Annotated in this window: 51 protein-coding genes, 1 pseudogene and 1 riboswitch; of the genes and pseudogenes, 29 read left to right on the top strand and 23 right to left on the bottom strand. The window is 63.1% G+C overall.

Going from position 1 to position 54,790, the window contains the following annotated elements; all coding sequences use genetic code 11:
• Positions 1–693: glutamate racemase (gene murI, locus ACK59L_RS11065; RefSeq protein ID WP_409273575.1), on the top strand; the 693-nt coding region annotated here is incomplete at its 5' end.
• Positions 694–736: 43 nt separating this feature from the next.
• On the opposite strand, the gene ACK59L_RS11060 is transcribed toward murI, so the two are convergent.
• From ACK59L_RS11060 to ACK59L_RS11040, 5 genes and pseudogenes are all read right to left on the bottom strand, one after another.
• On the bottom strand, positions 737–1,438 hold the full coding sequence (locus tag ACK59L_RS11060) for an SDR family NAD(P)-dependent oxidoreductase (protein ID WP_409273573.1): 702 nt from the start codon (positions 1,436–1,438) through the stop codon (positions 737–739).
• 21 nt (positions 1,439–1,459) lie between these two features.
• Positions 1,460–2,878 carry a deoxyribodipyrimidine photo-lyase gene (gene phrB, locus ACK59L_RS11055; protein WP_409273570.1) on the bottom strand — a complete coding sequence of 473 codons (1,419 nt, stop codon included), beginning with the start codon at positions 2,876–2,878 and terminating at the stop codon, positions 1,460–1,462.
• A pseudogene (locus tag ACK59L_RS11050) lies at positions 2,869–3,769 on the bottom strand (MerR family transcriptional regulator). The gene phrB and the pseudogene ACK59L_RS11050 overlap by 10 nt, the downstream one beginning before the upstream one ends.
• The gene (locus ACK59L_RS11045) at positions 3,759–4,727 is read right to left on the bottom strand and encodes a DUF523 and DUF1722 domain-containing protein (RefSeq protein ID WP_196136650.1); all 969 of its coding nucleotides are present in this window, start codon (positions 4,725–4,727) and stop codon (positions 3,759–3,761) included. The pseudogene ACK59L_RS11050 and the gene ACK59L_RS11045 overlap by 11 nt, the downstream one beginning before the upstream one ends.
• A 97-nt stretch (positions 4,728–4,824) precedes the next feature.
• The gene (locus tag ACK59L_RS11040) at positions 4,825–5,811 is read right to left on the bottom strand and encodes an NAD(P)/FAD-dependent oxidoreductase (protein ID WP_409273568.1); all 987 of its coding nucleotides are present in this window, start codon (positions 5,809–5,811) and stop codon (positions 4,825–4,827) included.
• 187 nt (positions 5,812–5,998) lie between these two features.
• Here ACK59L_RS11040 and ACK59L_RS11035 point away from each other — a divergent pair, with 187 nt between their 5' ends.
• Both ACK59L_RS11035 and hemH read left to right on the top strand, forming a co-directional pair.
• Complete coding sequence (locus ACK59L_RS11035; protein ID WP_409273567.1) at positions 5,999–6,904, top strand: TIGR01777 family oxidoreductase; 906 nt, start codon at positions 5,999–6,001, stop codon at positions 6,902–6,904.
• Between the two features lie 13 nt (positions 6,905–6,917).
• Entirely contained in the window at positions 6,918–7,934 is a 1,017-nt protein-coding gene (hemH, locus tag ACK59L_RS11030) for a ferrochelatase (protein ID WP_058605726.1), read from the top strand.
• Positions 7,935–7,989: 55 nt separating this feature from the next.
• Here hemH and ACK59L_RS11025 read toward each other — a convergent pair whose 3' ends face one another.
• Both ACK59L_RS11025 and upp read right to left on the bottom strand, forming a co-directional pair.
• Positions 7,990–9,264 carry a uracil-xanthine permease family protein gene (locus ACK59L_RS11025; RefSeq protein WP_058605727.1) on the bottom strand — a complete coding sequence of 425 codons (1,275 nt, stop codon included), beginning with the start codon at positions 9,262–9,264 and terminating at the stop codon, positions 7,990–7,992.
• A 2-nt stretch (positions 9,265–9,266) separates the two neighbouring features.
• Positions 9,267–9,905 (bottom strand): uracil phosphoribosyltransferase, encoded by a 639-nt coding sequence (gene upp / locus ACK59L_RS11020; RefSeq protein ID WP_027916614.1) that lies wholly within the window; start codon positions 9,903–9,905, stop codon positions 9,267–9,269.
• Positions 9,906–10,067: 162 nt separating this feature from the next.
• Between upp and ACK59L_RS11015 the strand changes: the two genes are divergently transcribed.
• The 3 genes from ACK59L_RS11015 (at position 10,068) to ACK59L_RS11005 (ending at position 11,524) form a co-directional block, all read left to right on the top strand.
• The gene (locus ACK59L_RS11015) at positions 10,068–10,625 is read left to right on the top strand and encodes a hypoxanthine-guanine phosphoribosyltransferase (protein ID WP_409273564.1); all 558 of its coding nucleotides are present in this window, start codon (positions 10,068–10,070) and stop codon (positions 10,623–10,625) included.
• A 64-nt stretch (positions 10,626–10,689) separates the two neighbouring features.
• Positions 10,690–11,160: a hypothetical protein gene (locus tag ACK59L_RS11010; protein ID WP_409273562.1), complete on the top strand. Its 471-nt coding sequence runs from the start codon at positions 10,690–10,692 to the stop codon at positions 11,158–11,160.
• Positions 11,161–11,227: 67 nt separating this feature from the next.
• Positions 11,228–11,524 (top strand): PA4642 family protein, encoded by a 297-nt coding sequence (locus ACK59L_RS11005; RefSeq protein ID WP_196136645.1) that lies wholly within the window; start codon positions 11,228–11,230, stop codon positions 11,522–11,524.
• A 39-nt stretch (positions 11,525–11,563) separates the two neighbouring features.
• Here the strand turns inward: ACK59L_RS11005 and mqo are convergent, their stop codons facing one another.
• Together mqo and ACK59L_RS10995 are read right to left on the bottom strand one after the other, a co-directional pair.
• Positions 11,564–13,072, bottom strand: a complete 1,509-nt coding sequence (gene mqo, locus ACK59L_RS11000) for a malate dehydrogenase (quinone) (RefSeq protein ID WP_058605730.1) — start codon at positions 13,070–13,072, stop codon at positions 11,564–11,566.
• 604 nt (positions 13,073–13,676) lie between these two features.
• The gene (locus ACK59L_RS10995) at positions 13,677–13,910 is read right to left on the bottom strand and encodes a hypothetical protein (protein ID WP_058639458.1); all 234 of its coding nucleotides are present in this window, start codon (positions 13,908–13,910) and stop codon (positions 13,677–13,679) included.
• Between the two features lie 166 nt (positions 13,911–14,076).
• Here ACK59L_RS10995 and ACK59L_RS10990 point away from each other — a divergent pair, with 166 nt between their 5' ends.
• Complete coding sequence (locus ACK59L_RS10990) at positions 14,077–14,658, top strand: YajG family lipoprotein (RefSeq protein ID WP_023534676.1); 582 nt, start codon at positions 14,077–14,079, stop codon at positions 14,656–14,658.
• A 67-nt stretch (positions 14,659–14,725) separates the two neighbouring features.
• Here ACK59L_RS10990 and ACK59L_RS10985 read toward each other — a convergent pair whose 3' ends face one another.
• Positions 14,726–14,932 carry a hypothetical protein gene (locus tag ACK59L_RS10985; protein ID WP_182140240.1) on the bottom strand — a complete coding sequence of 69 codons (207 nt, stop codon included), beginning with the start codon at positions 14,930–14,932 and terminating at the stop codon, positions 14,726–14,728.
• Positions 14,933–15,091: 159 nt separating this feature from the next.
• Between ACK59L_RS10985 and ACK59L_RS10980 the strand changes: the two genes are divergently transcribed.
• Positions 15,092–15,352, top strand: a complete 261-nt coding sequence (locus tag ACK59L_RS10980) for a hypothetical protein (RefSeq protein ID WP_058639456.1) — start codon at positions 15,092–15,094, stop codon at positions 15,350–15,352.
• A 58-nt stretch (positions 15,353–15,410) separates the two neighbouring features.
• On the opposite strand, the gene ACK59L_RS10975 is transcribed toward ACK59L_RS10980, so the two are convergent.
• On the bottom strand, positions 15,411–16,577 hold the full coding sequence (locus tag ACK59L_RS10975) for a 1-acyl-sn-glycerol-3-phosphate acyltransferase (RefSeq protein ID WP_058605734.1): 1,167 nt from the start codon (positions 16,575–16,577) through the stop codon (positions 15,411–15,413).
• A 127-nt stretch (positions 16,578–16,704) separates the two neighbouring features.
• Here ACK59L_RS10975 and ACK59L_RS10970 point away from each other — a divergent pair, with 127 nt between their 5' ends.
• The 4 genes from ACK59L_RS10970 to ACK59L_RS10955 all read left to right on the top strand — a co-directional run bounded on the left by ACK59L_RS10970 (position 16,705) and on the right by ACK59L_RS10955 (position 18,729).
• Positions 16,705–16,890 (top strand): CPXCG motif-containing cysteine-rich protein, encoded by a 186-nt coding sequence (locus ACK59L_RS10970; RefSeq protein ID WP_058605735.1) that lies wholly within the window; start codon positions 16,705–16,707, stop codon positions 16,888–16,890.
• Positions 16,890–17,150 carry a putative signal transducing protein gene (locus ACK59L_RS10965; RefSeq protein ID WP_058605736.1) on the top strand — a complete coding sequence of 87 codons (261 nt, stop codon included), beginning with the start codon at positions 16,890–16,892 and terminating at the stop codon, positions 17,148–17,150. Before ACK59L_RS10970 ends, ACK59L_RS10965 begins: the two co-directional genes overlap by 1 nt.
• A 15-nt stretch (positions 17,151–17,165) precedes the next feature.
• Positions 17,166–17,786, top strand: a complete 621-nt coding sequence (locus ACK59L_RS10960; RefSeq protein ID WP_409273557.1) for an SOS response-associated peptidase — start codon at positions 17,166–17,168, stop codon at positions 17,784–17,786.
• A 124-nt stretch (positions 17,787–17,910) separates the two neighbouring features.
• Positions 17,911–18,729, top strand: coding sequence for a M48 family metallopeptidase (locus ACK59L_RS10955; protein ID WP_058605868.1), 819 nt, complete (start codon positions 17,911–17,913; stop codon positions 18,727–18,729).
• A gap of 58 nt (positions 18,730–18,787) precedes the next feature.
• Here the strand turns inward: ACK59L_RS10955 and ACK59L_RS10950 are convergent, their stop codons facing one another.
• From ACK59L_RS10950 to ACK59L_RS10940, 3 genes are all read right to left on the bottom strand, one after another.
• Complete coding sequence (locus tag ACK59L_RS10950; RefSeq protein WP_023534668.1) at positions 18,788–19,372, bottom strand: TMEM165/GDT1 family protein; 585 nt, start codon at positions 19,370–19,372, stop codon at positions 18,788–18,790.
• Between the two features lie 88 nt (positions 19,373–19,460).
• Positions 19,461–19,600: riboswitch (yybP-ykoY riboswitch) on the bottom strand.
• Positions 19,601–19,642: 42 nt separating this feature from the next.
• Complete coding sequence (locus ACK59L_RS10945; RefSeq protein ID WP_409273554.1) at positions 19,643–20,638, bottom strand: methyltransferase; 996 nt, start codon at positions 20,636–20,638, stop codon at positions 19,643–19,645.
• A gap of 50 nt (positions 20,639–20,688) precedes the next feature.
• Positions 20,689–21,654, bottom strand: coding sequence for a 2-hydroxyacid dehydrogenase (locus tag ACK59L_RS10940; RefSeq protein WP_196136640.1), 966 nt, complete (start codon positions 21,652–21,654; stop codon positions 20,689–20,691).
• Positions 21,655–21,855: 201 nt separating this feature from the next.
• On the opposite strand from ACK59L_RS10940, the gene ACK59L_RS10935 reads away from it, so the two are divergent.
• From ACK59L_RS10935 to ACK59L_RS10905, 7 genes are all read left to right on the top strand, one after another.
• Complete coding sequence (locus ACK59L_RS10935) at positions 21,856–23,538, top strand: fatty acid--CoA ligase (RefSeq protein ID WP_409273552.1); 1,683 nt, start codon at positions 21,856–21,858, stop codon at positions 23,536–23,538.
• Between the two features lie 307 nt (positions 23,539–23,845).
• Complete coding sequence (locus ACK59L_RS10930; RefSeq protein WP_058605863.1) at positions 23,846–25,732, top strand: DUF1302 domain-containing protein; 1,887 nt, start codon at positions 23,846–23,848, stop codon at positions 25,730–25,732.
• Positions 25,733–25,757: 25 nt separating this feature from the next.
• Positions 25,758–27,122 (top strand): DUF1329 domain-containing protein, encoded by a 1,365-nt coding sequence (locus ACK59L_RS10925; RefSeq protein WP_326383389.1) that lies wholly within the window; start codon positions 25,758–25,760, stop codon positions 27,120–27,122.
• A 271-nt stretch (positions 27,123–27,393) separates the two neighbouring features.
• On the top strand, positions 27,394–30,108 hold the full coding sequence (locus ACK59L_RS10920; RefSeq protein WP_409273549.1) for a LuxR C-terminal-related transcriptional regulator: 2,715 nt from the start codon (positions 27,394–27,396) through the stop codon (positions 30,106–30,108).
• Between the two features lie 158 nt (positions 30,109–30,266).
• Positions 30,267–31,874: a response regulator gene (locus ACK59L_RS10915; RefSeq protein WP_409273547.1), complete on the top strand. Its 1,608-nt coding sequence runs from the start codon at positions 30,267–30,269 to the stop codon at positions 31,872–31,874.
• A complete protein-coding gene (locus ACK59L_RS10910) occupies positions 31,871–32,563 on the top strand; it encodes a sensor histidine kinase KdpD (protein WP_058605860.1) in 693 nt (230 codons plus the stop codon). Before ACK59L_RS10915 ends, ACK59L_RS10910 begins: the two co-directional genes overlap by 4 nt.
• A gap of 129 nt (positions 32,564–32,692) precedes the next feature.
• Complete coding sequence (locus tag ACK59L_RS10905; protein WP_023534691.1) at positions 32,693–33,409, top strand: OmpA family protein; 717 nt, start codon at positions 32,693–32,695, stop codon at positions 33,407–33,409.
• 34 nt (positions 33,410–33,443) lie between these two features.
• On the opposite strand, the gene pta is transcribed toward ACK59L_RS10905, so the two are convergent.
• A complete protein-coding gene (gene pta / locus ACK59L_RS10900) occupies positions 33,444–35,531 on the bottom strand; it encodes a phosphate acetyltransferase (protein ID WP_409273544.1) in 2,088 nt (695 codons plus the stop codon).
• Positions 35,532–35,562: 31 nt separating this feature from the next.
• Positions 35,563–35,865, bottom strand: a complete 303-nt coding sequence (locus ACK59L_RS10895; RefSeq protein ID WP_058639476.1) for a DUF3565 domain-containing protein — start codon at positions 35,863–35,865, stop codon at positions 35,563–35,565.
• On the opposite strand from ACK59L_RS10895, the gene ACK59L_RS10890 reads away from it, so the two are divergent.
• Both ACK59L_RS10890 and ACK59L_RS10885 read left to right on the top strand, forming a co-directional pair.
• The gene (locus tag ACK59L_RS10890) at positions 35,864–36,349 is read left to right on the top strand and encodes a peptidylprolyl isomerase (RefSeq protein ID WP_058605858.1); all 486 of its coding nucleotides are present in this window, start codon (positions 35,864–35,866) and stop codon (positions 36,347–36,349) included. The genes ACK59L_RS10895 and ACK59L_RS10890 overlap by 2 nt on opposite strands.
• Before the next feature lie 145 nt (positions 36,350–36,494).
• Positions 36,495–36,977 (top strand): glutathione peroxidase, encoded by a 483-nt coding sequence (locus ACK59L_RS10885; protein WP_409273542.1) that lies wholly within the window; start codon positions 36,495–36,497, stop codon positions 36,975–36,977.
• Positions 36,978–37,015: 38 nt separating this feature from the next.
• On the opposite strand, the gene ACK59L_RS10880 is transcribed toward ACK59L_RS10885, so the two are convergent.
• The gene (locus ACK59L_RS10880) at positions 37,016–38,203 is read right to left on the bottom strand and encodes a glycosyltransferase family 4 protein (protein ID WP_409273540.1); all 1,188 of its coding nucleotides are present in this window, start codon (positions 38,201–38,203) and stop codon (positions 37,016–37,018) included.
• A gap of 173 nt (positions 38,204–38,376) precedes the next feature.
• On the opposite strand from ACK59L_RS10880, the gene ACK59L_RS10875 reads away from it, so the two are divergent.
• Complete coding sequence (locus ACK59L_RS10875) at positions 38,377–39,693, top strand: methyl-accepting chemotaxis protein (protein ID WP_409273538.1); 1,317 nt, start codon at positions 38,377–38,379, stop codon at positions 39,691–39,693.
• A gap of 123 nt (positions 39,694–39,816) precedes the next feature.
• On the opposite strand, the gene ACK59L_RS10870 is transcribed toward ACK59L_RS10875, so the two are convergent.
• Together ACK59L_RS10870 and cysZ are read right to left on the bottom strand one after the other, a co-directional pair.
• Complete coding sequence (locus ACK59L_RS10870) at positions 39,817–40,032, bottom strand: TIGR02450 family Trp-rich protein (RefSeq protein WP_023534670.1); 216 nt, start codon at positions 40,030–40,032, stop codon at positions 39,817–39,819.
• A 43-nt stretch (positions 40,033–40,075) separates the two neighbouring features.
• Complete coding sequence (gene cysZ / locus ACK59L_RS10865; RefSeq protein WP_058605855.1) at positions 40,076–40,840, bottom strand: sulfate transporter CysZ; 765 nt, start codon at positions 40,838–40,840, stop codon at positions 40,076–40,078.
• A gap of 290 nt (positions 40,841–41,130) precedes the next feature.
• Here cysZ and trxB point away from each other — a divergent pair, with 290 nt between their 5' ends.
• Positions 41,131–42,093 carry a thioredoxin-disulfide reductase gene (gene trxB / locus ACK59L_RS10860; RefSeq protein WP_058639474.1) on the top strand — a complete coding sequence of 321 codons (963 nt, stop codon included), beginning with the start codon at positions 41,131–41,133 and terminating at the stop codon, positions 42,091–42,093.
• A 32-nt stretch (positions 42,094–42,125) separates the two neighbouring features.
• Here trxB and nadC read toward each other — a convergent pair whose 3' ends face one another.
• Positions 42,126–42,974 (bottom strand): carboxylating nicotinate-nucleotide diphosphorylase, encoded by an 849-nt coding sequence (gene nadC / locus ACK59L_RS10855; RefSeq protein ID WP_058605854.1) that lies wholly within the window; start codon positions 42,972–42,974, stop codon positions 42,126–42,128.
• Positions 42,975–43,216: 242 nt separating this feature from the next.
• On the opposite strand from nadC, the gene ACK59L_RS10850 reads away from it, so the two are divergent.
• The 3 genes from ACK59L_RS10850 to ampE all read left to right on the top strand — a co-directional run bounded on the left by ACK59L_RS10850 (position 43,217) and on the right by ampE (position 46,842).
• Positions 43,217–45,358 carry a DUF1631 domain-containing protein gene (locus ACK59L_RS10850; protein ID WP_409273534.1) on the top strand — a complete coding sequence of 714 codons (2,142 nt, stop codon included), beginning with the start codon at positions 43,217–43,219 and terminating at the stop codon, positions 45,356–45,358.
• Between the two features lie 74 nt (positions 45,359–45,432).
• The gene (gene ampD, locus ACK59L_RS10845) at positions 45,433–45,999 is read left to right on the top strand and encodes a 1,6-anhydro-N-acetylmuramyl-L-alanine amidase AmpD (RefSeq protein ID WP_409273532.1); all 567 of its coding nucleotides are present in this window, start codon (positions 45,433–45,435) and stop codon (positions 45,997–45,999) included.
• A gap of 3 nt (positions 46,000–46,002) precedes the next feature.
• On the top strand, positions 46,003–46,842 hold the full coding sequence (gene ampE, locus ACK59L_RS10840) for a regulatory signaling modulator protein AmpE (protein ID WP_409273530.1): 840 nt from the start codon (positions 46,003–46,005) through the stop codon (positions 46,840–46,842).
• A gap of 24 nt (positions 46,843–46,866) precedes the next feature.
• Here ampE and ACK59L_RS10835 read toward each other — a convergent pair whose 3' ends face one another.
• Positions 46,867–47,655, bottom strand: a complete 789-nt coding sequence (locus ACK59L_RS10835) for a TatD family hydrolase (protein ID WP_182140359.1) — start codon at positions 47,653–47,655, stop codon at positions 46,867–46,869.
• A 2-nt stretch (positions 47,656–47,657) separates the two neighbouring features.
• Complete coding sequence (gene cra / locus ACK59L_RS10830; protein ID WP_058605850.1) at positions 47,658–48,653, bottom strand: catabolite repressor/activator; 996 nt, start codon at positions 48,651–48,653, stop codon at positions 47,658–47,660.
• Between the two features lie 284 nt (positions 48,654–48,937).
• Here cra and ptsP point away from each other — a divergent pair, with 284 nt between their 5' ends.
• The 3 genes from ptsP to ACK59L_RS10815 are packed head-to-tail and all read left to right on the top strand — an operon-like array spanning position 48,938 to position 54,468.
• The gene (gene ptsP / locus ACK59L_RS10825) at positions 48,938–51,790 is read left to right on the top strand and encodes a phosphoenolpyruvate--protein phosphotransferase (protein ID WP_409273528.1); all 2,853 of its coding nucleotides are present in this window, start codon (positions 48,938–48,940) and stop codon (positions 51,788–51,790) included.
• Complete coding sequence (pfkB, locus tag ACK59L_RS10820; protein WP_409273526.1) at positions 51,791–52,738, top strand: 1-phosphofructokinase; 948 nt, start codon at positions 51,791–51,793, stop codon at positions 52,736–52,738.
• On the top strand, positions 52,735–54,468 hold the full coding sequence (locus ACK59L_RS10815; RefSeq protein WP_409273524.1) for a PTS fructose-like transporter subunit IIB: 1,734 nt from the start codon (positions 52,735–52,737) through the stop codon (positions 54,466–54,468). The genes pfkB and ACK59L_RS10815 overlap by 4 nt, the downstream gene beginning before the upstream one ends.
• Positions 54,469–54,567: 99 nt before the next feature.
• Here ACK59L_RS10815 and ACK59L_RS10810 read toward each other — a convergent pair.
• Positions 54,568–54,790: DUF3820 family protein (locus ACK59L_RS10810; protein WP_409273522.1), on the bottom strand; the 223-nt coding region annotated here is incomplete at its 5' end.

Genomic DNA, 54,790 nt, shown 5'->3' with positions numbered 1-54,790 from the left:
CTCGCCGATTGTGGCCATGTACCGTACGGGGAAAAATCGCCGGACTACATTCGCGAACGCTGTCGCCACATCGCTGCCTTCTTTTATCAGCAAGGCGCCAAGGCCATGGTACTGGCCTGCAACACGGCCACCGTGGCTGCGGTGGCCGACCTGCGTGCGCACTATCCCGACTGGCTGATCGTGGGCATGGAGCCGGCGGTCAAGCCTGCCGCAGCGGCTACCCGTTCAGGGATAGTCGGCGTGCTGGCCACGACCGGGACCTTGCAGAGCGCCAAGTTCGCCGCCTTGCTCGATCGCTTTGCCAGTAACGTGCGGGTAGTCACCCAGCCTTGCCCTGGGCTTGTCGAACTGATCGAAACAGGGGACCTGACCAGCCCGGTGTTACGCACTTTGATGGGCAGTTACGTTGAACCGCTTCTGGCGGCAGGCTGCGATACCTTGATACTGGGCTGCACGCATTATCCGTTCTTGAAACCCTTGCTGGCTGAAACGGTGCCCCCGCACGTGGCCGTCATCGATACGGGCGCTGCCGTGGCTCGTCAACTCGAACGCCTGCTCGCAGGGGCTGATCTGCTTGCACGCGGCCCAGCTCGGTCGACCCGCTTCTGGACCAGCGCCGAACCACGTGCGTTGATGGATATCCTTCCGGTGCTGTGGCACCCATCTCAGGACGTAGAACGTTTCACGTCCTGAGCAGTGCCCGGCATGACTGGCATTTCTACCCTCGCAGTACCACCTAGTGCTGCGGCAGCGGCCAGAGGTTCGACGGGTTCAGCGTCTCGAGCACCAGTTCAGGTTCACGTGCAGGCAAGCGCGTCAGAAGCTCTAGCGCGGCAGTGTCGGCAGTCCAGTCCTCAGGCACCGCGCTGACGGCCGTCACGGGGTTTTTCAGGGACTGCGGTGCTACCACCGTCAACGCTATGCCATTGGCAAGCAACGATGGGCGCTGCTCCCTCACCCACTGCACGGCGTTGTTCCAGCCAGCAGGACACTGCGTCGGCGCGTAAAGCTGCGCGGCGGAGTAACGACTGAAAACAGCCATTATCTGGGGCGTATCGCCCTTGGCCAGTAGGGGCGTGGCGTACTCGAGGCAGTGCTGTGCCGCCTGAAGGTTGGTGGTGATCAGATGCTCGAACAACTCGCCGTCCGAGGTACCTGGAGGGAGGTAATCACAGGTGGCGGCATTCAGGATCAAGCCATCCAAGGATCCCCAGGCATGGCCGATCATGCGGCCTGCCTCGTCAGCATCAGGCTGCTGCTGCAACCGGCCTGGAAGCCGCAGCAAACGATCGCCATGGTGCATGCACAAGCGATCGAGTTCCTCGCTTGCACCTGCACTGGCGGCGACACGGTGCCCGTTTGTCAAAAGATCGCGGACCAGTGCCAGGCCCAGCCCATCCGTTGCGCCCGTAACCCAAAAACTGCGTGAGCCACTCACGGCATTGCCCTCTATACACGACTAGCGGGGCAACTCCTTGAAAGCCTGGAGCGCCCGCTGTCGACTACTGTGAAGATCGACGATAGGACTGGGATAGAGATTAGCATCAATCAAGCCGTGGCATTTTCCAGGGTCATGGATATTTTTGTCGTCGATGTCCTGCAATTCAGGTACCCATTGACGGATGAAGCGGCCTCTGGGGTCGAAGCGTTGCGACTGCGACACAGGATTGAAGATCCGGAAGTAGGGCACCGAGTCGGTACCGGTGGATGCGCTCCACTGCCAGCCACCGTTGTTGGCTGCCAGATCCCCGTCGATCAGGTGGCGCATGAAGTGACGTTCTCCCAGCCGCCAGTCGATCAACAAATTCTTGCTCAGGAACATGGCGGTCAGCATGCGCAGCCGGTTGTGCATCCAGCCGGTGGTCAGCATCTGGCGCATGGCCGCATCAATGATCGGGAAGCCGGTTCGGCCCTGCTGCCAGGCTTCGAACTCCTTGGGTGCCTTACGCCAGGGCAACGCCTCGGTGTGTGCACGGAAGGCACGATGCCGGGACACCTGGGGATAGCCCGTCAGGATGTGCTTGTAGAATTCGCGCCAGAGCAACTCGTTGACCCAGGTCTGGACGCCGCTGCTGCCGCTGTCGAACTCGCCCCGGTTGTGGGCCAGCGCGGCATGCAGGCATTGGCGGGGTGAGATGACCCCCGCTGCAAGATAGGCTGACAGCTGGCTGGTGCCCTCGCGAGCAGGAAGATCACGCAGCGTCTCGTAGTCGTCGATGATTTCATCGGTGAACCGGGCAAGCCTTGCCTGAGCCTCCTTCTCGCCAGCGGGCCAACGTTTGCGCAGCGCGTCTGCCGGCTTTTCGAAGGGTTCGACATGTTGCGCAATCGGGTCGCTCTTGATCGATGTCGGGGCTTGGCGTTTGACCGGTGCGGCCATCGAGGGCAGGCTGCGGTGCAAGTGCTCCAGGCAGTTTTTCTTGAATTGGCCGAACACCTGGAAGTAGCCGCCACTACGGGTCAGCACCGTCCCAGGACGGAACAGGAGTTGGTCGAGATGGGTGTGAACCTCAACCTTTGAAGCTTTGAGCAATTTGCACGTGGCTGAATCGCGGCGGTCCTCGTTGATGCCGTATTCCTCGTTCCAGTGAACGCTCTGGACATTGTGCTTTCGGCAGACATCGAGTACAGCCTCAGGCGCATCATCCCAGGTGTCTATCTTGCGTATGAGCAGTGGGATGTTGAGCGCGTCAAGCGACTGCCGCACTTCGCGCAGGTTGCGTAGCCAGAAATCCACTTTACAGGCCGCATCGTCATGGGCCTGCCATTGGCCAGGGCTGATAAGCCACAGGGCCAGGGTTGGGCCACGTTCGCTGGCGGCGCTAAGGGCGGTGTTATCGGTAACGCGCAGGTCACTGCGAAGCCAGGTCAAGTGCATGAAATCGGTATCTCTCCAGGCTGGCAGTCACAGGCCTTGCAGTAGTCGCAAGGCCGCTTGAGGGGTATCGAAGGTGTGCAGGTGAGGCAGGTCGAGCGAGCCTAGTTGGGTCTGGTGCAGCGCGAGCAAGGCACCCCCGGCAAGGGTGGGCAATTGCAGGTTCTGAAGCGTGCGCTGCAACGCGCGGGTATCGATGCGCGGGCCGAGGTTCAAGAGCACTGCGCGTGGCTTCAAGGCCGCAGCTGCACTCTGCAACTGCGCACCGGCCACGGCCTGCTCGAGGATTTCCACCGCAAAGCCATTGCTGGTGAACAGCCATGCGCACAGCCACAGGCCAGGGTCGAAGCCTCGGTCACTGTCTTCGGCAAGCAGAACCGGTGGGCCCTGTAGCAACTGATTGTCGTGGTACACCCGCGCGCCCAGTTTGCTGCGCAACCAGGTGTGGAAGAACACCTGCTCAAGCCGTGCGTTGAAATAGTTGCGCCAGCGCAGTTCCAGCAGGTCCAGCAAAGGCAGCAGTAACTGCTCGCACAATGTGACTGCAGGATAGAGCGCCATGGCCTGGTTCAGCTGATGATCCAGCGCCCGTTGCGACAGGTTGGCAATGGCCTCGAGCATCTGAAACTGACGGGTTTGCCAGTCCCCGGTCGGTGGTGTGCTGAGCGGCTTGTCCAGCAAATCCGCCACCTGGCTGACCGATGCGCCTCGCTGCAACCAGGCCAGAATCGCTTCCACCCTCTCGACCTGTTCGACCGGGTACAGTCGGTGCCCTTTGGGCGTGCGTTGTGGCTTGAGCAAACCGTAGCGCCTTTCCCACGCGCGCAGGGTAACCGGGTTAACGCCTGTGCGCCGGGCCAGCTCACCAATTGGTAAAAGAATCTCAGACCGCATTACGTAGCCCCAGGCGTTCAGGATGAGGCTGCAAGTAGGCTTGTTGCAGCAGGTAGGGGTCGGGGTGGTTGCGCAGATGATGCTTGAGCAGGGTCAGCGGCACGATCAAAGGCACGACCCCTTGCTGGTACTGCCCGATCAACGTTTGCAACTCGGCTTTGTCGGCAGCAGTCAGGGCGTTTTTGAAGTAGCCGCTCAGATGCTGCAGCACATTGCCGTGTGTGCCACGGCTGGCGCAGCGGCGCAAAGCCTGCATCAGCTCCGAGAAATAGCGAGGGGCGACAACGGCCGGGTCGTCGTCCTTGCTCATGGTGCCGAGCATGCGCCCCAAGGTGCGATAAGCCTGCGGATTGTTGGCCATCAGCAGGTACTTGTAACGGGAGTGGAAGGCCAGCAGTGCGTGGCGACTCAAGCCTTGCTCAAGCAAATGCTGCCAATCGGCGTACGCGTACACGCGGCTGATGAAGTTTTCGCGCAGCACAGGGTCATGCAGGCGGCCTTCCTCTTCGACCGGCAGGTCTGGCCTGAGCTCGCAAAAGGCACGGGCATAGGCACCGCGACCGCTGTTGATGGCCGGGTGACCGTTGTCCTGGTAGACCTTGACGCGCTCTAGGCCGCACGAGGGCGACTTCTGCATGAAGATGTAGCCGCAGATGTCATCGAGTTCGGCAGCCATCTGTTTGCCGTAATCGCGCAAGGGGGCCGTATAGTCCAGGCCAGGGTCGCGCGTGCCGACGACCTCAGGCTGTTCAGGGTCGCCCACCAGGCGGATGGGGTCACGAGGTACGCCCAGGCCAATGGCCATTTCCGGGCACACCGGCGTCCATTCGAAATGTTCTTCCAGCTGGGTGCGGCATAGGTCCGAGGACTTGTGGCCACCGTTGTAACGCACGTTGTGCCCGGTCAGGCAGGCACTGATAGCGATGCGCGGCTTGTTGTGAACTGCAGGGTCGTGCATAGCTGCCTCCATAAACCTGTACAAATCATAAATTATGTACAGGAATATTCCAGCACATAGCGGGCCTGATGCGAACCCTTAATGTGTAGATAGCCGATCAGTCCAAGTGTTCAAGTAAACGGCGCGCGGCCTCTTGGCCACTTAACCATGCACCTTCCACCCGCCCGGACAGGCACCAGTCCCCACAGGCATATAGCCCTTGGTCGGCATCGGCCAAGGCGCCAAATTCGTGATGACTGCCTGGGCGTGCATATAACCAGCGGTGGGCCAGGGCGAACGTGGGCTCAGGCACGACGCAACCGACCAGTTCGGCGAACTCGCCGCGCAGGTGCTCGACGACTTCCTCCTTGGGCAAGTCGATGTGTTGTCGGCTCCAACTGGAAGTGGCGTGCAACACCCACGTGTCCAACGTCTCGTCGCGCCCTGGCTTGCTGCGGTTGCGGGCCAGCCAGTCAAGCGGGCTTTCCTGGACGAAGCAGCCTTGCATGGGCGTATCCAGAGGGGCCTGAAAGCCTAGCGCCACCGCCCAGGTTGGCTCCATCTGCACCCCGGCGGCCACGGCTGCGAGCTTTGGCGTGGCCGCCAGCAGCGGCGTTGCCTGTGGCGCTGGCACAGCAACCACCACCCGGCTGAACGGGCCATGGCTGCAGCCCTCAGTGTCTTGCAGGTGCCAGTAGTCCTTGCCGCGAAAGACTTCGGTGATACGGCAGGCGAAGTTCACGGTCATGTCCTTGAGCAGGCCGCGGGTGATGGCGCTCATGCGTGGTACGCCCACCCAGCGCGTCTGTTCGTCGGGGGAGGGGGTGAGCGCCCCGTCACGGTAGTTGTACAGCTGCGGTTTCCACTGTGCCGCCCAGCCGGCGGCTACCCAGTGCTGCAGTTCCTCGACAAAACGGCGGTCGCGGGCGGTGAAGTACTGCGCCCCGAGGTCCAGGGCGCCGGCTTCGCTGCGTTTGCTGGCCATGCGTCCGCCGCTGCCGTGGCCCTTGTCGAAAAGGTGCACGGTCTGCCCGGCGCGTTGCAGTGCCTGGGCGGCAGACAAGCCGGCAATGCCTGCCCCGATGATGGCAATAGGTATGGTCATGATGGCCTCTTCAAACCTTGCTATGCGCAGACTACGCTGTCAGGCAAACCTGTACAATAATTCGAATGTGTATAAGTATATTCCGCAAGTAACGATTGGTTGGCCTATGTTTATGGGAGAGCATGGGCGCTAGAAAGTGCCTTGCTGTTAAAAATAGACCACTGCCTTATTCCATGAGGACACTGCCATGCACATCCTGCTGACAGGCGGCACCGGGTTGATAGGCCGGCACTTGTGCCGTCACTGGCTTGCTCAAGGGCATCGGCTCACCGTGTGGAGTCGACGTCCAGAGGCAGTGGCAATACTTTGCGGCGAAGGTGTCAGGGGCATTGCCGAGCTTGATGAGCTGGAGGCGGCCGACCACCTCGATGCGGTGGTCAACCTGGCCGGTGCGCCTATTGCCGATCGGCCTTGGACGGCGTCTCGGCGCAACCTGCTCTGGTCAAGCCGCATCGCCCTTACGGAGCAATTGCTGGCATGGCTGGGCAGGCGTGAGCAGCGTCCTGGGGTGCTGATCTCAGGTTCGGCCGTGGGATGGTATGGTGACGGCGGCGAACGCGAGTTGACCGAAGACCTGCCTCCAGTGGTCGAAGATTTCGCCAGCCAGCTGTGCATTGCCTGGGAGGAAACGGCGTGTCGTGCGCAAGCGCAGGGCATTCGGGTGGTGCTGGTTCGTACAGGGTTGGTGCTGGCCAGCGACGGCGGCTTCCTGTCCCGCCTCCGTTTGCCCTTCAAGTTGGGACTAGGAGGGCCGATAGGCAACGGTCGGCAGTGGATGCCTTGGATCCATATAGACGATCAGGTCGCCCTGATTGATTTTCTCTTGCAGCGCACCGACGCCAGCGGCCCTTACAATGCCTGTGCACCTGAACCTGTGCGTAATCGTGAATTTGCCAAGCAGCTGGGCAAGGCGCTGCACCGGCCTGCTGTGATACCCCTGCCTGGGTTGCTGCTAAAAGCCGGCCTGGGCGAGATGGCGAACCTGCTGCTCGGTGGTCAGCGTGCCTACCCCGCGCGGTTGCTGGCGGCCGGGTTCACATTCCGCTTCAACGATCTGCAATCGGCGCTGGGCAATTTGTCCAGTCGCCTCTGACATAGGATGCTGCATGACCGATCACGCTTTGCTGCTGGTCAACCTGGGTTCACCGGCCTCCACGTCGGTAGCCGATGTTCGCCGCTACCTCAATCAGTTTCTCATGGACCCCTATGTGGTCGACTTGCCCTGGCCCATCCGGCGCCTGCTGGTGTCGTTGATCCTGATCAAGCGCCCTGAGCAGTCCGCCCACGCCTATGCCTCGATCTGGTGGGACGAGGGCTCGCCGCTGGTGGTGCTTACCCGTCGCCTGCAAGCGGCTATGGTCGACCACTGGCCCCATGGGCCGGTTGAAATTGCCATGCGCTACGGCCAGCCAGCCTTGCCCCAGGTACTGGAGCGGCTCGCGGCGCAGGGCATACGCAAGGTCACCTTGGCCCCCCTGTACCCACAATTTGCCGACAGCACGGTGACCACCGTCGTCGAACTCGCCCGGCAGACCATCACCGAGCAGCAACTGCCGCTGCAGATGCGCGTGCTGCAACCGTTCTACGATGATCCGGATTACATCGACGCATTGGTCGCCAGTGCCCGGCCCTACCTGGAGCAGGACTATGATCACCTGCTGCTCAGCTTCCATGGCTTGCCCGAACGCCATTTGAAGAAGCTCTTCCCCAGCGGTACGAAGCATGACCTGCGTGCAGCCGAATGCTGCGAAGGCGCCAGCGCCGAGGTGCGTGCCGTGTGTTACCGCGGGCAGTGCCTGGCCACGGCCAGGGCGTTCGCGACGAGGCTGGGCATACCGGCGGGCAAATGGTCGGTGTCGTTCCAGTCGCGGCTGGGGCGGGACAAGTGGATCGAACCCTATACGGAGACGCGGCTGGACGAGCTTGCCCAGGCCGGGGTGAAGAAGTTGCTGGTGATGTGTCCGGCCTTCGTGGCCGACTGCATCGAGACGCTCGAGGAAATCGGCATGCGCGGCAGCGAGCAATTCGTCGAGGCCGGTGGCCAGGAGCTGGTGCTTGTGCCTTGCATGAATGAACACCCCGAATGGGTGAAGGTGTTGGCCAAGCTCTGCGAAAACGCGTAATGGCCCGCCTGGCCTGACCCCGTCGAGGACTGGGTCAAGCCAGGCGGCTCAGGCGTCAAGGCAACGGGTCATCTTGTTGCTTGTGCTTCCAGGCATCGTTGCCTGGCAGGATCAGGTTGAGCGCGATCGCCACGATGGCGCACAGCGCGATGCCCTTGAGGCCCCAATCGTCAGGGCCGTCACCGCTGCCGACCAGCACCCCGCCGATACCGAACACCAGGGTTACCGACACGATCACCAGGTTCCGCGCTTCGGCGAGGTCGACCTTGTGGCGGATCATGGTGTTGAGCCCCACGGCTGCGATCGAGCCGAACAGCAGGCAGAGGATGCCGCCCATCACTGGCACCGGAATGCTCTGCAGCAGGGCGCCGAACTTGCCGATGAAGGCCAGGGTGATGGCGAACACCGCAGCCCAGGTCATGATCTTCGGGTTGTAGTTCTTGGTCAGCATCACCGCGCCGGTCACCTCGGCGTAGGTGGTGTTGGGCGGTCCACCGAACAGGCCGGCTGCCGTGGTGGCGATGCCGTCACCCAGCAGCGTGCGGTGCAGGCCAGGCGTTTTTAGGTAGTCCCGTCCCGTCACGCTGCCTACCGCGATGACCCCGCCGATATGCTCGATCGCCGGCGCCAAGGCCACGGGCACGATGAACAGGATGGCCTGCCAGTTGAAGGCAGGGGCGGTGAAGTTGGGCAATTCCAGCCAAGGGGCGGCTGCAATTTTTGCCGTGTCGACCACCCCGAAAGCGAACGACAGGGCAAAACCCACCAGCACGCCGGCGATGATCGGCACCAGGCGGAAGATGCCTTTGCCGAACACGGCCACGATCAGCGTCGTCAGCAGGGCCGGCATGGAAATGAGCATGGCGGTGCTGTAGGGCAGCAGCACGCTGCCATCGCCAGCCTTGCCCATCGCCATGTTGGCCGCGATCGGTGCCATGGCCAGGCCGATGGAGATGATCACCGGGCCGATCACCACCGGGGGCAGCATGCGGTCGATGAAGCCTGTGCCCTTGATCTTCACCATCAGGCCCATGAAGGTGTAGACGAACCCGGCGGCCATGACGCCGCCCATGGTTTCTGCCAGGCCGAACTGACCCTTGGCGAGAATGATCGGGGTGATGAAGGCGAAGCTCGATGCCAGGAAAACCGGCACCTGACGCCCGGTGACCAGTTGAAACAGCAAGGTGCCAAGGCCGGCCGTGAACAGCGCGACGTTAGGGTCCAGGCCGGTAATCAAGGGCATCAGCACCAGCGCGCCAAATGCCACGAAGAGCATCTGCGCGCCTGAAACGACCTGACGCCAGAGCGGGTCGTTGTAGCCGTCCTGCATGGTCAGGCGTCCTTTTGCTTGGTGCCGAAGATCTTGTCGCCGGCATCGCCCAGGCCTGGGACGATGTAGCCATGTTCGTTCAGGCGCTGGTCGATCGAGGCCGTGTAGATCTGCACATCCGGATGGGCCTTGTGCACCACGTCGATGCCCTCTGGGGCAGCTACCAGAACCATGGCGCGGATTTCCCGGCAACCGGCCTTTTTCAACAGGTCGATGGTGGCGACCATCGATGCGCCGGTGGCCAGCATCGGGTCGATGATCAGGGCCAGGCGTTGATTGATGTCAGGCGCGAGCTTTTCCAGGTAGGTGTGGGCCTCAAGCGTCTCTTCGTTGCGGGCCACGCCCACCGCGCTGACCTTGGCGCCCGGCACCAGGCTGAGCACGCCGTCGAGCATGCCGATGCCTGCGCGCAGGATCGGCACGACGGTGATCTTCTTGCCGGCGATCTTTTCCACGGCAACCTTGCCGCACCAGCCGTCGATTTCATAGGTTTCCAGCGGCAGGTCCTGGGTGGCCTCATACGTCAACAGGGCGCCGACTTCCTGGGCGAGTTCGCGAAAATTCTTGGTGCTGATATCAGCACGGCGCATCAGGCCGAGCTTGTGGCGGATCAGCGGATGGCGGATCTCACGAGTGGGCATAGGGGGGCTCCGAAAGGCGGGCAAAAAAACCGCGCTAGATTAATCTATTCAGCCTGTGCTGTCGTCTGATCATTTTGCACGTTAGTCCATAAACGCTTGATCTGTGACGAGCGGATGCGTACCTTTGCCCGCTTTTCCAAAATGCACCTCTTGGAGAGCGCCATGTCCGCCGATCTCGAGCATATCCGTCAAGTCATGCGTGAAGCAGACTGCCTGTACACCGAAGCCGAAGTCGAAGCGGCCATCGCCAAGGTCGGCGAGCAGATCTGCCAAGAACTGCACGACAAGAACCCCGTGGTGTTCTGCGTGATGAACGGCGGCCTGATCTTCGCCGGCAAGCTGTTGACCCACCTGCAGTTCCCGCTGGAAGCCTCGTACCTGCACGCCACCCGTTACCGCAACCAGACCAGCGGCGGTGAGCTGTTCTGGAAGGCCAAGCCGGAAGTCTCGTTCATCGACCGCGATGTGCTGATCGTCGATGACATCCTCGACGAGGGCCACACCCTCAGCGCCATCATCGATTTCTGCAAGCATGCCGGCGCCCGCGCCGTGCACACGGCCGTGTTGATCGACAAGGACCACGACCGCAAGGCCAGCCCGGACCTCAAGTCCAACTACGTGGGCTTGCCCTGCATCGATCGCTACATCTTCGGCTACGGCATGGACTACAAGGGCTACTGGCGCAACGCCAACGGCATCTTCGCCGTCAAGGGGCTCTGAGCGCAGCCTAGCTGCCGCCCAGGCGCAGCATGCTAGAGTGCTCCTTCAAGCCAAGGAGCCTCACATGCGTGCGTTCATCCCGTTCCTGCTGGCAGTCAGCTTGCCCCTGGCTGCCGCGCCGATGCACAGCCAATTCCTGCCGCCCGATGACCAATCCCTGCGCCAGGCAGCGCCTACCGCTCAGCAACTGCTTCAAGTCACCGACTACACCGTGGTAGTCGGCGCCCAGCGCCAGTCGGACCAGCAACCCATTCCAATCACCTCATCCTTGCAGATGCGCCTCAAAGGCAAGCCCTTGAGCAAGGCGGCCACCATGACCCAGGTGCTGCTGACCTTCGACGGCGAAGCGGCCAAGAGCCTGAAAAAGCCGGTCTACGACGAAAAGACTCGCACCCTGAACTTGAACTATCCGCTCAGCGATTACCGGGTCATCATGGACCTGCTGCGCAACGAGACCCTGTATGTGCAGTTTCTCACCTATGCCAACGGGCACATCTGGGCGGACCTGCACACTGGCACCGTACGTACGCGTTGAGGCTCGCGCGCGGCGGAAGGTACACTGCCGCCCTTTGAACATCGTGATGGTCCAGTTGGAGTCGGCAATGCGTAAAGACAAGAAACAGGTAATCGGTGACGAAATCAGTGACGACTACATCAAGGCGTTTCTCCAGTTCGAGCCCGCCGATGGGGTCACGTCGCCATCGCTGCACAAACTGGTGAAGGCGTACCGCGGCTTGCGCGTAGATGACTTCCGGCGTTTCGTCGGCTTCTTCGTCGAAGCAGGCCTCGACCTCGATGGCAAGGACGAACACGGCAAGACGTTCGCCGAGCAGATTGCCGATCAGCGCAATGGCGACGAGTACATCGAAATCATCGAAAACGCCCGCTCACGGGCATGAAAAAACGCCCCGAGGGGCGTTTTTCACTGGCCGGGCGGTTCAGGCGTAATGCTTGGCTGCTGGGCTGCTTTGCACCAGGTCCAGTGCCGCATCGTTGTCGGCGCTGATCTTCTGGTAAAGCGCAGCGTCGGTGGCCAGGGTCTTCTCGCGTGCCGGGAAGATCTCCTTGAGCTTGGCTGCCCAGGCACCTTTAGCCTGCTCCGGGAAGCAGCGCTCGATCAGCTCCAGCATGATCGAGACCGTCACCGAAGCACCGGGCGATGCGCCCAGCAGCGCCGCCAGGCTGCCGTCCTGGGCAGACACCAACTCGGTACCGAACTGCAGAACGCCGCCTTTTTTCGGGTCCTTCTTGATGATCTGCACACGCTGGCCAGCCACTTCCAGACGCCAGTCTTCGGCCTTGGCTTCGGGGTAGAAGCGACGTAGCGATTCCAGGCGCTGCTCCATCGACTGCATCACCTCACTGACCAGGTACTTGGTCAGGTCCATGTTGTCACGGGCCACCGCCAGCATCGGGCCCAGGTTGCCCAGGCGTACCGACAGGGGCAGGTCCAGCAGCGAACCGTGCTTGAGGAACTTGGTGGTGAAGCCGGCGTACGGCCCGAACAGCAGGGATTTCTTGCCGTCGACCACGCGCGTGTCGAGGTGCGGCACGGACATGGGCGGCGCGCCGACGGCGGCCTGGCTATAGACCTTGGCCTGATGCTGGCTGACGATTTCCGGATTGTCGCAACGCAGCCATTGGCCACTGACTGGGAAACCGCCAAAGCCTTTGCTCTCGGGGATGCCAGAGGCCTGCAACAGCGGCAGCGCAGCGCCACCGGCGCCGAGGAACACGAAGCGAGCGTCCACTTCGCGGCTGTTGCCGCTGTTGACGTCCTTGATGCTGACCGTCCAGCCGGCGCCGTTGCGACGCAGGCCCACGACCTTCTTGCAATACTTGACCTGCGCGTCGGGCGCGTCGCCCAGCAGCTTGAGCAGCTTGTTGGTCAGGGCCCCGAAATTGACATCGGTCCCCTTGAGCACCCGGGTGGCGGCAATGTGCTGGTCAGCCGGGCGGCCCGGCATCATCAGCGGCATCCACTCGTTCATCACGGCCTTGTCGTCGGTGTACTCCATCTCGGCAAAGGCGTGATGCTGCTTGAGCAGTTCGTAGCGCTTCTTCAGGAAGGCGATGCCCTTGTCACCCTCGACGTAGCTCAGGTGCGGTACCGGGTTGATGAACGCCCGCGCCGGGCCGAAGTTGCCTTTCTTGCTCAGGTAGGCCCAGAACTGGCGAGACACCTCGAACTGGGTATTGATGTGCACGGCCTTCTTGATGTCGATGCTGCCATCAGCGGCCTGGGGCGTGTAGTTCAGCTCGCACAAGCCAGCGTGGCCGGTGCCTGCGTTGTTCCAGGGGTTGGAACTCTCTGCGGCCCCGGAGTCCATCGCCTCGACCACTTCGAGTTTCAGGGTCGGGTCAAGCTCCTTGAGCAGTACGGCCAGGGTGGCACTCATGATGCCTGCGCCTACCAGTACTACATCAACCGATTCGTTCTGCGCCATTTAACGCGTCTCCACAATCTACAGCTACCTAATTGACAGCACAGGATCACCGGGTTCTCCAGGATCGCCATGTCCGACTTTTCGCAGTTCATGCAACGTCCGCGGACACCGCCAACCAGTCTTTGGGTTTGCCTATTGAACCCTGTTTGCCCCAGGTGCGGCAATTCGACTTATGGTCAACGACCGTCGGATACGCTATGCAAGCCGCTCAGACACGCATCCAGGTTGGGGCCATTTGCTGCCTGTTCAGGGCTGAAGGGGACACACCTGCCGCTTTTGCACATGCCAGATTGTTCATTTGCTCGCCACACTCTTGTGAAGTAGTGAAAACCGTTTTTTCACGCTCTTTTGAAGACGTGAACCTCAAAAGGGGACTGCGCGATGGCAACCCGCAGGTTCTATGCAGTGTGACGGCCATGGAAGCAGGCACGACAGCCGATGCAAGACCTGAGTGGAAGGCTCTCTGTGGGCGAGGCGGGTAGATTTGCCGTGGTCAGACGGCGGATGCGGGGCCCGATCAGGAGACGTCCTTATAATCGGGGGGAGATTATAGCGAGGTCGCGGTCAGAAATGTCGCCATTTCGCGGTTTTATTGCAGGGTTTTTCAGGCAGCCAGGTTGCGTTGATGCCAGCGGCGACTTGTCGGCTTGCAAACCCGGGCACCGTCCGGCAGTGCATGACCCAGCCAGGCAAGCTGCACTTCGTGCACCTGCACCCAGCCATCGCCCTCAGGTACTTGCGAGCAATGCTTGAAGGCCAGGCACGTGCCGTTCATGTCGAGCAGGGCGTAGGCGGTGTGGCGAGGAGCAGGCAACAACAGGTGCAAAAGCGAGACCATGGCAGATGTCCTGTGCAGGTGAGCGTGCAGCCACATTAAGCGTTGCCGGTTAAGCGTTTGTGACAACCTCGGACGTACCGGGTGCAAGCGGTGCACGCCGCTTGTAGCCAGGCCCTTGCCGCTGGGTATACTGTGCGCCATCGCCGCATTTTCTGGAGAATCGCGCATGTTGCAACGACTGTTGTTCGGTTTGATCACCGTAGCCAGCCTCAGCCTGGTCGGTTGTGCCCACAGCCCGCAACAACTCAATCCGCAGCCCAAGCTCACGGCGCAACTCACCCCGGTGGGGCAGGGGCAGCCGGTGGTGGTGCGAGTGGTAGACGGCAGGCCTTCACCGTCGCTGGGCACCCGCGGTGGCATGTACCCGGAAACCAGTACCATCAGTGTCAGCGGCAACCAGGTGGTGCCCAAGCTGCAGGCCCAGGCCGAGGCTGCCGTGCGCTTGCTGGGCTTTACGCCCACCACTGCAGGCAACGCGCCCCAGTTGACCGTTACCCTGGCCGAGCTCAAGTACCAGTCGCCCAAGGACAAACTGTACGTGACCGAAGCCACCATCGGCGCCACCTTCCGTGCTGACGTCGCCAACAATGGTCGCCGCTACACCGGTCGCTATGGCGCTTCGCTGGACCAGCGCTTTGGCATGGCGCCGAACCAGGACACCAACACCCAGTTGGTCAGCGATGTGCTGAGCGACGCGCTGACCCGGTTGTTCAAGGACCCAAGTATCGGTCAGGTGCTGGCGCAATAGCCTTCAATGGCTCATCCAAACCGCTGCCCGGTGACGGCCAGCGGTTTTTTTATGCTGCGTACCGGTATCAGGCCGTTGCTATGCGCAGGTCCAGCATGCTGATCCCGGTCTGGGCATCCACCTCGGGCCAGTGCTCATGGGCATGCCCGCCCAGGGCGCAGTAGACCAGCCATTGACGGTCTTGCACATTGATGGCCAGACCATCGACGAGCGCCTGTTGCTCATCACTCTGGGCAACGAGGTAAAGGCGGTCCTGGTTTTCGGCATGCAGCATGACAAGCTCCGGTGCTAGGAAGGACGACAGGGTGGCCTGTTCTGATGACGAACCGATGACAGATGAAATTAAATGACACGCGGTCGCTGCCATGCAGGCAGCGTCAGGTGGGTTGGGTAGAATGCTGGCTTTTGTTCAGGTCTACGCCGAGGTGACGCGATGTCCATGCACATGCTCTGGGGGCTGATTGCCGCCCATCCCACCAAGCTCATCAATGTGCTGGCCTTGCTGCTGACGTGTCCAGGCGGGCTGCTGTTGCACAGCGCCAGGCGAAGCGCGGCCGATGCACAGCCAGGGCCGGGAGAGCTGCAAAGGCCGTATGCGCGATTCGCAGGATGGGTGCCCAGGCAGCGCTACGGCCTGGGCTTCGCCTGCCTGGCCAGTGCGCTGGTGCTGTCGTGGGTCAGCACCTGGGCCTGAGCACAATCGGGGCTCATGCTGATTGGGACGCTGGCGTTCAACAGCGTCCCCTCAATGCTCAAGCAAGCGGTGCCTGCTGCCTGACCTGATACTGATTGCGCACCGGCGTGGCGTACTGCAACACCAGGTAAGGCCGCTGCTCTTCAGGGCAGGCATCCAGCCTGCGCTGCCATTCTTCCTTGGCCTTGGCCAGTTCGTCGGCAGGGAACACCTGCTCGGCGCTTGGCACCTGCAGCGTGTCATCCTGCTCGGCCCACATGGCGTAGGCCAGGTAATGCACCGGGAACAGTCGATAACCGCCGAGGATCTGCCGGTCGATTTCCGCGGCCAGCTGCTTGGTGTCCTCGTAATACTGGGTCACTGGCGGTGCAAAGTTGATGTGCACGCGGCCTTTGTAGCCGGTGATGCCCTTGGCGATGCTATGGTCGTCCTCGCCAGGTGCCTTCTGGTAGGTACCCGTGGTGGCGCGGATGTACAACTCACGAGCCTTGGCCTGGTCGCAGGGGTCGTATTCGTAGCTGATCGATACCGGCGTCAGGTTCAGGCTCTGGATGACCGCGCCGAACGCCTCGTCCTTGCGACTCATGTGGAACATCTTGAGGATGGCCGAATCGGTCCGGTCGTCGCCATCCTTGGCGCGGCCTTCAGCCTGGGCGATCCAGATGGAAGTGGCGTCGTTGACGATGGAGTGATTGATGTAGGCCGACAGCAGCTGGTACGCGGCCAGCTTCTCGCGGCGGCCGGTGATCGAGCGGTGCACGATGAAGCTCTTGTTGAGCCGCATGAGGTCGCTGACGAACGGTTTTTGCAGCAGGTTGTCGCCAATGGCGATGCGCGGGGTGGGCAGGCCGGCGTGGTACACCGCGTAGTTGACGAATGCCGGGTCCATGACGATGTCACGGTGGTTGGCCAGGAACAGATAAGCCGTGCCGGCCTTGAGCTGCTCCACACCCGAATAGGTCACGCCATCGGTGGCGCGGTCGATGGTGCGATCAACGTAGTGCTCGACCTTGTCCTGCAGGGTCGATACACAGGTCACACCAGCGAACTCCTTGCGCAGGCGCCGGGCGATCAGCGGTTTAAGCAGCCAGCCAAGGGCACCGGCCGCACGCGGGAAGCGGAAATGAGTCAGGATATCGAGGAATGCCGGGTCGCTGAGCAGGCGTGCCAGAACTCCAGGGACCTCAGCGTCGTCGTATGGTCGGATGGCATCGAATTCGCCCATCATGCTCTCTTGTTGGAAACGGCTAGGGTAATAATGAAGTACGGGCAGGCCCCGAAAAACGGCTCGGACGCACGTGGCCCTGTAAACAGAGCGGCAATTATACGCATAACTCGTCGTGGAGGCCCTGATGCTGGAAACAGAGTTCTACGATTGCCCTTATTGTGGCGAGCGGGTGGAAACCTCCGTCGATCTGTCCGGCGGCGACCAGGTATACACCGAAGACTGTCAGGTGTGCTGTCAGCCGATCGTGTTCGTGCTGCAGGTGCATGACGACGAATGGATGCTCGATGTCAGACGTGAGGACGATGCGTGATGAGGCGTATCTACGAACCCGAAAGCCTGCTCGAAGCAGAAATGCTGGCCGGTATGCTCGCCAGCGAAGGGGTGCAGGCGCACCTGGTGGGCCGCGACCTGGTCGGGGCGACCGGCGAATTGCCCCTGCACGGGTTGCTGGGCTTGTCGGTGGCCGATGAACAGGCCGAATACGCACGGCAGTTGATCGATGCGTACAATGGCGCCCAGCCGCTGATTGGCGACGAGCCGGAGAGCTTCCCCGGTACCTTGATCTGCTAGGTTTAGAATTACCTCATGTGTGGACGTTACGCCCTGTTCCGCTGGCCCCAGGCATTGGCCAGCCTGCCTGGCTTTCCTGCCGGGCAGCCCGCCCAGTGGAATATTTCGCCCGGCAATACCGTCCTCATCCAGCGCCAGCTGGACGGGCAGCTGCAAGTGGCCAAGGCGCGCTGGGGCCTGACGCCGCCGTGGCTCACCGACCTTTCCCGCACCCCCGCCCATGCCCGCGCCGAAACGCTGGCCGAGCAGCCGATGTTCCGCGAAGCCTTTCGCCAACGACGCTGCCTGATACCGGCCAATGGTTTCTATGAGTGGCGAGGCAGCGTGCGCAAACGGCCCTTTTGGCTGACACCGGGCGAGGGGGCGTCGCTGTATTTCGCCGCTGTGTGGGAGGCTTATGCCGTACAGGAACACGTCTGGCTCAGCTGCGCCGTGGTCACCCAGGCGGCGATGAATCAACGTAGGCCCCTGATTCTGGACGAAGCAGGGCAGGCTGCCTGGCTGGACCCGCAGACGCCGCTGATCCGTTTGCAGCAATTGCTGGCAAGCCCCTCGGTGCCCTTGCGCGAGCGGGCCCTGGCGCCTTTCGTCAACGACCCGAAACTGGACGCGCCCGAGTGCCTCACCCCGGCCTGAGTGCCAGTGCATGCTCGGTTGCTCGCCGCGCAGAGCGGGAGGGTGTGCAAAATCTTCCCTGCGGCTATGGCGGCCCACCTATGAGTCATCCTAGGATACGGCGCATGTAAAAAGGAGTGTTTCCATGCGTAAGTCTTTTGTCATCAGCCTAATGAGCGCTGGCATCCTGCTCGCTGGCTGCCAAGGGGTGAACACCACCAGCGGCGGTGCGGTGGGCGTTGAGCGCAAGCAGTACATGTTCAGCATGCTCTCGCCCGACGAGGTCAACACCATGTACGCCCAGTCGTACCAGCAGACCCTGGGGGAAGCGTCCAGCAAGGGCTTGCTCGACAAATCCAGTGCAGATGCCAGGCGTGTACAGGCTATCGCCAACCGTTTGATTGCCCAGGCGCCCCAGTTCCGGCCGGACGCTGCGCAGTGGAAATGGGAAGTCAACGTGATCAAGAGCGATGAGCTCAATGCCAACTGCGGGCCAGGCGGCAAGATCATCGTCTACACCGGCCTGATCGATCAGCTCAAGCTCAACGACGCCGAGATCGCGGCCGTCGTCGGTCACGAAATCGCCCACGCCTTGCGCGAGCACAGCCGTGAAGCGATGTCCAAGGCCTACGGCGTGGAAATGGCGCGCCAGGGTGCTGGCGCCATCTTCGGTTTGGGTCAGGACAGCATGGCGCTGGCCGACACCGTGGTGAACTACGCCATGACCTTGCCCAACAGCCGGGCCAACGAGAACGAAGCAGACCTGATCGGTCTCGAGCTCTCGGCGCGTGCAGGCTACGACCCGAACGCGGCCATCACCCTGTGGAACAAGATGAGCAAGGCTTCGGAAGGGGCACCGCCGGAGTTCATGAGTACGCACCCGGCCTCGGCCAGCCGTATTGCCGCCTTGCAGGCAGCCATCCCCAAAGTCATGCCGCTGTATCAGGCAGCGGCCAAGCCCTGAGGCCCGCTGCAGGCGGGCAAGCGAGTGCCATGAAGGCTCCGCTCTGCCCGCCCGTGCCTCAACCCACCCAGCCGCTGGCCTTCATGGCCGTGTAGACCGCAACGATCGCGAGCACGAAGAACGCGGCGGCCGCCAGGCGGCGAATCAGCGTCAGCGGCAGTTTGTCCGCGGCGAAATTACCCGCCAGCACCACGGGCACGTTGGCGATCAGCATGCCCAGCGTGGTCCCGACGATGACCATGATCAGGTGAGGGTACTGCGCGGCCAGCATGACCGTGGCGACCTGAGTCTTGTCTCCGATCTCGGCCAGGAAGAAGGCGATCAGCGTGGTCAGGAACGGCCCGAAGCGGCGCGCAGGGTTTTCGTCGTCGTCCATCTTGTCCGGCACCAGCGTCCACAGGGCCGTGGCGGTGAAGCTGGCGGCCAGGATCCAATGCAGCGCAGCGTCGCTGAAGAAACTGCCGAACCAGGCGCCCACGGCACCTGCTGCGGCATGGTTGGCCAGCGTGGCGGCGACGATACCGGCAATGATGGGCCAGGGCTTGCGAAAGCGGGCAGCGAGGATGAGCGCGAGCAGCTGCGTCTTGTCGCCGATTTCGGCCAGGGCAACGATTGCGGTGGGTACCAGCAGAGATTCCAGCATCAGGATTCCTACGGGGGCGGGTCGACACGGCTATGACACGTACGACCTCCCCGCCCCGGGTAAGGTGTGCGTGTCATAGGTCTTGTCAAACCCCGGGCCTGTCTGCGCAGGCCTGGCCATGCACGTTTGCATGGTGGGTCGCACGCGCCATGGTCTGTGGACCAAGTATGTTGACGCGTACCGGGCGAGCGTGGCGCTCGCGGGAGACTACTCCCCTAGGACGGTGCGGATTCTGCCTAGGCGAAACGGTTTCGGCAAGCGCTGTTTTTATCAGCGTGTTGCCTGGTAGATCCTGAACCCGTCGGCTTCCTCCAGGACCTGGCAGTTACCCAACGCCGCTTCGATGATCGGTTTGTAGCGCAGGAAAGTATTGGCTACCAAGCGTATTTGGCCGCCTTTTCGCAGGTGAACGGCCGATTTTTGCAGAAGATTCTCCGACGCCTGGTAATCGGTGTGGACCCCGGTGTGAAACGGCGGGTTGCTCAGTATCACGTCCAGCTCCAAAGGGGCCGCATCGATACCGTCACCTTGCACGACCTCGGCCTCCAGGCCATTGGCCGCCAGGGTGAGGCGGCTGGCGGCCACGGCGAAGGCATCCACATCCAGCATCGTCACGTGGCTGCCAGGGTAGCGCCGTTTCACTGCCGCCCCCAGCACACCAGCGCCGCAGCCGAAGTCCAGCACGTGGCCCTCTGGCAGCGCCTCCAGGTGGCGCAGCAGCACCGCCGTGCCTCGGTCAAGGCGGCCGTGGCTGAAGACTCCAGGCAAGCTCACCACCTGCAAGGGGCCGTCTGGCAGTGACAGCTCGAACTGCTTGGCCAGTGTGTGCAGCGCGGCTGCCTGCGGCGCCTGTTCAACGCTGACCTGCCACAGTTGGCAGTGCCGGGCGCTGTCGAGTTTGCGCGGCTTGCCAAAAGCCTGGAGGTGCCGCGCGACGCTTTCGATACCCCCGCGTTTTTCACCCACCACGTACAACGTGCCGCCTTGCAGGCGTGCGGCCAGGGTAGTGAGCAGGTAAGCCGCCAGCTCGCGCGACTTGGGAAGAAACAGCACGGCAGTGGGCACGTCCACCGCCGGGGGCTCCACCGCGCAGTGGCAGCGGCCGACAAAGCGGCTTTCGAGCAGGGCGTGATCGCCTGCGTGCCAGGTCCAGGCATGGGCCTGGGGCAGTTGGGCCAACAGGCCATCGGCCGGGGCCCCGGCAATCAGCAGCGGGCCCTGGAACAGCTCTGCCTGGCGGAGCAACACTTCACTGCGCGGGTCCATGGACGACGCCTCCGAAAAATCGCGCAGTGTAGCAGAGCCGCGACTGTGCCTCAGCCGACCACGCGGCGTGCCTGCCCGGCAAAGTACGCCTGGGCGTTTTCCGCCAGTTGGCCAACGATCCGCTGGCGCGCCTCGACAGCCCCCCAAGCGCTGTGAGGGGTAATGATCAGGCGCTCGATGCCAGGTTCGAGCAGGGGGTTGCCGTCTACCGGAGGCTCGACGCTCAACACGTCGGTTGCAGCCCCGCCCAAATGACCACTGCGCAATGCATCGGCCAGCGCCTGCTCGTCGATCAACCCGCCACGTGCGGTATTGACCACCAGTGCACCGGGCTTGAGCAGGGCCAGTTCGCGCTCGCCGATCATGTGCCGAGTGTGCTCATTCAGGGGGCAATGCAGGGTGAGGGCGTCGACCTGTGGCAGCAGCTCATCCAGTGGCAGGCGGTCGGCACGGCTCGGCCGGCCTGGAATCTGCCCGCTCAGCACGCGCATGCCGAAGGCTTCGGCCAAGCGTGCCACCGCACCGCCCAGTTCGCCATGGCCGAGCAGGCCGAGGGTCTTGCCCTCCAGCTCGACGATCGGATAGTCCAGCAGGCAGAACTGGCTGGCCTTGGCCCATCGTCCCTCGGCCACCGCCTTGTTGTAATCACACAGGCGCGTGGCCAGTGCCAGCAGCAGGCCCAGGGTGTGCTGGGCAACCGAAGGTGTGCCGTAGCCCTGACAGTTGCAGACCGTGATGCCTTGCGCCCGGGCGGCGGCCAGGTCGACGTTGTTGGTGCCGGTAGCAGCCACCAGGATCAGCTTGAGCTGTGGGTTGGCTTCGAGGCAGGCCGCGTCGAGCACCACCTTGTTGCTGATCACCGCAACAGCGCCTTGAAGACGTTCGGCCACCTGCTCGGGCGTCGTGGCGGCGAACAGCGCCAGTGAATCGAACGACCGGTGCAGCGGCGTCAGGTCCAGGTCGCCCAGGTCCAGGGAGTCGTGGTCGAGAAAAACGGCGTGGCGCGAGCTGGGCATAGGGGGCTCCGGTTCAACAAAAGGGGATGAGGTCTGGTTGACGCCTGTGGATCAGTGTCCAGCCCTTGCTTGCCGCCCGTCAACGCCTGGCGCCGCAGGCTGCACCGGCCAAATCATTCCTTCGGCTGATTTGACCGGCGCAGTCGCGCACTACAGTGACGCCACGCCTTGCAAGCCCGCGCCTCAATAAAAGGGATATTTATGCTGCAGACCCGTCTCCTCAAGCCCGCCGACGACGCCTACGCCTACCCCCTGCTGATCAAGCGCCTGCTGATGTCGGCCAGCCGCTACGAAAAGACCCGTGAGATCGTCTACCGGGACCAGGTGCGACTGACCTATGCGCAGTTGAGCCAGCGCATCGCGCAGTTGGCCAACGTGCTGAGCGAAGCCGGCGTGAAGGCCGGCGACACCGTGGCAGTGATGGACTGGGACAGCCACCGCTATCTTGAGTGCATGTTCGCCATCCCGATGATCGGCGCAGTGGTGCATACCATCAACGTGCGCCTCTCGCCCGACCAGATTCTCTACACCATGAATCACGCCGAAGACCGCCTGGTGCTGGTCAACAGTGACTTCATCGAGCTGTACCAGTCCATTGCCGGCCAGTTGACCACGGTCGAGCGCACTGTGCTGCTGACCGACGGGGTGGATACCCATGCGGCCTTGCCCAACCTGGTCGGCGAGTATGAGCAGCTGCTGGCTGGGGCGAGCACGCAGTACGATTTCCCCGACTTCGACGAACATTCGGTCGCCACCACCTTCTACACCACAGGCACCACGGGCAACCCCAAGGGGGTGTATTTCACCCATCGGCAACTGGTCCTGCATACCCTGGCCGAAGCCTCGGTCATGGGCAGCATCGACAGCGTGCGGCTGCTGGGCAGCAATGACGTGTACATGCCCATCACCCCCATGTTCCACGTGCATGCCTGGGGTATTCCGTACGTTGCGACCATGTTGGGCATCAAGCAGGTGTACCCGGGCCGCTACGAGCCCGAGATGCTGCTCAAGCTGTGGCGCGAAGAGCAGGTCACCTTCTCCCACTGCGTACCGACCATCCTGCAGATGCTGCTCAACTGCCCCCACGGCACAGGTGTGGATTTCGCCGGCTGGAAAATCATCATCGGCGGCAGTGCGCTGAACCGTTCGCTCTACGATGCGGCCTTTGCCCGGGGCATTCAGCTGACAGCAGCCTACGGCATGTCCGAGACGTGCCCGTTGATCAGTGCCGCGCACCTCAACGACGAATTGCAGGCCGGCACCGAAGATGAGCGCATCAGCTACCGCATCAAGGCCGGTGTACCGGTGCCGCTGGTGGAAACGGCCATCATCGATGCAGAAGGGCATTTCCTGCCCGCCGACGGTGAAACCCAGGGTGAACTGGTGTTGCGTGCGCCGTGGCTGACGCAGGGCTATTTCAAGGAGCCGGAAAAGAGCCAGGCGCTGTGGGAGAACGGCTGGCTGCACACCGGCGACGTCGCCACGCTCGACAGCATGGGTTTTATCGACATCCGCGATCGCATCAAGGATGTGATCAAGACCGGTGGCGAGTGGCTGTCCTCGCTGGACCTGGAAGACATGATCAGCCGGCATCCGGCTGTGCGGGAAGTGGCTGTGGTAGGGGCGGCCGATCCCCAGTGGGGCGAGCGCCCGTTTGCCCTGGTGGTGGTGCGCGAAGGCCAGGTGATCGATGCCAGGGCACTCAAGGAACACCTCAAGCCGTTCGTAGAGCAGGGGCGCATCAACAAGTGGGCCATCCCCAGCCAGATCGCCCTTGTTACTGAAATTCCCAAGACCAGTGTCGGCAAGCTCGACAAGAAACGCATCCGCCAGGACATCATCGAGTGGCAGGCCTGCAACAGTGCCTTCCTGTCCACCCTGTGAAAGCGGGCATGCGGCAATCTGTCCTGGGCCAACCCGCATGCCAGAGCGGAGCAGTGCTTGCCAAATGGCGCAAATGCGCCATTCTTCAGCACGGCCGGGGCGCAATCGGAGCACACAGCACCGCCCAGGCGGCACGGAGCGCAAATCACACTTTAGAGGGATCGAGCGCCTGTGCCTTGGTGGCTATAGTCGGGGCCAGGGGCTTTTCGGGAGGGGAGGGTGAGCAGGCGCTGTCTTGCACACCGGTCGTTCGGGCCATTCCTGAAAGCACCACTGCCATAACAAAAAAGAACATGGAGTAGCGTCGATGAAATCTGCAAACCCGTTCTGGCGCAGGGCCAGGTTGCCGATGGCTGTCAGCCTGGCGTCCACCCTTGCCAGTCCCGCTTTCGCGGTCAGTTTCAACATCGGTGAAATCGAAGGCCAGTTCGACTCGTCGCTCTCCATCGGCGCCAGTTGGTCGACAGCCAGTCCCAACCGCAACCTGATCGGGGTCAACAACGGCGGCAAGGGCCTTTCGCAAACGTCCGACGATGGCCACCTCAACTTCAAGAAGGGCGAGACCTTCTCCAAGATCTTCAAGGGCATCCACGACCTGGAGCTCAAGTACGGCGATACCGGCATCTTCGTACGCGGCAAGTACTGGTACGACTTCGAACTCAAGGACGAGGGCCGGCAATTCAAGGACATCAGCGACTCCAACCGCAAGGAAGGGGCCAAGTCCTCCGGTGCCGAGCTGCTCGACGCCTTCGTCTACCACAACTACTCCATCGGCGATCAGCCAGGCTCGGTGCGCCTGGGCAAGCAAGTGGTCAGCTGGGGCGAGAGCACCTTCATCGGCAGCGGCATCAATGCCGTCAACCCAATTGACGTGTCGGCGTTTCGCCGGCCAGGGGCCGAGATCAAGGAAGGCCTGATTCCGGTCAACATGTTCTATGTTTCCCAGAGCCTGACCGACAACCTGTCGGCCGAGGCCTTTTACCAGCTCGAGTGGGACCAGACCGTCGTCGACAACTGCGGCACGTTCTTCTCGCAACCAGACATCATTGCCGACGGCTGCACCGACAACCTGCGTGTGCTCAACAGCAGCCGTACCGTGCCTGCCGCCGCTCGCCAGTTCCTGGCCACCCGCGGCGTCAACCTCAACGAAGAAGGGGTGATGGTGCGCCGTGGCGGCGACCGTGATGCCCGTGACAGCGGGCAGTTCGGCGTGGCCATGCGCTACATGTTCGAGCCGCTGGACACCGAGTTTGGCGCCTACTTCATGAACTATCACAGCCGTGCGCCGATCTTCAGCGCAACCGGCGCCTCGCCTTCGGTCTTCGCCGCGATCCCGACCCTTCCAGCGCAGTTGCGTGCATTGGCACCGTTGATCGTGGCTGGCAACTCCAAGTACTTCGTCGAGTACCCCGAGGACATCCGCCTCTATGGCCTGAGCTTCTCCACCACACTGCCCACCGGCACCGCCTGGAGCGGTGAGATCAGCTACCGTCCCAACGCACCTGTGCAGCTCAACACCACCGACATCCTGTTCGCCGGTGTGCGCCCGCTGGGCGGCGCCTTGAGCAACGCTTCGCTGCTCGATGGCGTGCCTGGCCAGGACCTGCATGGCTACCGGCGCAAGGAAGTCACCCAGTTCCAGACCACCCTGACCCACTTCTTCGACCAGGTGATGGGTGCCAGCCGCATGACCGTGGTGGGCGAGGTGGGCGTGACCCATGTCGGCGGCCTGGAAAGCGCCTACGACACACGCTACGGCCGCGACCCGGTGTTCGGCCCCGGCCCGTTGCCCGCCACCGGTGGGGCCAATACCTGCCAGGCGCTCAACACCAGCACCATTAGTGGCGCAGGCGCCGGTGCCTCGACAGCCAACCTGAACCGCAAGTGCGAGAACGACGGCTATACCACCAGCACTTCGTGGGGCTACCGCGCCCGGGTCATCTGGGACTACAACGATGTGTTCGCAGGCGTCAACCTCAAGCCGAGCGTGGCCTGGTCCCATGACGTCTCCGGTTATTCGCCAGGCCCTGGCGGCAACTTCGAGGAGGGACGCAAGGCGGTCAGCCTGGGGCTGGATGCCGAGTACCAGAACACCTACACCGCCAGCCTGTCATACACCAATTTCTTCGACGGCAAGTACAGCACCGTGGATGACCGCGACTTCCTCGCCCTCAGCTTCGGCGTGAACTTCTAAGCATACGGATCCAGGACGACACGACATGAACAACACCAGAAGTCTGCTGCAAGCCGGTGTGCTGGGCCTGTCCCTGCTGGCAACCAGCGTGATGGCGGCAGTACCGGCCGGCGAAGCGGCCAAGTTGGGTGCCACCCTGACCCCCATGGGCGCGGAAAAGGCCGGTAATGCTGATGGCTCCATCGGGCCATGGCAGCCGCTCTCGAAGACGGCCGGCAGCGTCGATGGCAAAGGTTTCCTCGCCGACCCCTACGGTACCGAGAAACCGCTGTTCACCATCACCGCGCAAAACGCCGAGCAGTACAAGGACAAGCTGTCCCCAGGCCAGATGGCCATGCTCAAGCGCTACCCGGACACCTATAAGCTTCCCGTCTACAAGACGCACCGTGGGGCAACGGTACCGGCCGAGGTGTTCGCTGCAATCAAGGAAAACGCTACTCAGGCCACCCTGGTGGAGGGGGGTAACGGCCTGAACAACTTCCGCACGGCGGTGCCGTTCCCCATCCCGCAGAACGGTCTGGAAGTGATCTGGAACCACATCACTCGCTACCGTGGCGGCAGCGTGAGCCGCCAGGTCATCCAGGCGACCCCGCAGCAGAATGGATCATTCAACCCGGTGTCGTTCTCCGATCAGTTCGTGTTCCGTGATCGGATGAAAGACTACGACCCCAACAATCCAGGGAACATCCTGTTCTACTTCAAGCAGGAAGTGACTGCGCCAGCTCGCCTTGCAGGCACCGTGCTGCTGGTTCACGAGACCCTCGACCAGGTCAAGGAACCTCGCAAGGCGTGGATCTACAACGCCGGTCAACGCCGCGTGCGCCAGGCGCCGCAGGTGTCGTACGACGGCCCGGGGACCGCTGCAGACGGCCTGCGAACCTCCGATAACCTCGACATGTTCAACGGCGCCCCGGACCGCTATGACTGGAAGCTCGAAGGCAAGAAGGAACTGTACATCGCCTCCAACGCCTTCAAGCTCGACGACCCGAAACTCAAGTACGCCGACATCATCAAGGCAGGGCACATCAACCAGGACCTGACACGTTACGAGCTGCGCCGCGTCTGGCATGTGGTGGCCACGCTCAAGCCCGGCCAGCGACACATCTATGCCAAGCGTGACTTCTACATCGACGAAGACACCTGGCAAGCCGCCGTGATCGACCAGTATGACGGGCGCAACCAGCTCTGGCGTGTGTCTGAAGCCCATGCGCAGCCGTACTACAACGTCGAGGTGCCATGGATCACCCTTGAAGCCATCTATGATCTGCAATCGGGGCGCTACCTGGCCCTGGGCATGAAGAACGAAGAAAAACGTGCCTACGACTTCGGCTTCACTGCCAGCAAGGCCGACTTCCAGCCTGCGGCCCTGCGTCAGTCAGGTATCCGCTGATACCGAAGAAGTCAGTGACAGGGCCACCCTCGGTGGCCCCATCGCGCCAATGCAGGGGGTGCCAGCCCCCGGCAGAAGCGCCGGGCCATTGCGATAAACCGTCTGAATACCCCGCCAAAGCCCCCATTCCAGCCCGCGTCGATCGGCGCTGTTGCTTTTTGTCGTAGTCTTTTTCCGACGCAGTCTCCCCGTCAACTTCAAATGCAGGGCGTTAACCGCTAGTCTCGCAACCACCCCTACGCCGTATTTGTCCACCCAGAACGAGCCGGCCATGACAGATCTGTCCCGTACGCATGGATGCACCAGCCAGGCCGTGGGCCTGATGGACGAGCACTTCTTTCGACCGCCCTTGCCCGATGGCCACGTCCCGCGTCAGCGCCTGTGCCAGCGCCTGCAGGCGGGGCTAGGCGGGCGGTTGCTGCTGATCAGTGCGCCAGCGGGTTTCGGCAAGAGTTCGCTGGCCATCGAGTTCTGCGAGACGCTGCCTGCCCATTGGCGCACATTGTGGTTGGGCTTGAGCCAGCGAGACGCCGATCCCGGGCGCTTTCTCGAGCGCCTGCTCGACGGGTTGCAGCAGCACTGCCCCGCCATGGGGGGGCAGGCGATGGGGCTGTTGAAGATGCGCCAGCGCCACCAGCCGTTTGCTTTCGAGCCGTGGCTTGGCACGGTGCTCGACGCGTTGGCGCTGCACTTGCGCAGCGAGTCGCCCTTGCTGGTGGTGCTGGACGACTACCACCTTGCCCAAGGTCCCGTCCTGGACCACTGCCTGCAATTCTTCCTCAATCACTTGCCCGCAGGCCTCGTGCTGCTGGTGACCAGCCGTCAGCGCCCGGACTGGCACCTGGCACGCCTTCGCCTGTCCCGGCAATTGGCCGAGCTGAGCGAGCAGGACCTGCGCCTGACCGCCGAAGAGTCGCTGGCGGTGCTGGGGCGCAGGCCCACTGGGCTGCGTGGCCAGGCGCTGGACAACCTCATCCAGCGCAGCGATGGCTGGGTGGCCGGGCTGCGTTTCTGGCAGCTGGCCGCTAGCGAGTCCAGCGATGAAAACGTTCTGCCCCAGGCGTTGCACGGTGGCGAAGGCCTGATCCGCGATTACCTGCTCGAAGAGGTGATCGACATACTGCCGGCGCCTGTGCAGCGCTTTCTCGACGAGACGGCATGCCTGGAACGCTTCTGCGCGCCCCTGTGCGACGCGGTACGGCTGCAACAGGACAGCAGCGCCATCCTGGATTTTCTGCAATCGCACCAGGTGTTCCTGGTGCCACTGGATGAGCACGGCCGGTGGTTTCGCTACCACCATCTGTTCTCCGACCTGCTTCGCAGCCGCCAGGCGCGCGAGCCTTTGACCGAGCGGCACCTGCGCGCCTCTTGCTGGTTCCAGTCCCAAGGCTTGCTGGACGAGGCGGTGGAGCAGGCGTTGCGCGGGGGCGACCTGAATGCTGCGGCCGACCTTGTGCAAAGCTTGTCCGAAGAGCAACTGCTGGCCGAGCAGAACGTCGCGATGCTGCTGCGTTGGAAAATGGACCTGCCCGACAGCCTGTTGGTCAGCACACCGCGCCTGATCGTGTTGTACAGCTGGGCCCTTGGCCTGGCGTGTCAGCTCGACGCTGCCGAGGAACTGGCAAGTCATCTGGGGCGCTTTCTGCCGGCGCCTTCTGCCACTGCCCAGAAGTCCATGCTCGCCCAGTGGCTGGCGCTCAGCGGCGTGATCGCCAGGGGCCGGGGCGATCGTGAACGCACCCTGACCTGCTGCACCGAAGCACTGCAGAGCCTGCCCTGCAAACGGTATGGCCAGCGCCTGGTGTGCCTGTCGACGTTGTCGAACCTGGCAATCGCCGAGGGCGACTTCTGGCGTGCGCGGGGCTGGAACCGGGAAGCGCTGGAACTGGCGCAGCGCGTCGGCAACCCACTGTTCGAGGCCCTGGCCCACTACGACAGGGCCCGGGTATTGCACGCCCGAGGCGAGGTCGTGCGTGCACTGGGCGAAGTGCGTGAAGGGCTACAGCGTTTGCACGGGTTGTCTGCACAGCGGTTGTATGCAATCCGGGCGCGGCTGACCTTGTACGAAGGCTATCTGCTGGTCGCGCGCCTGTGTCCGGAGCAGGGGCTGGCTCGGCTGCGTGGTGGCCTGGGCGAGGCACGTGCTTGCCGTGACATCAGTGTGCTTATCGGTCATTGCGTGATTGCCATGCTCGACGGACGGGAAGGGCGCTTCGCCGAAGCGTTCACTGAACTCGCCGAAGCCGAACGCCTGATGCACATCTGGGACGTGCCACCTGTGTACTACCTGGCGATGATCACCTTGGTCAAATGCGAACTCTGGCTCGCGCAAGGGCGCATGGACCTTGCCGAATCCTGGCTGTCGCGCCTGGGGCAGACCTACGGCGGCGCGCAGGCGGCCCTGGCGCCCGAATTCCACCCGTTGTTGCCCTGCCATGTCGCGTTGCAGCAAGCCGCACTTGACCGCATTCAGGGGCGTGAGGCACAGGCGGCACGCAACCTTGAACAGCTTGCCGAGCGCGGCCAGGGCTGTGGGTGCATGATGCTGACAGTGAGCGCTTTGTGCCCGTTGATCGCCTTGCACCTTGACCAGGGGCATCAGGCACAGGCGGCACGGTTGCTGCCGGCGCTGCTGCAGGCGGCCAGTGGCGGTGTGCTGCAGCCGTTCCAGGAGCTGCTGCAACGCTACCCGCAGTGGCTGCGCGAGCAGGTCCAGGGCAGCGACAACAGTTCGGTTCGGGCCCAGCTGCTCGAGCGGTTGCCCGGCTTGCCATGCACCACTGCCAGTGCTGATGCACTCAGTAGCCGCGAACGGGCTGTGCTGGAGCTGATCGCCCAGGGTTGGTCGAACCAGCAGATCAGCGAGCGGCTGTTCATCTCGCTGCACACGGTCAAGACGCACGCCAGCCACATCAACAGCAAGCTGGGGGTTGAGCGCCGCACCCAGGCCGTAGCCAAGGCGAAGGCACTTGGCTTGCTGGAGTGACACTGGCAGGGGGTGCGGCGGGTGGCTAAAATGCTGGCCTAATGCCATCTTTGAAGTGGCACGTACGCCACGCTTATCTTTTCCGACCGCCTGCCGATACAGCGTTCGGTGGTTCGCCTCGTGCCATCTTTCCATTTCTTCCAGGGCAGGTCGTGTTGATGCTGCAGTTCGGGCAAAAGAGTTTTCTGATCGTTGACGACTTCACCGACTTTCGCACGTCGACCCGCTCCATGCTGCGCGAGCTGGGCGTTCGCGACGTGGACACCGCCGACAGTGGCGAGCAGGCGCTACGCATGTGCGCCCAGAAGCGTTATGACTGCATCCTGCAAGACTTTCACTTGGGCGATGGCAAGAAAAACGGCCAGCAGGTGCTCGAAGACCTGATCATCGACAAGCACATCAGCCACGAATGCGTGTTCATCATGGTCACTGCCGAAAGCAGCCAGGCCATTGTACTGAGCGCCATCGAGCACGAGCCCGACGCCTACCTGACCAAGCCCTTCAACCGGGTAGGCCTTGCCCAGCGAGTGGAAAAGCTCTACCAGCGCAAGGCGCTGTTGAAACCGATTCTCCAGGCACTGGACCGCAACCGCCCAGGCGAAGTGCTGGCAGCCTGTGCCGAGCTGTGCAAGCGCGACCCGCGTCTGGCGCCGCTGTGCCTGCGCTACCGGGCCGATGCGCTGCGCAACCTCAACCGCTTCGAAGAGCTCGAGAAGTTTCTCAAGGCCATTCTCGCCAGCCGCCCGCAGCCCTGGGTCTATGCGGCATTGGGCAGCCTGATGCACAAGCGCGGCCAGCATGCCCAGGCCCAGGCCGTCTACGAGCAGGCGCTCAAGGCCTTCCCGATCATGCCCAGTCTCTACGACGGCATGGCCGATGTGCTGGAGGCGCAAGGCGAAACCAAGCGCGCCCAAGGGCTGTTGGAGGAGGCCGTGCGGCTTTCGCCGTTATCGGTTCGGCGCCAATCGAAGCTGGGCAAGCTGGCGTTGGCCAACGAAGACTTCGACAGCGCGTCCAAGGCGTTCCGGCACGCCGTGAGTCAGGGGCAGAGCTCACGCTACAAGGATGCCGAGAACAACCTGGGCCTGGTGCAGGCGTTGATGAGCCGTAATGCAGGCTTCGGTCTGGACGCTCGCACCCGGGTCGAGATCAACACCACGCTCAGCGAAGTGGCCAAGGAAAACCCGGAAGACCAAGGCCTTCAGGTGCGTGCCCGCATGATGAAAGCCGCCAGCCTGCAGCAGGCCGGCGATCCGGAGACCGCGGCCAAGCTGACCGACCAGGCCGTCCAGCGCCTGGAAAAGATGAACCAGTTCTTCTCGGTCGATGCGGCCCTGACCGTTGCCCGGCAATTGCAGGCGTCGGGGCAGGATGCCGCGGCCATCGGCGTGCTCAGAAGTTGTGTGGAGAGTTATGGCGACGACCCCAAGGTCATGGAAAGAGTAGGCCAGCTGACGGATGACCCCAGCGTGCTGAACGCCATCACCGAAGCCGTTACGCTCAATCGTCAGGGCGTGCGCAGTTACCAGGGAGGTCAGCTCGGCGAGGCGTTGCAGCTGTTCCGTAAAGCGTTGGGCCTGCAGCCCAGGAACATCAGTATCGCCCTCAATACCGCCCAGGCGCTGCTGCGCATTGGCGGAGAGAATCCTCAGCCTGCGATCATGCAGGAATGCCGCGACGCCTTGACCAGCGTGGCCGGTATCCCCGCCAGCGATAACCGCTATGACCGCTACCGCAAACTGCATACCCGGGTGTTCGGCGCATGAATCTTGATAATCAGGGGCTGGATTTTTCCACGGTGATCGCCTCCACCGTGCACGACCTGAAGAATTCGCTCTCGGCACTGATCCAGTCCCACGGCCAGTGGGTCCAGCGCTTGCCCGAAGAGCTGCGCGGTGGCGCGGAACAGGGGGTGATGGAGCATGAGTTCCGGCACCTCAATGGCATGCTGGTGCAGTTGCTGGGCTTGTACAAGCTCGGTGTGAACCAACTGCCGGTATGCCCGGACTACCACGAACTCGACGATTTCATCGAGGCGCAGTTGGCAGCCCACGAAGAAGTCTTGCAGCACAATGCCATCGAGGCGAACTGGCGCATCGATACCGATAATCCCCTGGGCTTTTTCGATCGCGAGCTGGTGGCATCGGTGGTGACCAACGTCATCACCAATGCCACGCGGTTCGCCGAAAAGGCCCTGTTGATCACCATCGAAGAGGCCGACAACCAACTGGTCATCTGCATCAACGATGACGGGCCCGGCTACCCGGCGCGCATGATCGAACGGCAACAGGAATACATCCAGGGCATCGACTCCACCAGTGGCAGCACGGGCCTTGGCTTGTATTTCGCTGCGCGCATTGCGGCCTTGCATGAAAGCGGCGGCGTGCAGGGCCGCATCGACATCTCCAACGGAGGGGCGCTCGGGGGCGGCCTGTTCCGGTTGTATTTGCCCTGAGGGGCGAACAGGAGGGCGGTGCACAAATGCGCAGGCGGGCGCGGAATTTTCACCCGGCAAGACACTCCAAGCCTGACATAGAGCCGTTCCAGACCTACGGCATACATGACCAACACGAGGAGCTTGCCCATGTTCACCATGCGTCGCCTGATTATCGTCGCAACCACTGCTGCCCTGATGACCGGCTGTGCGGGGCAAAACCCCTATGAGAACCAGGGGCAAGAGGCCGGCGGCATGAGCAAGACCGCCAAGTACGGTGGCCTGGGTGCCCTGGCCGGTGCCGTGGCCGGCGCCGCGATCGATCACAATCACCGTGGCAAGGGCGCACTGATCGGCGCTGCGGCCATTGGCGCCGCGGCGGCCGGCTACGGCTACTACGCCGACAAGCAGGAAGCCGAACTGCGCGCGAAGATGGCCAACACCGGTGTCGAGGTTCAGCGCCAGGGCGACCAGATCAAACTGATCATGCCCGGCAACATCACCTTCGCCACCGATTCGGCCAACATCTCGCCAAGCTTCTACGCGCCGCTGAACAACCTGGCTGGCTCGTTCAAGCAGTTCAACCAGAACAACATCGAAGTGGTGGGTTTCACTGACAGCACCGGTAGCCGCCAGCACAACATGGACCTGTCCCAGCGCCGTGCCCAGGCCGTCAGCAGCTACCTGACTTCCCAGGGTGTGGACGCCTCGCGTGTCACCGTGCGCGGCATGGGCCCGGATCAACCGATCGCCAGCAATGCCGATGCCAATGGCCGCGCGCAGAACCGCCGCGTTGAAGTGAACCTCAAGCCGATCCCTGGCCAGCAGTACGACCAGCAGCAGGGCCAGGTTCAGCAGTATCCCTGACCCAGAGATGGGGGCCACTGGATGGCCCCCGCATTCAGCGCACTTCGCTCGCCTGAATGGCGGTCAGGGCAATGGTGTGCACGATGTCGTCGACCTGCGCCCCGCGCGGTAGATCGTTCACCGGTTTGCGCAGCCCCTGCAGCATGGGCCCCAGGCTCACGCCGTCGGTACTGCGCTGCACGGCCTTGTGTGTGGTATTGCCGGTGTTCAGGTCCGGGAACACGAACACCGTGGCGCGGCCGGCCACCTGACTGCGCGGCGCCAGGTCGCGAGCAACGGCAGGGTTCACAGCCGCATCGTATTGCAGCGGCCCATCGATCAACAGCTGCTCGGCGCCCTCCCTGGCCATGCGTGTGGCCTCTCGCACTTTTTCCACCTCCTCGTCGCTTGCCGAATCGCTTGAATAACTGATCATCGCGACCCGTGGCGTGATGCCGAAGGTATGCGCCGATGCAGCACTCTGGCGCGCGATCTCGGCGAGTTCGGCGGCATTGGGGTGGGGGTTCATCACGCAGTCGCCGTAGACCAGCACCTGGTCCGGGAACAGCATGAAGAAGACCGAAGAGACCAGGCTGGCGCCCGGTGCGGTCTTGATCAGCTGCAATGCAGGACGGATGGTATTGGCCGTCGAATGCACCAGACCCGAGACCAGGCCATCGACTTCGTCCAGGGCCAGCATCATGGTGCCGATGACCACCGGGTCTTCAAGCTGTTGTTCGGCCATCGGTGCGTTGAGGTTCTTGCTCTTGCGCAGCGCCACCATAGGCTCGACATAGCGCTCGCGGATCAGGTCCGGGTCCAACACCTCCAGCCCTTCGGGCAGGGTGATGCCCTGGGCTCGGGCCACGGCATCGACCGCTTCAGGCTTGGCGAGCAGCACGCAGCGGGCAATGCCGCGTGCCTGGCAGATGGCCGCCGCCTGCACCAGCAGCGGCTCGGCACCTTCGGGCAGGACGATACGCTTGTTGGCCTGCTGCGCGCGCTGGATCAGTTGATAGCGAAACACCGCAGGTGACAGACGCATCTCGCGCGGAGCGCCGCAGCGCTGGCTCAACCAGGCGCCGTCGAGGTGGCTGGCCACGAAGTCGGTGATGAACTCGGCGCGCTCGCGGTCATCGACCGGGATTTCCCTGTTCAGGGCATTGAGCTGGTTGGCGGTGTCATATGACCCTGTGCTGACCGACAGGATCGGCAACCCTGCCTGCAGCGCTCCGCGGCATAGCCCCAGGATGCGCGTATCGGGCTTACTGTCGCTGGTCAGCAGCAGGCCTGCCAACGGCACGCCGTTGATCGCTGCCAGGCTCACGGCGAGGATGATGTCGTCGCGATCGCCGGGCGTCACCACCAACGTTCCAGACGTCAGCAGCGGTACGGTATTGGCCACCGTGCGGGCGCAGATGATGATCTTGGTCATGCGGCGCTGCTCAAAGTCACCGGCGTTGAGGACCTGGGCCCCGAGCAGCTCTGCCACATCCCGCGTGCGCGGGGCATTGAGTTCCGGCTGATAGGGAATGCAGCCGATCAGGCGGAAATCATTGCCGCGCAGCAGCGGCGAGTGCTCACGCAGACGCGTCGAGAATTGCTCCATGCTCTGGTCGGTGCGCACCTTGTTCAGGATCACACCCAGCACCTTGGGGTCGCGCGGGCCTCCGAACAGCTGGGCCTGCAGCTCGACCCTGCCGGACAGTTCACTGAGCACTTCCTGTTCGGCGGCCGATACCAGGATCACTTCGGCATCCAGGCTCTTGGCAAGGTGCAGGTTCACGCGGGCTGCGTAGCTGGCGTGACGGGTAGGGACCATGCCCTCGACCACTACCACGTCGTTGCCGACACAAGCCTGCTGGTACAGGCGAACGATCGACTCGAGCAGCTCGTCCAGCTGACCATCGCCCAGCATCCGTTCGACCTGGGCCAGGCTCAGCGGCGTCGGCGGCAGGATGCCGTGGGTACGAGCGATCAGCTCGGTGGAGCGCTCCGGGCCGGTGTCGCCCGGGTGGGGCTGGGCAACAGGCTTGAAGAAGCCCACTTTCAGGCCGGCGCGCTCCAGTGTGCGCACAAGGCCCAGGCTGATGGACGTAAGGCCGACGCCAAAGTCGGTTGGTGCGATGAAAAAAGTCTGCATGCGTGCTTCTCGAAATAAGCGGTGCAAGGGATCAGCGATCAAGGGTAGCGCTATCGGCACCCTGTGCGCACCAACCGCACGGGAACGCCTGGCCAATGCGCTGTGCTCGCTGTTCGGGGTCGAGCACCCATGGGCGCAGCTGCCAGGGCGGCACGTGGCGCAGGTGCTGGGTGTGGCCACAGCTCAACTGGGCGACCCAGTGGCCTTCGGCATCCTGGGAAAAAGCGATGATCCGACTGATGGGCATGGGCGGATCCAGGCGAGGTTCGCAATCGGGCGATGGCTTGGTTACACTTGTGCGTTCTACATTCTTTTGCAAAAGGTCTTGCCCCATGCTGATCGCCGCCAACAAGGCTGTCTCCATCGACTATACCCTGACTAACGACGCCGGGGAGACCATCGACAGCTCCGCCGGTGGCGCGCCGCTGGTTTACCTGCAAGGTGCCGGCAACATCATCCCAGGCCTGGAAAAAGCCCTGGAAGGCAAACAGGCCGGCGACGAGCTGACCGTTTCCATCGAGCCTGAAGAGGCCTACGGCGAATACCTGGCCGAGCTGGTCAGCACCCTGAACCGCAGCCTGTTCGAAGGCGTCGACGAGCTGGAAGTGGGCATGCAGTTCCACGCCTCGGCCCCCGATGGCCAGATGCAGATCGTCACCATCCGTGACGTGGACGGCGACGACGTGACCGTCGATGGCAACCACCCACTGGCCGGCCAGCGCCTGAACTTCCAGGTCAAGGTCGTTGACGTGCGTGATGCCAGCGAAGAAGAAATCGCTCACCGTCACATCCACGGTGAAGGTGGCCATCACCACTGATCTTTCTGCGCTAAGCTCAGAAAGTCGCCAGGCGTTCGGGCAAGCCGCCCTGCCTTCCCAAGGAAGGCGACGGCTTGAACGAACGCCTTTTTAGTGGGCGCAATTTGCCCAGGTGCCGTCGGCGACCTGAAAAGGGGATTACAGCATGAGTGCATTTCACGACCTGAAGTTGAACGCGCTTGACGGTGGCGATCTGTCCTTGAAACCGTACAAGGGGCAGGTAGTGCTGGTGGTCAACGTGGCCTCCAAGTGCGGCCTGACACCTCAGTACGCGGCGCTTGAGCAGCTCTACCAGATGTACAAGGACAAAGGCTTCACGGTCCTTGGCCTGCCCTGCAATCAGTTCGCAGGGCAGGAGCCGGGGAGCGAAGCGCAGATCCAGGAATTCTGCAGCATGAACTACGGCGTGAGCTTTCCGCTCGGCGCCAAGCTCGAGGTGAACGGGCCCCAGCGCCATTCGATGTATCGCCTTCTGGCGGGCGAGGGCGCGGAGTTTCCGGGGGACATTACCTGGAATTTCGAGAAATTCCTGGTGGGCAAGGACGGGCGGGTATTGGCGCGCTTCTCCCCGCGCACGGTGCCGGATGATCCTGCGGTGGTCCAGGCCATCGAAAAGGCTCTGGGCTGACCACGCACCGGATGATCGTCTTGGCCGCAGCGACGGCTTCACAGCGGCGGCATGGGCTGCATCGAGGTCGCTTGGCGCGCATGAACGCTCTGTGAAGCGCTGAGCAGGTGCGCTTCGAACTGGTCGACGATTTTCGACCACCCCTGATGGCTGGCATGCTGCCGAGCGTTGAGCCTCACCCGCCGCAGGGTCTCGCTGTCTTGCAACAGCCAGCAAGCGGCATCGATGAAGGCTTTCGCATCCCCTGGCATGGCCAGCGCCCCATTGTGGCCATGGCCGATGTGCTGCGCAGCCGTTGCCTGGTCATAAGCGACCACCGCCAACCCTGACGCCATGGCTTCGAGCACCACACGGCCAAACGTCTCGTTCAGGCTGGTGAACAGAAACAGGTCACTGCTGGCATAGTGCTCGGCCAGCTGTTCGCCTCGCTGGACGCCGCATAGCACGGCCCCGGGCACCTGCTTCAGCTCCCCACCCAGTGGCCCATCCCCCACCAGAATCAGGCGTACTCTTCCTTGTGGCAAAGCTCGTTGCAAGGCTTCGAAACAGCTTTGCAAAAGCCCCAGGTTTTTTTCCGGTGCCAACTGTCCCACATGCAGGACGGCGATATCATCGTGGCCCAGACCCCAGTGTTCGCGCAGCGCCTGGCTGCGACGGGCCGGGTTGAACAGCTCCGCGTCCACACCGTGCGGCATGTGCACCAGCCGCTCGAAGCCGCGGCGCTCCAGCCAACGCCGTTGGCTCAAGCTGGGCACGAGCGTCAAGACGGCCCGGCGATGAAACCAGCGCAGATAAAGGTTTAGCAGGCGTGCCACCACGCCCATGCCGTATTGCCCTGAAGGGTGCGCAAACTCGCTATGCAGCCCGCTGACAACGGCGATCCCTAATCGCCGAGCGGTGCGTAATGCGATCAGCCCCAGGGGGCCTTCAGTGGCGATGTAAATGACGTCAGGCCGTTGCCGGCGCCAGTGCCTTGCCAGCGTGCGCAGGGAGACCTTGTCCCGTTGCAAACCCGGATAGCCGGGCAGTGGCCAGTCGCGCCACAGTCGCACGCCAGGGCTGTGCCCCGAAGCCTGCTCTACTGGCTGTCGGGGGCGCACGATCCTGACGTGATGGCCACGCAGGCGCAGCCCTTCGCTCAGGTTCAACAGTGTGCAGGCCACGCCGTTGACGTGCGGGGCGAAGGTATCGCTGACGAGGCAGATGTGCAGAGCAGGTGTGTTCATGAACAGACTATCCACCTGCTGCATTGCGGGGGCATGACGGCGAAGTGACGTCGGCATGATGCAGGGGGGCATGACGCCTGTAACGCGCACGAATATTCATCAAGGCTGCACTCAAGAGGCGCAGTTGCCCGCCGATGCAGTTGCATTCGCCCCCACGCTCCAGGAGAGCGGTGATGTTCAACAACAAGCTTAAGCAAGAAATCCGGCAGTTGCGTGAAGAACTGATGATCATCGACCAGATCAAGAGCAGCCTGGACAGCGAGATGCTGGTGCTGCAACTCGACCCTGCCGGTCGGATCGAACTGGTCAATGGCAATTTCGAAACCGAGATGCTGTATCGGGCTGACCAATTGCTTGGGCGCAACATCGACGACATCGTGCCTGACCACGTCAAGTCACTGGATTTTCACCAGCGCATGAAAAATGCCATCAGCCGGGGCGAGCATTTCAATGGCGCGTTTCGCCTGCTGCGCGGGGACGGCCAGGAAGCCTGGCTACGTTCGATCCTGCAACCTGTGAAGGGTAGCGACGGGCGCATCAAGTATTTCACCCTGCATTCGAGCGACCTGACCCGTACCATCGTCACCTCCCGGGAGCACGAGAGCCTGATCAAGGCGCTGATGCGCTCGACGGCGGTTATCGAGTTCGACCTCGATGGCATGATCCTGACCGCCAACGAGCGCTTCCTGTCGGCAGTGGGGTACCGGCTGGATCAGATCCGTGGCAAGCACCACCGCATGTTCTGCGAACCTGCCGAGGTCAACTCACCCGCCTACCAGGCATTCTGGGACAAGCTTCGCCGCGGGGAGTACATTGCCGAACGCTTCCGTCGGATCGATGCCCATGGCCGGGTGATCTGGCTGGAAGCTTCCTACAACCCGATCTTCAACGCCCACGATGAGCTGTACAAAGTGGTCAAGTTCGCCACGGTTATCACCGATCAGGTGAACCAGGAGCAAGCGGTGGCCCAGGCGGCGGACGTCGCCTACAACACCTCGCGGGAAACGGACAGCAGCGCCCGTCGGGCCACAGAGGTGGTCGGGCAGAGCGTCAGCGTCATGCGTGGGCTCGAAGCCTCGATGCTTCAGGCTGCCGAAGGCATCCAGGCGCTGGACACCCAGTCGCGGGTCATCGGTTCGATCATCAAGACCATCAGCGATATCGCCGGGCAGACCAACTTGCTGGCGCTCAACGCCGCCATCGAAGCCGCCCGTGCTGGCGAGCAGGGGCGGGGCTTTGCGGTGGTGGCCGATGAGGTGCGTCAGCTGGCCTCGCGCACCAGCACGGCTACCGAGGAAATAGCCCGTGTGGTACAGCAAAACGAGCAGTTGGCCCAGGCTGCAGTGTCGATCATCGACACCAGCAAGCGCCAGGCCGAAGAAGGCCGCGCGCTGGCGGACCAGACCGGAAACGTGATCGAGGAAATCCAGGAAGGGGCCAGGCGGGTGGTGGATGTGGTGGGGCAGTTTTCCAGCCGCCTGGGGCAGTGATGCCGGGCAGTTATGCAGGCCGGTTGTGCTTCATGGTGAGGCGACGCGGCGGTGCTCCCGTTGGACGCGCCTAAGATCGGCCGCTGCCTGACGGGCACGCGGCCGGTTCGGTCAGTCACTCGCTCATCGCCATCCCATCGCCCATACCTGGGCGTCGCGCAGCACCCGCCAATCCAGCCACTCGCTGCGCCCGCTGTGCACCGCCTGCAGTTCCACACGCAGCAGCACGCCCGCTTCGTCGTGCTCCAGGTCGGTGACCAGGAAGTGCTTTTCACGGTTCACCGGCTGCGTCGCGGTCCATTTCGACAGCTTGAGTTTGGCGGGACTGAAGCGGTTCATGGTCTGCTCCTGTAGATGAGGTAGGGTAACGCCTGGGGCAGGCTCAGGCTCGATGCGCAGGTGTGTTCACGGCCCGTGCATTCCCGTTCTCACGCACCCAGAACAAGGTAGCCCCAGCCACCGCCGCCGGCATCATCACCACGTTCACCCCCGGGATCAGCAACGCCAGGTAGGTCACCCCGCCAAAGCCCAGGGACTGCCAGCGTTTTTCCCGCAGCCAGGCGAGCATGTCCTGCCAGCTCATCTTGTTGTTGTCGGCCGGGTAGTCGATGTATTGGATGGCCATCATCCACACGCCGAAAATCAGCCAAAGCGGCGCAGCGACCACGTTGACCACCGGGATCAACGACAGGATGAACAAGCCGGTGGCGCGCGGCAGGAAGTAGCCGAGCTTGCGCATTTCGCGGCCCAGTGTGCGGGGGATCATCGCCAGCAGCTCGGCCCAGCTGAAGGCCGGGAAGTGATCGTCGCCGCGCACCACCACTTCCACCTTTTCAGCCAGAAAGCCATTGAACGGCGCGGCGATGATGTTGGCCACCAGGGTAAAGGTGAAGAACACCATCAGCACCAGCAACACCACGAACAGGGGCCAGAGGATATAGGTCAGAAAGCTGAGCCAGCTTGGCAGTGTGGGCACCAGCGCGTCCAGCCACTGGCTGAACTGGTGGCCGGCAAAATAGATGAGGCCACCGAACAGCAGCAGGTTGATGGTCAGCGGCAACAGCACGAACAAGCGCAGGCCAGGGCTCAGGATCAGCTTCAGGCCTTCGCGCAGGTACTGCGGCCCGGAAAGAACGGGGGCTTGCATGTATCACTCCGCAGAAAAGGTGGTTGGCAGACATTACCGAGTTTCAGGGGGATGCGGAAGCTGCGCCATCTGGGTGAAACCGGTGGTAACAAAAGCCAATGATCGGACCCCTGCCAACGCAACGACGCGCATAGACGATGGCTATGAGGTGGATTGTCTAAGGATATTTCCTTACTCTTTGCCACCTCGCTACAGTGCGCTCATATTTCAGCGTCACCGGCCTGCCCGTGGTGCAGGCCCTACTTCATTTGCACAGCTGGCCTTTTCAGCCCGCTCGACAGGAGTTCGACATGTCCGAAGCACGTCATTCGCGCGTCATCATTCTGGGCTCCGGCCCTGCCGGTTACAGCGCAGCGGTCTACGCGGCCCGTGCCAACCTCAAGCCGCTGCTGATCACTGGCATGCAGGCCGGTGGCCAATTGACCACCACCACCGAAGTCGACAACTGGCCAGGCGACCCGCACGGCCTGACCGGCCCGGCACTGATGCAACGCATGCAGGAGCACGCCGAGCGTTTCGAGACTGAGATCGTCTTCGATCACATCAATGCCGTGGACCTGGCCAACAAGCCGTTCACCCTGACCGGCGACAGCGGCACCTACACCTGCGACGCCCTGATCGTGGCCACTGGCGCCAGTGCTCGCTACCTGGGCCTGCCGTCGGAAGAAGCGTTCATGGGCAAGGGCGTATCGGCCTGCGCCACCTGCGATGGTTTCTTCTACCGCAACAAGCCGGTGGCAGTGGTTGGCGGCGGCAACACGGCCGTTGAAGAGGCGCTGTACCTGGCGAACATTGCCAGCAAGGTAACCCTGGTGCACCGCCGCGATACGTTCCGCGCCGAGAAGATCCTGGTCGACAAGCTGCATGCCCGCGTCGCCGAAGGCAAGATCGAACTCAAGCTCAACGCTACCCTGGATGAAGTCCTGGGCGACAACATGGGTGTGACCGGCGCGCGCTTGAAGAACAACGATGGCAGCACTGACGAGATCAAGGTAGATGGCGTGTTCATCGCCATCGGCCACACCCCGAACACCTCGCTGTTCGAAGGCCAGCTGACCCTCAAGGACGGCTACCTGGTGGTCAGCGGCGGCCGTGAAGGCAACGCCACCGCCACCAACGTCGCGGGTGTGTTCGCCGCAGGTGACGTGGCTGACCATGTCTACCGTCAGGCCATCACCTCGGCCGGTGCTGGTTGCATGGCCGCCCTGGACGTCGAGCGCTACCTGGACGGCCTGGCCAACGCCTCGTTCTGATCCCTCGACCGGGGCCGCCTGGCGGCCCCGTGTTACAGGCTCAGGCGCATCGACAGGTCGACCGCTCGCACATCCTTGGTCATCGAACCTATCGAGATGTAATCCACACCGGTTTCGGCGATGGCCCGCAGGGTCGTTTCGCTGACGCCGCCACTGGCCTCCAGCTTGGCCTTGCCAGCGGTGATTCCGACGGCTTCTTTCATCTCGTCGAGCGTCAGCTCATCGAGCATGATGATGTCGGCACCCGCGCTTAGCGCCTGATGCAATTCCTCCAGGCTTTCCACCTCGATTTCCACCGGCTTGCCGGGGGCGATGCGGTGTGCGGCTTGTACCGCCTCGGCGACGCCACCACAGGCGGCGATATGGTTTTCCTTGATCAGGAAAGCGTCATACAAGCCTATGCGGTGGTTGTAGCAGCCGCCACAGGTCACTGCGTACTTTTGCGCCAGGCGCAGGCCCGGCAAGGTCTTGCGGGTGTCCAGCAACTGTACGTGAGTGCCTTGGACCAGATCCGCCAACGTGCGCGCGCGCGTGGCGACCCCGGACAGCATCTGCAGGAAGTTGAGTGCACTGCGCTCGCCGCTAAGCAGCGCCCGCGCCGGGCCCTCCAGGTGGAACAGCGGTTGGTTGGGCTGGGCGCGATCGCCGTCGACCACCTGCCAGTGCACGGCTACGCGTGGATCGAGTTGACGAAACACCGCATCGACCCAGGCCGTACCGGCCACCACACACGCTTCGCGGGTAATGATCGTTGCCTTGGCCAGCCGCTCGGCCGGGATGAGCTGGGCGGTGATGTCGCCGCTGCCGATGTCCTCCAGCAACGCACGGCGCACGTTGGCTTCGATTTCGGCGGTGAGGTCGGCAAGGCGTAGGTTAGGCATGGTTGGCTCCACAAGCGAGATGCCCGCGATTATAGGGCAGGGCGCAGGCGTGTACAGCCGGTGCTCGGCTGCCATGACGCAACGGGTTGAGCAATCACTGCCTGTACAGGGTCAAGACATTTAGCAAGGGAACGCGTCTGGCAGTACAAGGAATTATTCCTGATAATGCTGTCTGATATTTGGCGTCATGCTATTGGCAAAACTGGCCGCGTCTAGGCCCGACACCCTGCAAGGAGTACAGGATGCACAAAGAGGGCAAGGTAGTGCCCTTGGCGGCGGCTGAGCATGGACGGCGCACGCCCCCCACGAGTCTGCCCATCGCGCTGCTGCAGGTGCGCGATCAGGCCGCCCTGCAACTGCGCCAGGGTTTGCAGGCGCTGTTCGACAATGCTGACGATACCCTGTTCGAAATGGCCGACAAGGCAGCGGACCGGTTCGCTCAGCACCTGTATTTCGAAGCCATGCGCGACTTGCGACTCAAGCGCAAGAGCATCGAGCGGCTGTTTCTCGATATCGTCCATGAAGCCTTCGCGCGCTTGGCCGAGCCCGAGGCTGAGCATGCCCGGCCTGTATTGTCGTCCACCCCCGGTCAGTCCGAGCGCGCAGCAGCGGTGGAGGCGATGGTGGCCAGGGTAAAGGCCCGTGATGGCGTCGCGCTACAGCAGCTGGGCCTGCGCTTGCAGACGCTGCTCGAACGTCATGTGCCTGAGCAGTGCAACCCCCTGAACCCTATTGCCTTGTGCCGCTGCTTTCTCGAAGCTGGAAAAAGCCTGGGCGTGGGGCCGCGCGTCAAGCTGGTACTGCTCAAGCTGTTCGAACGGTATGTATTGTGCGACGCGCAAGTCATCTATGGCGAAGCCAACAGGCTGCTGATTGCGGCAGGGGTGCTGGGTCAGCTGCCACCGACGCCTTGCCGACGAGCCGGGGACAGTTACTTGCTGGCGGAGCCGGACGAGCGCTCCTACCATGAGCCTGAAGCGAGCGAAGATACCGCAGGCGATGCGTTGTTCGCCTCCCTGCAACCGCTTCTGCGATCCGCACGTGGTTTGTTCGCGCCTCGCCTGGAGGCACCGGCCGGCGCCCAGCCGGTTAGCAGAGCCGATCTGCTGCGGTTACTCTCACATCTGCAGCACTATGTGCCAGAGCCCGATGCGGCTGACGATTTCGCCCTTGGCCAGCAAGTGGAGCAGTTGCTGCTGACCATCAGCGTGCGTAGCGGTACCCGCCGCTTTATTGGCGGGGACGACGAAGACATGATCAACCTGATCGATCACGTGTTCAGGTTCATTGCTCGCGACGACAATCTCCCCCCCTACCTGCGAGCCGTGCTGGCGCGCCTGCAGATCCCGCTGCTCAAGGTGGCGCTGCTGGACAGAGGGCTGCTCAGCCGCGCCAGTCATCCCGCCCGGCGGCTGCTCAACGAAATGGCGGCGGCGGGGCTCGGCTGCGACCCGCGCGAGCAAGAGCAGGGTGATGCGTTGCAACTGCGCGCTGAACGTGTGGTTCAGCGCCTGCTCATCGACTTTGCCGAAGACACGCGTCTGTTCGGTGAGCTACTCGAGGACTTTCTCGGGCAGACCCAGCATGAACGGCGGCGTACCGAGTTGTTCGAGCAGCGCACCCGGGACGCCGAAGAGGGGCGGGCCAATGCATCGCTTGCCAGGCGGCAGGTGCAACACGTGCTCAGCCAGCGCCTGCGGGGACGGGTCTGGCCCCAGGCAGTGGTACGGATGCTGATCAACAACTGGAGCCAGGTGATGATGCTGGCTTGGCTCAGACACGGCGAAGCGTCTCTGGGCTGGCGCAGTGCGCTGCAGACCCTCGATACCTTGCTGGCCAGTGTGACGCCATCACTCCAGCCGCAGGCCCTGGTGCATCAGGTACCACCGTTGCTCAAGTCGTTGCGCGATGGGTTGGCCAGTGTCGGAACCGACTCGCTGGTGACCCGTGATTTTTTCCGTAACCTCGAACAACTGCACATACGTGCTTATGCAGGTGGCGCCGAGGCAGACGAGGACGACATCCTGGTCACCCAGGACATCCTGTTGGCGTTGGCCGAAGAGGCAGACGGGCCTGGGCAGCAACCGGCCGGTGACAAAGGCAAGGTCTCGCAGAAGGTGCAACGCTTGCGCATGGGCACCTGGATTGAAGTGTCCGATGACAGTGGCATTCAGCGCTGCAAGTTGGTGGCACGCCTGGACAGTTGCGACAAGCTCGTCTTTGCAAATCGCAGCGGCATGAAAGTGCGGGAGTGGAGTGGCGCAGGCCTTACCCAGGCCCTGGAAGCCGGCACCGTTCGCGTACTGGATGACGGTCCTTTGTTCGAGCGCGCCCTGGAAGCGGTCATAGAGGATTTGCACAGGAGCGCGCTCGCTGCCTTGTGATGATTACCGTGTCAACGCTAGCGGCAGCAGGGCATACTGACGCTCTGTGCAGCACTTTTCAGGATAGGCCCCTCATGCAATTGGACCGTGCCACTGGCTGGTTCCACGGAGACGGAATCACCCACTGCCCCTCACCGAATTTCAACGCCCGCCCGCTAGGTGAGCAGATTTCTCTGCTGGTGCTTCACAACATCAGCTTGCCGCCGGCCAACTTCGGCGGCGGTTACGTCCAGGCGTTCTTTCAGAACCGGCTCGACCCGAACGCACACCCGTATTTCGCCAGCATCGAGCATTTGAAGGTATCTGCACACCTGTTCATCGAGCGTGGGGGGGCGGTGACCCAGTTCGTCTCGTTGCATGATCGGGCCTGGCATGCCGGCGTCTCCTGTTTCGACGGCCGTGAGGGCTGCAACGATTTCTCGATCGGCATCGAGCTGGAGGGCACTGACGAGATACCGTATACCGAGGCGCAGTACCTGACCCTCGACCGCTTGACGCGGCACATCCGCAAGGCCTGGCCGGCCATCGCACCCGAGCGTATCCAAGGGCACAGCGATATCGCCCCCCAGCGCAAGACCGACCCCGGCCCTGCCTTCGACTGGGCGCGGTACCGCCAGGCATTACAGCGCGAGGAGGGCTGAGGCATGAGTTTTCTGGTGTTGATCCTGGTGCTGTGGTTCGAGAAATTTTCCGGCTTGCGCCATCTGGTCCAGCGTGACGGTTTCTTCCTTGGCGAACTGGCGCGCCTTGAGCGCAAAGGTGGGCTGCCGGTAGGGTGGGTACTGGCTGCTGTGGTGCTGGCTCCGGTGCTGGTGCTGACACTGCTGTTACATGTGCTTGAGCCCGTTGCCTACGGCCTGCTGGCCCTGCCAGTGCATCTTCTGGTGCTGGTTTATAGCCTGGGACGTGGCGATGCCAAGGCTTCCCTTGGACCTGTGCGTGACGCCTGGCACAGGGGCGATGAACAGGCCGCGCTGCACGTGGCTGCACGTGACCTTGGCATAGTGGCCGATGGGCCACGCAACCTGCGCGAGGGCCTGCAAAGCAGGTTGCTGTGGGAGGCTTATCAGGGCTTTTTCGCCGTCATCTTCTGGTATTTCCTGTTGGGGCCGGCCATTGCCCTGGCTTACCGCCTTCTGGCGTTGTGCCAGGCGCACAGTCAGCGACCCGCACTCCAGCACCGCGCCGAGCAGCTTCGCCACCTCATGGACTGGGTGCCGGTCAGGGTGGTGGCATTGAGCTTTGCCCTGGTCGGTAACTTCGTCGCCGTTGCCCGTGAAATGTTGCACGAGTTGTTGAACTGGCACATCACTGCCGCGCATCTGGTAGCCCGCATCGGGCGTATGGCTGATGACGGCAATAATGCCGGCACTGCCAGTGAGAATGATTGCGGGATGCGGCGCCTGGATAGCCTATGGGACATGGTGCTGCGTTGTGGTGTGCTGTGGTATGCCGCTTTCGCGTTGTGGACCGTGTTGGCCTGACCGCGCGGGGCGGGCCGGTGCGAATCAACGCAGGGCTTGCCAGCCAAACAGCTCGCAGGCATTGCGCGTGCTTGCTTCGGCCAATTGCTCGACGGGCACGCCCATTGACTCGGCCAGCGATTGTGCGATGTCTGGCAGGTGCTCGGGGCTGTTGCGCACCCCCGGATGCATGGCCGGCGCCATGTCCGGTGCGTCGGTCTCCAGCACCACGCTGTCGAGCGGTAAGCGGGCAATCGTACGGCGCAGCCGCAAGGCCTGGGGCCAGGTCGCCGCGCCGCCCAACCCAAGCCGAAAGCCTAGCTTGATGTACTCACGTGCCTCTTCGTAACTGCCGGCGAATGCATGGATGATACCCGCCCGCATGGGCTTGTAGCGCTTGAGGGTGGCAATCACCTGGGCGTGGCTGCGGCGCACGTGCAGCAGGGCCGGTAGCTGGAAGTCGCACGCCATTTGCAACTGCGCTTCGAACACGTCCTGCTGACGAGCCTTGTCCAGTTCAGGGAGGTAGTAATCCAGTCCGAACTCGCCCACCGCACACAGGCGGCTATCGCCACGCAAGCGCTCCAGCCAGGCGCGCAACTGCTCGATGTGGCTCGGTTGATGATCTTCAAGGTAGACCGGGTGCAGGCCAAGCGCCGCGGCCAGGCGTGAGTCGCTGCAGGCCAGGTCCCATACCCGCTGAAAGTTGGCCTGATGAACCCCCAGCACCACCATTCGCTCGACGCCTTGCGCGCTTGCACGGGCCATCAGGCTCGGGCGGTCGGCGTCGAAGTCCGGGAAGTCCAGGTGCGTGTGGGTGTCGATCAGACGCAGGTTCATGACGGGTCGATTCGTTGCTTGAAGGTGCGCGAGACCGCATGCACGCCTGGTTCGTAGCGTTTTTCTTCAATCGCGGCAAGGGCCAGTTCCAGTGCCTTGGCGGCCATGTCACCGTGACGTTGGGCCATGGCATTGACCGGCAGCGGCAAGAAGTCGAGCAACTGGTTGTCGCCGAATGTACCCAGCTGCAACCGGCGCGACTCGGTGGGCTGGGCGTGCAGCGCGTCGAACACTCCCTGCAGGAGCACGTACGAAGTGGTGATCAAGGCATCGGGCAGGCCACCCAGCTCATCGATCAACTGCTGCATGAGGCGCTGCCCGCACTCTCGGCTGAACGCTTCGCCCTGGTAGCGGCGCACCTCACCGGCAAAGCCCTGTAGCGCATCGTCGAAGCCACCGGCGCGGGCCTGGCTGACCGACAGTTCAGGGCGTGCGCCGATCAAGGCAATGCTGCCTGGCGAGGTGCTCAACAGGCTGGCGGCCAGACGACGACTGGCATCATGGTCATCGCTGATCACCGAGCAGAAATACCGGGGGTCCAGGCCTCGGTCGATGGCAATGACCGGCAGGCCCTTGTCTTGCAACTCGCGGTAGCTCTGATCGTGCGGCGGCAGGCAACTGGCGACGAACAAGGCATCGCATCGGCGCGCCCGGAACAGCTGCTGCAACTGGCGCTCGCTGTCGGGCTGGTCGTCACTGCTGGCGATCAGCAACTGGTAGCCCCGGGCCCGAGCCCCTTGCTCAAGGCGCTTGGCAATACGCGCGTAGCTGGGGTTCTCAAGGTCCGGGAGGATGAAGCCCAGCGTGCGGGTATGCCGGCTGCGCAGGCCAGCGGCCTGGGGGTTGGGCGTAAATCCATGGGCCTGCACCACCGCCTGCACGCGCTCCACGGTGCTGTTGCTGATGCGTTGCTGTTCGGCCTTGCCATTGATGACGTAGCTGGCGGTAGTGACGGACACACCGGCCAGGCGGGCGATATCGCTGAGTTTCACCGAGTTTTCCTTGTTATGACCAAAGCTGGCTGTAGGCGATGACCAGGCAGTTTGCCCCTGATACCGCAGCGAGCGCAGGCGAGCATTGTCGCAATTGTCCGACAGGATGGGGCTTTTTCATCGGCAGATTATCGAGTAACGTGGCCGCCTGGTCAGATTAAACGTTTCAGCCTCCTGATTTTCTGCCTCTGCTGCCCACTGTGCAAGGCGGTTGAACTGGCCATTTCCGTGAATTTCACAACAATACTCCAGTACCCATCCGGGAACTGCAAAGGGAGAAGGTCATGCTTGAGCTCGCCAAGGAGCAGATAGCCATGGGCCAGACGGCCCCAGACAAGGCACATGCATTGCGCCTGCTGGCGGATCGCCTGGTCGCCGACGGACTGGTCGCCGAGGGCTACCTGCAAGGGTTGCAGGATCGCGAGGCGCAAGGTTCCACGTTCCTTGGCCAGGGCATCGCCATCCCCCACGGTACGCCGCAGACCCGCGACCTGGTGTACACCACGGGCGTGCGCCTGTTGCAGTTTCCCGAGGGTGTGGACTGGGGTGATGGGCAGATCGTGTACTTGGCCATTGGCATCGCCGCGCGCTCTGACGAGCACTTGCGCCTTCTGCAATTGCTGACCCGTGCCCTGGGCGAAACCGATCTGGCAGAAGCCCTGCGCCGTGCAGGCTCGGCCGAGGCCTTGCTCAAACTGCTGCAGGGTGCACCGCAGGCGCTGGCGCTCGATGCGCAGTTGATCGCCCTGAACCTTCCGGCCGAAGACTTCGATGAGCTGGCCTGGCGCGGTGCGCGCCTGTTGCAGCGCGCCAACTGCGTGGACAGCGGCTTTGCCGCCGTGCTGCAGCAGGCAGAGCCGCTGCCGCTGGGAGAGGGTTTGTGGTGGCTGCACAGCGAACGCCAGGTTCGCCAGCCAGGCCTGGCCTTCGTCACCCCGGCACAACCTGTGCGTTATCGCGATCAACCGCTGACTGGCCTGTTCTGCCTGGCCAGCCTGGGGGCTGCCCACCAGGCATTGCTCGAACGGTTGTGCGAAGTGTTGATCGAAGGCCGCGGGCAGATGCTCTACCAGGCCACCAGCAGCCGCGCCGTGCTCGAAGTGCTCGGCGGCGAGGCGCCTGCCGACTGGCCGAGCGCACGCATCCTGCTGGCCAATGCCCACGGCCTGCATGCCCGCCCAGCCAAGGTGCTGGCGCAACTGGCCAAACGTTTCGAGGGCGACATTCGCGTGCGCGTGGTCGAGAGCGGTCAGCCTGGCGTCTCGGTGAAAAGCCTGAGCAAGCTGTTGAGCCTGGGCGCGCGCCGTGGCCAGGAACTGGAACTGGTGGCCGAGCCCGCTATCGCCGCCGATGCCCTGCCTGCGTTGCTGGCAGCCATTGAGCAAGGGCTGGGCGAGGAGGTGGAGGCGCTGCCGCTTGTCCCAGAGGCTCCTGCGCAGCCAGCCGTCGAAAAGGCGAAGGCGCCGGCGGCCGGCAGCCGCGTACAGGGTGTGGGCGCTGCCCCGGGTATCGCGTGCGGCCCTGCCCACGTCGTGACCGAGCGCACGTACGACTACCCGCTGCGCGGCGAGTCGTACGATCAGGAACGTCACAAGCTGACCCAGGCGGTGGCTACCGTCAGTGCCGATCTTCAGGTGCTGGTGCAGCGCAGCGACGCGGCCATCGGCGAGATTTTCGTCACCCATCAGGAAATGCTGGCCGACCCGGCTCTGACCGACGACGTCGAGCAGCGCCTGGCCCAGGGGGAGAGTGCCGCTGCCGCGTGGGTGGCGGTGATCGAGTCAGCCGCCAGCCAGCAGGAAGCGCTGCATGACGCTTTGCTGGCCGAGCGGGCTGCCGACCTGCGCGATGTGGGCCGCCGCGTATTGGCCCAGCTGTGCGGGGTCCTGACGCAGAGCGAGCCTGACCAACCTTACGTACTGGTGATGAGCGAGGTCGGCCCCTCCGATGTCGCCAGGCTCGACCCGGCGCGGGTTGCCGGGATCGTCACGGCCCAGGGTGGCGCCACCGCGCACAGCGCCATTGTCGCCCGGGCGCTGGGTATCCCTGCCGTGGTCGGAGCCGGCGCCAGCGTGCTGCTAGTGGAAAATGGCACGCCGCTGCTGCTCGACGGCCAGCGCGGAGTGGTCAACGTCGCGCCGCCAGCCGATGAGCTGCAGCGTGCCTTGGCTGAGCGCGACCTGCGCGAGCAGCGCTTGCAAGCCGCGTGGGCCAACCGTTTCGACCCGGCCGTGACCCGTGATGGCCATGCCATCGAAGTGTTCGCCAACATCGGTGAAAGCAGCGGTATCGCCAAAGTGGTGGAGCAGGGGGCCGAAGGCGTCGGCCTGTTGCGCACCGAGCTGATCTTCATGGCCCATTCCCAGGCGCCAGATGTGGCCACCCAAGAGGCCGAGTACCGGCGCGTGCTCGATGGCCTGGACGGGCGCCCGCTGGTGGTGCGTACCCTGGACGTGGGCGGTGACAAGCCGCTGCCCTACTGGCCGATCGCCGCGGAAGAAAACCCCTTCCTCGGCGTGCGCGGCGTGCGCCTGACCCTGCAGCGCCCGCAGGTGATGGAAGACCAGCTGCGTGCTCTGCTGCGCGCCGCCGATCAACGCCCTTTGCGCATCATGTTCCCTATGGTCGGGCAGATGCACGAGTGGCGCGAGGCACGTGCGATGGTCGAGCGCCTGCGTATGGAGATTCCCGTGGCAGACCTGCAGGTGGGCATCATGGTCGAGGTGCCCTCGGCAGCCTTGTTAGCGCCACAACTGGCGCGCGAGGTGGACTTCTTCAGCATCGGCACCAATGACCTGACCCAATACACCCTGGCCATCGACCGTGGCCACCCCAGCCTGTCCGCCCAGGCCGATGGGCTGCATCCTGCGGTCCTCAGCCTGATCGACATGACAGTGCGCGCCGCCCACGCCCATGGCAAGTGGGTGGGGGTTTGCGGCGAACTGGCGGCTGACCCGCAGGCCGTCGCGGTGCTGCTGGGGCTTGAAGTGGACGAGCTGAGCGTGGCGTCGCGCAGCGTCGCCGAAGTCAAGGCTCTGGTGCGCCAGGCCGATTCCCGTACAGCCCGCGCTTTGGCGCGCGAGGCCTTGCAACAAGACAGTGCCGCCGCGGTTCGCGCGCTGGTGGAGCGTTATTGAATGGCCAAGATCCTTACCCTGACCCTCAACCCTGCCGTGGACATCACCATCGTGCTCGACAGCCTGCGCCCCGGTCACGTCAACCGCAGCCAGGCCCAGCACAGCCACGCAGCTGGCAAGGGCTTGAACGTCGCCCAGGTGCTGGCCGACCTGGGCCATACCGTGACCGTCAGTGGTTTTCTTGGGCAGGACAACCTGCAGGCATTCGAAGCGCTGATCGACTGGCGCGGCTTCTGCGATTGCTTCGTGCGCGTGCCTGGGGAAACCCGCAGCAACCTCAAGCTGGTCGAGGCCGATGGCCGCGTCACCGACATCAATGGCCTGGGCCCGGAAGTGGACGCGGCCGCCCGCGATGCCTTGCTGCGCCTGTTGCGCCAGGAAGCACCGGGGCATGACGCCGTGGTCGTTGCCGGGAGCCTGCCACGCGGGATTAGCCCTCAATGGTTTGGTGATTTGCTCGATGAGCTCAAGGCCATGGGCTTGAAAGTGGCGCTGGACACCAGCGGCCAGGCGCTGCGCGTCGGTCTGCAAAGCCTGCCCTGGCTGGTCAAGCCCAATACCGAAGAGTTGGGTGAAGCCCTGGGCACGCCCGTGGACGATGCCGATCAACAGCGACTGGCCGCCCGACAGCTACTGGGTGAGGGCGTCGAGCACGTGGTGGTTTCGGCTGGCGAGCACGGGGTACGCTGGTTCGCCCATGATTTCACCCTGGCGGCAGTACCGCCCAAGGTGAAGGTGGCCAGCACGGTCGGTGCTGGGGACTCCCTCGTGGCCGGCATGGTCCACGGCCTGTTGCAGGGTGAAGCCGCATCGCGCACCTTGGCCCGTGCCACCGCCATCGCCGCACAGGCCGTCACCCAGGTGGGTTTCGGCATCAACGACCATGACCAGTTGGCCCGCCTGCAAGCCGCTGTGAGCCTGACAGAACACCAAGAGGGTTGCCAATGAACATTGTCATTCTCACTGCCTGCCCCAATGGCCAGGTATCGAGCGTGCTCAGCGCACGTCTGCTGGCGGCTGCGGCCCAGCGCCGTGGCTGGACCACCCAGGTCGAGGTGCAGGACGCCGAGCATCCCGAACGACAGCTCGACGCAGCGCAGATCGCCAACGCCGATTGGGTGCTGGTGGTCAGCACCGGCCCGGTGGACCTTACCCGCTTTGTAGGCAAGCGTGTGTACCAGAGCACGCCGTCCCAGGCTTTGGCTGACCGCGAAGGTTTTCTCGACGAAGCAGCTGCCAATGCGCAGCCGCTGACGGCCGTAGCCCCCGATGTCGACACCCGCGAGGAAGTGCGCATCGTTGCAGTCACTGCGTGCCCGACTGGCGTCGCCCATACCTTCATGGCGGCCGAAGCCCTGCAACAGGCCGCGCAACAGATGGGCTACCAGCTCACCGTTGAAACCCAGGGCTCGGTCGGGGCACGCAACCCGCTTTCGGCCCAAGCCATCGCAGCTGCCGACGTGGTGCTGCTGGCCGCTGACATCGAGGTGCCCGCAGCGCGCTTTGCGGGCAAGCGCATCTACCGCTGCGGCACTGGCATTGCGCTCAAGCAGGCCCGCGCCACCCTGGACAAGGCGCTGGCCGAAGCCAAGGTGGAGGAGGGTGGGACTGCTTCGGCCAACGCCGCCGCCAGCAAGGGCGAAAAAACCGGCGTCTACAAGCACCTGCTGACCGGTGTCTCGTTCATGCTGCCCATGGTCGTGGCCGGGGGCCTGCTGATCGCCTTGTCGTTCGTGTTCGGCATCGAAGCCTACAAGGAAGCGGGGACGCTACCGGCTGCGCTGATGCAGATCGGCGGTGAAGCGGCCTTCAAGTTGATGGTGCCATTGCTGGCCGGCTATATCGCCTGGTCCATCGCCGATCGGCCAGGGTTGGCCCCAGGCATGATCGGCGGCCTGCTGGCCAGCACCCTGGGCGCCGGCTTCATCGGCGGCATCGTGGCGGGCTTTCTGGCCGGCTACAGCGCCAAAGCCATTGCCCGCTGGGCGAAGCTGCCCACCAGTCTGGAGGCGCTCAAGCCGATCCTGATCATTCCGTTGCTGGCCAGCCTGTTCACCGGTCTGGTAATGATCTATGTGGTGGGGCAGCCGGTGGCGGCCATGCTCGAAGGCCTTACGCGGTTTCTCGACAGCATGGGCACCACCAACGCGATCCTGCTGGGGCTGCTGCTTGGTGGCATGATGTGCGTCGACCTCGGCGGACCGATCAACAAGGCCGCCTATGCGTTCTCGGTAGGGTTGCTGGCGTCTTCGAGCTACGCCCCGATGGCCGCCACCATGGCCGCTGGCATGGTGCCGCCGATCGGCCTGGGCTTGGCCACGTTCCTGGCCAGGCGCAAGTTTGCCCAGAGCGAGCGGGAGGCGGGCAAGGCAGCGTTGGCACTGGGGCTGTGCTTCATTTCCGAAGGGGCCATCCCATTCGCCGCCAAGGATCCGCTGCGAGTGATTCCGGCGAGCCTGGCAGGGGGCGCGCTGACTGGGGCCTTGTCCATGTACTTTGGTTGCAAACTCATGGCGCCCCATGGTGGACTGTTCGTCCTGCTGATCCCGAACGCCATCAACCATGCCGCGTTGTACCTGTTGGCGATTGTCGCAGGTAGCTTGCTGACGGCGGTGGTGTATGCGCTGATCAAGAAGAACGAAAACGTCGAGCTGATGGTGGCGCCGGTCAAGGGATAAAGGTGCTTAACGGCAAGCCTTTTCGGTTACGGATGCCGCTCTTAAGGGGCGGCGTCAGCCTGGCACAGTGCCGTTCACCGGCACGGTCGGCGAACCCGCTCAACACCCATGCTTGCGCCGCAATGGCACCAGCAGGTCACTTAGACCGTTATGGTCGACTTCATGCATCAAGGCCAGCAGCTCCCCCAGCTCCCCTTTAGGAAAGCCCTTGCGCGCAAACCACGCCAGGTAATCGCCCGGCAGGTCGGCAATGATCCGGCCTTGGTATTTGCCAAACGGCATGCTGCGGGTCACCAACAGTTCGAGACGTTCCGGGTTGAAC

The sequence above is a fragment of the Pseudomonas sp. KCJK9111 genome (assembly GCF_046231935.1).
Classification (GTDB): Bacteria; Pseudomonadota; Gammaproteobacteria; order Pseudomonadales; family Pseudomonadaceae; genus Aquipseudomonas; species Aquipseudomonas parafulva_B.
This window is presented reverse-complemented; position numbering and strand designations above follow the sequence as displayed.

Excerpts from the sequence above, each read along its gene's own strand:
- phrB (WP_409273570.1), bottom strand. The coding sequence starts at position 2,878 with ATGCACTTGACCTGGCTTCGCAGTGACCTGCGCGTTACCGATAACACC.
- ACK59L_RS11045 (WP_196136650.1), bottom strand. The coding sequence starts at position 4,727 with ATGCACGACCCTGCAGTTCACAACAAGCCGCGCATCGCTATCAGTGCC.
- ACK59L_RS11040 (WP_409273568.1), bottom strand. The coding sequence starts at position 5,811 with ATGACCATACCTATTGCCATCATCGGGGCAGGCATTGCCGGCTTGTCT.
- ACK59L_RS11035 (WP_409273567.1), top strand. The coding sequence starts at position 5,999 with ATGCACATCCTGCTGACAGGCGGCACCGGGTTGATAGGCCGGCACTTG.
- hemH (WP_058605726.1), top strand. The coding sequence starts at position 6,918 with ATGACCGATCACGCTTTGCTGCTGGTCAACCTGGGTTCACCGGCCTCC.
- ACK59L_RS11025 (WP_058605727.1), bottom strand. The coding sequence starts at position 9,264 with ATGCAGGACGGCTACAACGACCCGCTCTGGCGTCAGGTCGTTTCAGGC.
- upp (WP_027916614.1), bottom strand. The coding sequence starts at position 9,905 with ATGCCCACTCGTGAGATCCGCCATCCGCTGATCCGCCACAAGCTCGGC.
- ACK59L_RS11015 (WP_409273564.1), top strand. The coding sequence starts at position 10,068 with ATGTCCGCCGATCTCGAGCATATCCGTCAAGTCATGCGTGAAGCAGAC.
- ACK59L_RS11010 (WP_409273562.1), top strand. The coding sequence starts at position 10,690 with ATGCGTGCGTTCATCCCGTTCCTGCTGGCAGTCAGCTTGCCCCTGGCT.
- ACK59L_RS11005 (WP_196136645.1), top strand. The coding sequence starts at position 11,228 with ATGCGTAAAGACAAGAAACAGGTAATCGGTGACGAAATCAGTGACGAC.
- mqo (WP_058605730.1), bottom strand. The coding sequence starts at position 13,072 with ATGGCGCAGAACGAATCGGTTGATGTAGTACTGGTAGGCGCAGGCATC.
- ACK59L_RS10995 (WP_058639458.1), bottom strand. The coding sequence starts at position 13,910 with ATGGTCTCGCTTTTGCACCTGTTGTTGCCTGCTCCTCGCCACACCGCC.
- ACK59L_RS10990 (WP_023534676.1), top strand. The coding sequence starts at position 14,077 with ATGTTGCAACGACTGTTGTTCGGTTTGATCACCGTAGCCAGCCTCAGC.
- ACK59L_RS10985 (WP_182140240.1), bottom strand. The coding sequence starts at position 14,932 with ATGCTGCATGCCGAAAACCAGGACCGCCTTTACCTCGTTGCCCAGAGT.
- ACK59L_RS10980 (WP_058639456.1), top strand. The coding sequence starts at position 15,092 with ATGTCCATGCACATGCTCTGGGGGCTGATTGCCGCCCATCCCACCAAG.
- ACK59L_RS10975 (WP_058605734.1), bottom strand. The coding sequence starts at position 16,577 with ATGGGCGAATTCGATGCCATCCGACCATACGACGACGCTGAGGTCCCT.
- ACK59L_RS10970 (WP_058605735.1), top strand. The coding sequence starts at position 16,705 with ATGCTGGAAACAGAGTTCTACGATTGCCCTTATTGTGGCGAGCGGGTG.
- ACK59L_RS10965 (WP_058605736.1), top strand. The coding sequence starts at position 16,890 with ATGAGGCGTATCTACGAACCCGAAAGCCTGCTCGAAGCAGAAATGCTG.
- ACK59L_RS10960 (WP_409273557.1), top strand. The coding sequence starts at position 17,166 with ATGTGTGGACGTTACGCCCTGTTCCGCTGGCCCCAGGCATTGGCCAGC.
- ACK59L_RS10955 (WP_058605868.1), top strand. The coding sequence starts at position 17,911 with ATGCGTAAGTCTTTTGTCATCAGCCTAATGAGCGCTGGCATCCTGCTC.
- ACK59L_RS10950 (WP_023534668.1), bottom strand. The coding sequence starts at position 19,372 with ATGCTGGAATCTCTGCTGGTACCCACCGCAATCGTTGCCCTGGCCGAA.
- ACK59L_RS10945 (WP_409273554.1), bottom strand. The coding sequence starts at position 20,638 with ATGGACCCGCGCAGTGAAGTGTTGCTCCGCCAGGCAGAGCTGTTCCAG.
- ACK59L_RS10940 (WP_196136640.1), bottom strand. The coding sequence starts at position 21,654 with ATGCCCAGCTCGCGCCACGCCGTTTTTCTCGACCACGACTCCCTGGAC.
- ACK59L_RS10935 (WP_409273552.1), top strand. The coding sequence starts at position 21,856 with ATGCTGCAGACCCGTCTCCTCAAGCCCGCCGACGACGCCTACGCCTAC.
- ACK59L_RS10930 (WP_058605863.1), top strand. The coding sequence starts at position 23,846 with ATGAAATCTGCAAACCCGTTCTGGCGCAGGGCCAGGTTGCCGATGGCT.
- ACK59L_RS10925 (WP_326383389.1), top strand. The coding sequence starts at position 25,758 with ATGAACAACACCAGAAGTCTGCTGCAAGCCGGTGTGCTGGGCCTGTCC.
- ACK59L_RS10920 (WP_409273549.1), top strand. The coding sequence starts at position 27,394 with ATGACAGATCTGTCCCGTACGCATGGATGCACCAGCCAGGCCGTGGGC.
- ACK59L_RS10915 (WP_409273547.1), top strand. The coding sequence starts at position 30,267 with ATGCTGCAGTTCGGGCAAAAGAGTTTTCTGATCGTTGACGACTTCACC.
- ACK59L_RS10910 (WP_058605860.1), top strand. The coding sequence starts at position 31,871 with ATGAATCTTGATAATCAGGGGCTGGATTTTTCCACGGTGATCGCCTCC.
- ACK59L_RS10905 (WP_023534691.1), top strand. The coding sequence starts at position 32,693 with ATGTTCACCATGCGTCGCCTGATTATCGTCGCAACCACTGCTGCCCTG.
- pta (WP_409273544.1), bottom strand. The coding sequence starts at position 35,531 with ATGCAGACTTTTTTCATCGCACCAACCGACTTTGGCGTCGGCCTTACG.
- ACK59L_RS10890 (WP_058605858.1), top strand. The coding sequence starts at position 35,864 with ATGCTGATCGCCGCCAACAAGGCTGTCTCCATCGACTATACCCTGACT.
- ACK59L_RS10895 (WP_058639476.1), bottom strand. The coding sequence starts at position 35,865 with ATGGGGCAAGACCTTTTGCAAAAGAATGTAGAACGCACAAGTGTAACC.
- ACK59L_RS10885 (WP_409273542.1), top strand. The coding sequence starts at position 36,495 with ATGAGTGCATTTCACGACCTGAAGTTGAACGCGCTTGACGGTGGCGAT.
- ACK59L_RS10880 (WP_409273540.1), bottom strand. The coding sequence starts at position 38,203 with ATGAACACACCTGCTCTGCACATCTGCCTCGTCAGCGATACCTTCGCC.
- ACK59L_RS10875 (WP_409273538.1), top strand. The coding sequence starts at position 38,377 with ATGTTCAACAACAAGCTTAAGCAAGAAATCCGGCAGTTGCGTGAAGAA.
- ACK59L_RS10870 (WP_023534670.1), bottom strand. The coding sequence starts at position 40,032 with ATGAACCGCTTCAGTCCCGCCAAACTCAAGCTGTCGAAATGGACCGCG.
- cysZ (WP_058605855.1), bottom strand. The coding sequence starts at position 40,840 with ATGCAAGCCCCCGTTCTTTCCGGGCCGCAGTACCTGCGCGAAGGCCTG.
- trxB (WP_058639474.1), top strand. The coding sequence starts at position 41,131 with ATGTCCGAAGCACGTCATTCGCGCGTCATCATTCTGGGCTCCGGCCCT.
- nadC (WP_058605854.1), bottom strand. The coding sequence starts at position 42,974 with ATGCCTAACCTACGCCTTGCCGACCTCACCGCCGAAATCGAAGCCAAC.
- ACK59L_RS10850 (WP_409273534.1), top strand. The coding sequence starts at position 43,217 with ATGCACAAAGAGGGCAAGGTAGTGCCCTTGGCGGCGGCTGAGCATGGA.
- ampD (WP_409273532.1), top strand. The coding sequence starts at position 45,433 with ATGCAATTGGACCGTGCCACTGGCTGGTTCCACGGAGACGGAATCACC.
- ampE (WP_409273530.1), top strand. The coding sequence starts at position 46,003 with ATGAGTTTTCTGGTGTTGATCCTGGTGCTGTGGTTCGAGAAATTTTCC.
- ptsP (WP_409273528.1), top strand. The coding sequence starts at position 48,938 with ATGCTTGAGCTCGCCAAGGAGCAGATAGCCATGGGCCAGACGGCCCCA.
- pfkB (WP_409273526.1), top strand. The coding sequence starts at position 51,791 with ATGGCCAAGATCCTTACCCTGACCCTCAACCCTGCCGTGGACATCACC.
- ACK59L_RS10815 (WP_409273524.1), top strand. The coding sequence starts at position 52,735 with ATGAACATTGTCATTCTCACTGCCTGCCCCAATGGCCAGGTATCGAGC.